Source organism: Stutzerimonas stutzeri (assembly GCF_024448715.1).
In the GTDB taxonomy this organism is placed as follows: domain Bacteria; phylum Pseudomonadota; class Gammaproteobacteria; order Pseudomonadales; family Pseudomonadaceae; genus Stutzerimonas; species Stutzerimonas stutzeri_AR.
In genome coordinates this window covers 284,045-339,467 of record NZ_JAMOHZ010000004.1, presented here as the reverse complement: position 1 = coordinate 339,467, position 55,423 = coordinate 284,045, and the positions used below count along the sequence as shown (strand labels likewise).

Here is a 55,423-nt window from a genome sequence, read left to right as displayed (position 1 = left end):
TTATTTTCGCCAGCTCGGCGTTGCTGGCCGGCCTGGTCGCCGCGGTGTTGCCGGTGCATCACCTGTCCGATCATCTCGGTGCCACTCCCCTTGTGCTGTTCGCGCTGGGTGCGTTCGGTACGCTGGTAATCATCGTGCTGGCGCTGCTGGGCGTAGCGCCGCTGATCTCGCTGAACATTTGCGCGGCCCTGCTGGCGCAGCTGGCGAGTCAGGGCGTCGCGGTGATGCAGCCGGCGGTCGCGCTGCTGTTCGGCTTTTCCTTGGCGATGTTGCTATCGCCCTATGGCCCATCCGCCCTTCTATTGGCTCGCCACGCCCAGCTTTCGCCCTGGCGCATCGCCGTCGGCTGGAATGGCCGCTTCGTGCTGAGCGTACTGCTGCCACTGCTGCTGGTACCGCTGCTGGCATGAGCAGCGCCGCTCACATCCAGCCGTACTCGGCCATGGACAGCGGCTCGCCATCGCCGACGATGAAGTGATCGAGCACCCGCACATCAATCAGCGCCAGCGCGTCGGTGAGCTTGCGGGTCAGCTGCCGATCAGCCTGGCTGGGCTCGGCGCCGCCCGAGGGGTGATTGTGGGTCAGGATGACGGCCGCCGCGTTCTGCGCCAGCGCGCGCTTGACGACCTGTCGCGGATAGACGCTGGCACCATCGATGGTGCCGTGAAACAACACTTCAAAGGCCAGCACGCGGTGCTTCGAATCGAGAAACAGGCAGGCGAAGAGTTCGTGCGGCTCGTGCCGCAGCCGCGCCTTGAGGTAATCGCGTACTGCCTGGGGGCTTTCCAGTGCCGAATCGCGGCGGATGCGCTCGGCCAGGTGTCGCCTGGCCATTTCCAGCACCGCCTGCAGCTGGGCGAACTTGGCCGGCCCCAGCCCCAGATGGCTGCCGAACTGCTCAAGATCGCTTTCAAGCAACGCGCGCAGGCTGCCGAACTCGCTGAGTAAATGTCTGGCGAGATCAACCGCGCTCTTGCCGGCCACCCCGGTGCGCAGAAATATCGCCAGCAGTTCCGCGTCGGACAAGGCCGCCGCGCCCTGCTCCAGAAGCTTTTCCCGCGGACGTTCCGCCGCGGGCCAGTCACGAATGCTCATGTCACCTCCATGTTGAGCGTGCCCCTCGTCCTGTGAGGGCGCTGTGCTATCTTAACGACCTTTTATCGACGGCAACCGGCCCCCGCCGGAACCAGTTCTCACCCGTAACAAGGCAGGCCTATGCAGCGGCTTTATCGTAAACGCATCGTCCTGGGCGTCGGCGGCGGCATCGCCGCCTACAAGAGTGCCGAGCTGGTTCGCCGGCTCCGCGATCAGGGCGCCGAGGTGCGCGTCGTGATGACCAGCGGCGGACGCGAATTCATCACCCCGCTGACGCTTCAGGCTCTTTCCGGCCACCCGGTTCATCTGGATCTGCTCGACCCCGCCGCCGAGGCCGCCATGGGGCATATCGAGCTGGCCCGCTGGGCCGACTTGATTCTGGTCGCACCCGCCACTGCGGATCTCATGGCGCGCCTGGCCCAAGGCATCGCCAACGACTTACTGACCACGCTGGTGCTGGCGACCAACGCACCGGTCGCGCTGGCCCCGGCGATGAATCAGGCGATGTGGGCCGATCCGGCGACCCAGGCGAACCACGCCCTGCTACAACAACGAGGCATTCGCATGTTCGGCCCCGCAGCGGGCAGCCAGGCCTGTGGCGACGTCGGCATGGGCCGGATGATGGAAGCGGATGATCTGGCCCAGGCTGCCGCCGACTGCTTCGAACGCAGCCTGTTGACCGGCCAGCATTTGCTGATCACTGCTGGCCCGACCCAGGAAAACATCGATCCGGTGCGTTACATCACCAATCACAGCTCCGGCAAGATGGGCTTCGCGTTGGCCGAAGCCGCCGCCGAAGCCGGTGCTCGCGTGACGCTGGTAGCGGGCCCGGTATTTCTGCCGACACCCGATCGGGTGCAGCGCATCGATGTTGTCAGCGCCCGCGACATGCTCGCCGCCTGCGAAGCGGCAATGCCTTGCGACCTCTTCATCGCCGCCGCCGCCGTTGCGGACTACCGTCCGGAAGTGGTCGCGCCGCACAAACTGAAGAAAGACCCTACCAAAGGTGATGGTTTGCTTCTGCAGATGGTCCGCAATCCCGATATTCTCGCCACTCTGGCCGGCCGCGAAGATCGCCCGTTCAGCGTCGGTTTTGCGGCCGAAACCGAGAATCTGCTGGAGTACGCCACACGCAAGCTACGTGACAAGAATCTCGATTTGATCGTTGCCAACGACGTCGCTAATCCCAGCATCGGCTTCAACAGCGAAGAAAATGCCGTCACGGTAATCGACCGTCAGCAGCACGAAACCCGTTTCAGCCAGGCCAGCAAAGGGCATATCGCCCGTCAGCTGATCGCCTTCATCGCCGACCGTTTTCATCAGGCCTAACATGCACAAACTCCAAGCGAAAATTCTCGACCCACGCCTTGGCCGGGATTTCCCCCTGCCCGCCTATGCCACCAGCGGTTCCGCCGGCCTCGACCTGCGCGCCATGCTGCAGGCCGACACCACCCTCGAGCCGGGCCAGACCCTGCTCATCCCAACCGGCCTGTCGATCCATATTGCCGACCCGAATCTCGCGGCGCTGGTTCTGCCGCGTTCGGGGCTCGGTCACAAGCATGGCATCGTGCTCGGCAATCTGGTCGGCCTGATCGACTCCGACTACCAGGGCGAGCTGATGGTCTCCTGCTGGAACCGCGGCCAGACCCGATTCGACATCGCGGTTGGCGAGCGCATCGCGCAGCTCATGCTGGTGCCGGTGATCCAGGCACAGTTCGAGCTGGTGAATGAATTCGATAGCAGCGATCGCGGCGCGGGCGGCTTCGGTCACTCCGGCAGCCATTGAGCCATACCCGCCTTTCAGGACGATCCGAGGAGCTCCATGAAACTCTTCAAGCGCACCGCCAAGGACACCGGCGTACTCAATCCCGCCGACGCCACATCATCCCCAACACGCCGTAGCGCCGGGCTCAATACCTTGATGCCGGGGCTGCTGCCAGGCTTGCTGGGCCTCGCCATCGCTGGCGCATTGCTCTGGATGGGGCACCAAAGCAGCCAGCAGCAGCATGCTGCCGAACTGACGCAGGCCTGGGGCCAAAGCCAGGCCTCGGCGGTCGAGCAAGCCCTTCGTCAACTGGCTGAAAATACTCGTGCCGCCGCCAGCGACCCCCAGCTTCTCGAGGCGCTGCGCAGCGAGCAGCCCGAGCGGATACGTGCCGCTGAACGTGAACTTGGCTACCGCGACGGTGTGGTCGATGCGCATCTCAGCTTGCGCGGCCAGGCCCGGCAGAACCCGGATCGTCCCGGACCGCTGAACTTCGCCGCGCTGGACCTGTTGCAACGTGCCGAAAACGGCGAGCCGCCAGCGCCCGAAGCGTTCAAGGTCGATAACCGCTGGCTGCTCTATAGCGCTGTCGCGCTACGCTCGTCTCCGCAACAACCGGCCGAGGGCACGCTGCTGCTGGTCACCAGTCTGGAGCGGTTCCTGGCTACGCTCCCGAAGTTGCCCGCCGAGGCCGGCCAGCTACGCCTGGTTCAGCAATTCAATAGCGCGCCCGCGCAGCTGCTCGCACAACGGGGCGGCGCGGGAATCGAAAGCAAGACGACAACGCTGTCCAGCGGCAATCCGAACTGGAAACTCAGCTTCCTGCCCAGTGCGAGCTTGGGTGCCGCAACACTATCACCGCTTTTGTTGCTCGCCGCGGTCCTGGCAGCACTTTGCGGTCTTTTGCTCGGTTTGCAGCTGGTGCTCAGCGCACAGCAGCGGCGGCTTCGTGAAGATGTCATGCATTTGGGCCAGATGGTGCAGGAACTCTCCAACGGCAAGGCCATCAAAACACCGACCTTGAGCCTGCCGGCGCTCGACGCGCTGGCCAAGAGTCTGGTTCGTCTGCCGCTTCGCACCGCCGGAATGGCGCCGACCAAAGCCTCAGCTGCATCACAGCCCGTGGTACGGCAAGCCCCATCCACCGAGTACGTCGATCCCTTGTTCCAGGACACCGATATTCTCGACATTGACATTCTCGACGAGGACCAGGACTGGCTTGGCCTCGATACCAAGGAGCGAGAAACCGCAATGAGCGCCCCCAAAGCCCCGCAATTGCCCGCCAGCATTTTCCGCGCCTACGACATCCGTGGCGTAGTCGGCGATACTCTGACCAACGAAACCGCCTATTGGATAGGCCGCGCAATCGGCTCCGAAAGCCTTGCCAAAGGTGAGCCGAATGTGTCGGTTGGCCGCGATGGCCGTCTATCCGGACCGGAGCTGGTCGAGCACCTGATTCAGGGCTTAGTAGACAGCGGTTGCAGTGTTAGCGACGTTGGCATGGTGCCGACGCCGGTTCTTTACTATGCGGCCAACGTCCTGGCCGGCAAATCCGGCGTGATGCTGACCGGCAGTCACAACCCGCCGGACTATAACGGCTTCAAGATCGTCATTGCCGGCGACACCCTCGCCAACGAACAAATCCAGGCGTTGCGCCAACGCATCGAGACCGGTGACCTCGCCGAGGGCGTCGGTCAGGCCGAGCAGGTCGACGTGCTTGAGAGCTATTTCAAGCGCATCCGCGACGACATTGCGCTGGCCAAACCGCTCAAGGTAGTGGTCGACTGCGGCAACGGCGTCGCCGGCGTCATCGCCCCGCAACTGATCGAATCACTGGGCTGCAAAGTCATCCCGTTGTTCTGCGATGTCGACGGCAACTTCCCCAACCATCACCCGGACCCTGGCAAGCTGGAAAACCTTGAAGACCTGATTGCCAAGGTCAAATCGGAAAATGCCGATCTGGGCCTGGCCTTCGACGGTGACGGCGACCGTGTCGGTGTGGTGACTAACGCAGGTACCGTGGTGTATCCCGACCGTCTGCTGATGTTGTTCGCCAAGGACGTGGTTTCACGCAATCCGGGTGCAGACATCATCTTCGACGTCAAATGCACGCGCCGCCTGACCCCATTGATCAGTGGCTATGGTGGACGCCCGGTGATGTGGAAGACCGGTCACTCGCTGATTAAGAAAAAAATGAAGGAAACCGGTGCCCTGTTGGCCGGCGAGATGAGCGGGCACATCTTCTTCAAGGAGCGCTGGTACGGCTTCGATGACGGTATTTACAGTGCCGTTCGCCTGCTGGAAATCCTCAGCCAGGACAAGCGCCCTGCCGAGCAGGTCTTCGCCGCCTTCCCCAACGACCTTTCCACACCGGAAATCAACATCAAGGTCACCGAGGAAAGCAAGTTCACCATCATCGAAGCGCTGCACCGAGACGCTCAGTGGGGCGAAGCCAACATCACCACGCTCGATGGCGTTCGTGTCGACTATCCGAAAGGCTGGGGGCTGGTACGCGCATCCAACACCACGCCGGTCTTGGTGCTGCGCTTCGAAGCTGAAAGCGAGGAAGAGCTCAAGCGCATACAAGAAGTCTTCCGCGCACAGCTTTATACTGTCGCGCCCGATCTCACCCTGCCGTTCTGATCTGATTTGCGGAGCCCTGCATGACCCTCAGCCGTGAAGCCGCCACCCAATTCGCCCAGGTCCTGTCCGAAGCGCTGCCCTATATTCGCCGTTTCGTTGGCAAGACACTGGTCATCAAATACGGCGGCAACGCGATGGAAAGCGAGGAGCTGAAGACCGGCTTCGCCCGCGACATCGTGCTGATGAAAGCAGTGGGTATAAACCCTGTGGTGGTACACGGCGGTGGTCCGCAGATTGGCGATCTGCTCAAGCGCCTGAATATCGAAAGCCAGTTCATCGACGGTATGCGGGTGACCGACAGCCAGACCATGGACGTGGTGGAGATGGTCCTTGGCGGCCAGGTCAACAAGAGCATCGTCAACCTGATCAACCAGCACGGCGGCAGCGCCATCGGCCTGACCGGCAAAGACGCCAAGCTGATCCGCGCCAAGAAGCTCAAGGCCAGCCGCCAGACACCGGAAATGGCTTCACCGGAAATCATCGACATCGGTCAGGTCGGCGAGGTCACCGGAGTCAATACCGATCTGCTGGAGATGCTGGTTCGTGGCAACTTCATTCCGGTCATCGCACCGATCGGCGTCGGCCCTGATGGCGAGTCCTACAACATCAATGCCGACCTGGTCGCAGGTAAAGTTGCCGAGGCGCTGAGATCCGAGAAGCTGATGCTGCTGACCAACATCGCCGGCCTGATGGACAAGCAGGGCCATGTGCTCACAGGACTGACCACGGCGCAGGTCGACGAGCTGATCGCCGACGGCACCATTTATGGCGGCATGTTGCCAAAGATTCGCTGCGCCCTGGAGGCGGTGCAGGGTGGCGTGCATAGCGCTCACATCATCGACGGTCGCGTGCCCAACGCGGTGCTGTTGGAGATCTTCACCGACATCGGCGTCGGCACTCTCATCACCAACCGCAAGTAAACTCCGACTCATAACAAAGAAGCCCAGCTTTTCGTAGGAAGAGCTGGGCTTCTTTTTGCGGGCCGCCTATTGGGACTGGCCGAGCAATTCGGCGACTCGTTCACGCTCTTTGCCGAAACTGATTTCGGCTTTGTTGCGGGCTTGCTTGTAACGCTCGATATCGCGCCGCAGGCTGGCTTGTTCCTTGTTGAGATTGTCGATCTGCATCAGCAGCTGTTCAGGCACTTGGCGACCGGCACGCTCATGGTTCGCCGCCTGGCTTTGCAGATTGCCTTGCTGGGTGCGCAGCGCCTGCAAATTGCCACGCGTGATGCCTATTACGCTGTCTAACTCCGAGAGCTTTCTTGCCCGAGCTCGCTCGACATCCTTGACGCTGGCATACAGACGCAGCAGCTGCGCATCAGACCCGGCGCGGGCCTTGGCTTCGAGCAAACGTTGACGCTCTTCGGGCGTCGGCGCGGGCGGCACCACTCGAGTGACCCGCCCCTGGTCGTTGAGCACTTCATAGCCTTTGCCGATATGCTGGGGCGGGACGCCGTGACGATCGAGCACCACCACGCCCTTGTCATCGACATAGCGATACAGGTCAGCATGGGCAGCCGCTGCACCCAACAAGCCACACAGCAAAAGTACCCTGCTCCCTATTTGCATCTTTAGCCTCTTCCGTATTCGACGCGCTCGGTACAGCCACTCGAAACGCCCATGTTTTTATGTTCGGACAGCGCCCAGCTTATACAACCAGCCAGACTTGAACAGCAATAAGCACACCAACAAGGGGATCAAGAAGTACAGAAACATCACGGCAGCGACCCGTGCGGCGGCACTAACTGTCAACGGCGCTCAGCAAAAAAAACATTGGGTAGCTTAAACGTCCACGCCACCCAGACTCAAAGCAAGCACTGCAGAGGGGCCACGGTTTATGCAAATAAGGTGGTCCTTATTCGTCAGTTGCTGACACAAAACAGGACGTCCGACTCAAGGATCTCGGCTGAGAATGGACTATGCGGCGGCTCTGCCGCTGCTAACTACTCAACCGCTCAAATCCCGTATTGATCCCGGTAAGCCTCAACCGCTGGCAAGTGCCGTTTGAGTTGTTCATCTTGAGCCAAGAACTCCAGCACTTGCGCGAGCGAAACAATGCTCACTACAGGCATGCCATAGTCGCGCTCCACTTCCTGAATGGCCGACAACTGGCCCTGGCCGCGCTCCTGCCGGTTGAGCGCAATGAGGACACCGGCGGCCTCAGCACCTTCAGCACGAATGATTTGCATCACTTCGCGAATCGCGGTTCCGGCGGTAATGACGTCATCGACGATCAGCACGCGCCCGGTAAGCGGCGATCCCACTAACGTACCGCCTTCACCGTGATCCTTGGCTTCCTTACGATTGAAGCACCACGGCAAGTCGCGTTGGTGGTGCTCGGCCAGCGAGATCGCTGTCGCCGCAGCCAGGGGAATTCCCTTGTAGGCAGGGCCGAAGATCACATCGAAATCGATACCGCTATCGACGGCGGCGGCCGCGTAAAAGCGACCTAGTTGGGCCAGCGCCGATCCAGTATTGAACAAGCCGGCATTGAAGAAATAAGGGCTGGTGCGCCCGGATTTCAGGGTGAACTCACCGAAGCGCAGAACCCCGCGCTCGATGGCGAAGCGAATGAACTCGCGCTGGTACGCCTGCATGAATAATATTCCCGGAAGACACTGATTTAGCTAATTGCAAAGAGCTTGGGTTATCATACACGCACGTGTTTTTAGGGGCCATTTATGCGGATCATCAGCGTCAACGTGAATGGCATTCAAGCGGCGGCACAGCGGGGTCTTCTCAGCTGGCTGCAAGCGCAGAATGCCGACGTCATCTGCCTGCAGGATACCCGCGCCTCCGTAGTAGAACTCGATGATCCGGCCTATCAGCTCGACGGCTATTTCCTCTATACAGTCGACGCTGAGATTCCGGAACAGGGCGGTGTTGCGTTGTACTCCAGATTGCAGCCAAAGGCCGTGATCATGGGCCTCGGCTTCGAGACCGCCGACCGCTACGGCCGCTATCTGCAGGCCGATTTCGACAAGGTCAGCATTGCCACTCTGCTTTTGCCGACCGGTCGCGGTGGTGACGAAGACCTGAACCAGAAATTCAAGTTCATGGACGATTTCGCTCATTACCTCGACAAGCAGCGTCGCAAGCGTCGCGAATATATCTACTGCGGCTCGCTGTATGTGGCCCACCAGAAACTGGATGTGAAAAACTGGCGCGACTGTCAGCAAGCGACCGGCTTCCTGGCGCCGGAGCGCGCCTGGCTCGACGAAATCTTCGGCAACATGGGCTATATCGACGCACTACGGGAAGTCAGCCGAGAAGGGGATCTTTACAGCTGGTGGCCGGATACTGAGCAGGCGCAGATGCTCAACTTGGGCTGGCGCTTCGACTATCAGATCCTCACCTCGGGCATGCGCCGCTTCGTGCGAAACGCTCGCCTTCCCCGTCAGCCACGATTCTCGCAGCATGCCCCGCTGGTAGTGGATTACGACTGGACACTTAGTCTTTAAGCTGGAAGCTGGAAGCTGGAATCCAATCAAATAGAGGCTGAGAGCCTTCCAGGCTCCTGCATTTACTTAAAGTTTGTAGCTTGAAGCTTGCCGCTATCTGACAATCCGCCAACAGAATGGATAGCGATAGGGCTTGCCTTCGTTAGCGCGAATGCCGGCAATCACCACGAGCACCAGCGCTACCACACTGATCAGCGCCATCAATGGAAAGCCGATCAGAACCCACGCCAGCACCCCACAGATCATCAGCAGAATGCTGAACGTAATCTGGAAGTTGAGGGCTTCCTTGCCCTGCTCGTCGACGAAGGGATCCATATCCTTTTTCAGCTGCCAGACGATCAGCGGCCCCAGCACGTTGCCGATCATCGGCACCAGAAACCAGAAGAACGCCGAGTAGTGACAGAACATTGCCCATTGCCGCGCTTGCGGCGAAGGCTGGGGTACGAGCTCCTGGTCAGACATGGCGTTCTCCTCTGAATCAGTCGGCCAGCGCGGCTTGCTGCAGCGCGAACAATTCCTGCATGCCGCTCTGCGCCAGCGCGAGCATGGCGTTGAGCTCTTCCGGCTGGAACGGTGCGCCTTCGGCGGTGCCCTGCACCTCGATGAAACCACCTGCGCCGGTCATGACCACGTTGAGGTCGGTTTCGGCTGCGGAGTCTTCCAGATAGTCCAGATCGAGCACCGGCTCACCCTGATACATACCCACTGAAACTGCGGCGACCATCTGCTTGAGCGGATCACCACCCTTCAATCCACCGCGCTTCTTGAGCAACTTCAAGGCATCGACCAGCGCCACCATCGCACCGGTAATCGAAGCAGTGCGAGTACCACCATCGGCCTGAATCACATCGCAATCGATATAGATGGTGTTTTCGCCCAGCTTGCTCATATCCAGCGCCGCGCGCAGCGAGCGCCCGATCAGACGCTGGATCTCGAGGGTGCGCCCGCCCTGCTTGCCCCTGCTGGCTTCACGCTGGTTACGCTCGCCTGTGGCGCGCGGCAGCATGCCGTACTCGGCGGTCAGCCAACCCTGGCCCTGCCCCTTGAGAAAACGCGGTACGCCATTTTCGATGCTGGCGGTGCAGATCACTTTGGTATCACCGAACTCCACCAGCACCGAGCCCTCGGCATGCTTGGTGTAGTTGCGGGTGATGCGGATAGAACGCAGCTGATCGGCGGCGCGGCCACTGGGACGCTTCATGGATATTTCCTACTTCATCGATTCTGGTGCCGGCATTATAGGAGGCTTTGGTGCAGAATTACGCGCCCGGCCTGCCGATCGGCAAAAGCGCCAGAGGCTAACGGCTATACGACAAGCACCGGGCGGCAACCATTGCGTTGCTTCTCATCGTCCAGCCTCAAACGCCTTTTTGATTTACAATCCGTCGCCTTTCGCCATCGCACCGAGGGGTTACCCAATGATTCACAGCATGACCGCCTTCGCACGGGCCGAGCAGGCCAGCGACCACGGCACCCTCAGCTGGGAAATCCGTTCGGTAAACCACCGCTATCTGGAGCCGCATCTACGCCTGCCGGAAGCCTTCCGCGACCTTGAGGGCGCTGTCCGAGACGCGCTACGCAAGGGCCTGTCGCGCGGCAAGGTCGAATGCACACTGCGCTTTACCGAGGACGCCGCTGGCCGCTCGATGCAGGTAGACAATCAGCGGGCCAGCCAGCTGATTGCCGCAGCGGAAAGCGTCGCCGCATTGATCAAGCAACCAGCGCCACTCAATCCATTGGAAATACTGGCCTGGCCGGGCGTACTGGTGGGTGACGCGGCCGATCCCCAGGCGCTCAACAGCGCGGCCTTTCAGCTGTTTCACCGGACACTGGGGGAGCTGAAGGATGGCCGCCAGCGCGAGGGCGAAGAGCTGGCCCGCCTGATCAACGAGCGCCTCGATGCGATCACCGAGGAAACCGCCACGCTGCGCTTCCAGGTCCCGCAGATGCTCGCCGCCCAGCGGCAGAAGGTGCTGGACCGCTGCGCCGAAATGCGCGTCGACCTGGATCCGCAACGTCTCGAACAGGAGATGGTAATGCTGGCGCAGAAGAGCGACGTCGCCGAGGAGCTGGACCGCCTGACGACTCACGTCAGCGAGGTGCGCCGGGTACTGAAGTCCGGCGGCGCCGCCGGTCGGCGTCTGGATTTCCTCATGCAGGAACTCAATCGTGAAGCCAATACACTCGGATCCAAAGCGTTCGACACCCGTAGCACCCAGGCGGCGGTAAGCCTCAAGGTGCTCATCGAACAGATGCGTGAACAGGTCCAGAACATCGAATAGCAACGCCGCTTGGCGCTGCACGGCGGGCCGGCCTTGGGCTGCCGTTGCCAAGCCTACATTCAGTAACCGTTCAGAGAATCACATGTCAGCCTCCACCGGTACGCTCTATATCGTTTCCGCCCCTTCCGGCGCCGGCAAGACCAGCCTGGTCAAGGCCCTGCTCGATGCGCAGCCGCAGATTCGAGTCTCTGTCTCGCATACGACCCGCCCCATGCGCCCGGGCGAGGTGGATGGGATCAACTATCACTTCGTCAGCCGCGAAGAATTCCTCGAGCGGCTGGAGCACGACGAATTCCTTGAACACGCCGAGGTATTTGGCAACCTCTACGGCACATCGCAGCGCTGGCTCGAACAGACCCTGAAAGAAGGCTATGACCTGATTCTGGAAATCGACTGGCAGGGCGCCCAGCAAGTCCGCCAGCTGATGCCGCAGGCCAAGTCCATCTTCATTCTGCCGCCCACCCAGGAAGCGCTGCGTCAGCGCCTGACCAACCGGGGCCAGGACAGCGACGAGGTGATCCAGAAGCGCATGCGCGAGGCGGTCAGCGAAATGACTCATTACATCGAATACGACTATCTGGTGATCAACGACGACTTCGCCCACGCCCTGATCGACCTGCAAGCGATTTTCCGCGCCAATCAGCTGCTGCAAACCGCTCAGCAGCAGCGGTTCGATGGATTACTCAAGCAGTTGCTGACTTAGCTGCAAAAGCTATCAGTGTCGCGGCCCGTTCTGAACATCCGAGCGTGGCTTTTTTCTTCACTTGCAGCTTGAGGCCTGAAGCTTGCCGCTGCTTTTCACTTTTTACCGCTTCCCTATTGGCTGGTGATTTTTTAGACTATTCCGTCCGCTCGCCCATTCGGGCATGCTTTACCGCTATTGATGAGGAACACCATGGCCCGCGTTACCGTTGAAGACTGTCTGGACAACGTAGATAACCGCTTCGAGCTGGTCATGCTCGCCACCAAGCGCTCGCGTCAGCTGGCCACAGGCGGCAAAGAGCCCAAGGTAGCCTGGGAAAATGACAAGCCGACCGTAGTTGCGTTGCGCGAAATCGCATCCGGTCTGGTGGATTATGACGTGATCGCACAAGACGACATCGTCGATGACGAGCCATTGTTCGTACAGTACGAGGAAGAGCCCAACGAGGCCCTCTAACTAAATGCCAGGTCGAGGTCGAACCGCAGATACAGCGCCCCGCCGGCAAGGAGCAACGCCTTGCCAGCCATAGACGCCCTTGCCGATCGCCTATCGACCTACCTCGGCGCAGACCAGGTAAACCTGGTGCGCCGTGCCTATTTCTATGCTGAGCAGGCCCATGATGGCCAGCGTCGGCGCAGCGGTGAAGCCTACGTCACCCATCCCCTCGCGGTAGCCAACATCCTCGCCGACATGCACATGGATCATCAGAGCCTGATGGCCGCGATGCTGCATGACGTCATCGAGGACACCGGCATCGCCAAGGAAGCGCTCACCGCGCAGTTCGGCGAGACCGTCGCCGAACTGGTCGACGGAGTCAGCAAGCTGACCCAGATGAAGTTCGAAACCAAGGCCGAAGCCCAGGCGGAGAACTTTCAGAAAATGGCCATGGCCATGGCACGCGACATCCGCGTGATCCTGGTCAAGCTCGCCGACCGCCTGCATAACATGCGCACGCTCGAAGTGCTGGCCGGCGAAAAGCGCCGCCGCATCGCCAAAGAAACCCTGGAAATTTACGCGCCCATTGCCAATCGCCTGGGCATGCATGCGATGCGCGTGGAATTCGAGGATCTCGGCTTCAAGGCCATGCACCCGATGCGTTCGGAACGCATCCGCGCTGCGGTCCGTCGCGCCCGCGGCAACCGTAACGAAATCGTCGAAAAAATCGAGCAGTCACTGATTCACTGCCTTGAGCGCGAAAGCCTCGAAGGCGAGGTGGTGGGCCGCGAGAAACATCTGTTCAGCATCTACAAGAAGATGCGCGGCAAGCGCAAGGCGTTCAACGAGATCATGGACGTCTACGCTTTCCGCATCGTGGTCGACAAGGTTGACACCTGCTACCGCGTGCTCGGCGCGGTGCACAGCCTTTACAAGCCACTCCCCGGTCGCTTCAAGGACTATATCGCGATTCCCAAGGCGAACGGCTATCAGTCGCTGCATACCACCCTGTTCGGCATGCACGGCGTGCCCATTGAGATCCAGATTCGCACCCGCGAAATGGAAGAGATGGCCAATAACGGCATCGCAGCCCACTGGCTGTATAAATCCGATGACGAAGAAGCCTCCAAAGGCACCCATGCCCGCGCACGGCAGTGGGTCAAAGGCGTGCTGGAACTACAAGAGCGCGCCGGTAATTCGCTGGAATTCATCGAGAGCGTCAAAATCGACCTGTTTCCGGACGAGGTCTACGTCTTTACGCCCAAGGGCAGCATCATGGAGATGCCAAAAGGCTCGACCGCGGTGGACTTCGCTTATGCGGTGCACACCGACGTCGGCAATACCTGCATTGCCTGCCGCGTCAACCGGCGTCTGGCGCCGCTGTCGCAGGCACTGGAAAGCGGCAGCACTGTTGAAATTGTCACGGCGCCTGGAGCGCGACCGAATCCCGCCTGGCTTAATTTCGTGGTCACCGGCAAGGCGCGAACGCATATCCGCCACGCCCTCAAGCTGCAACGCCGCTCGGAGTCGATCAACCTTGGCGAGCGCCTGTTGAATAAGGTGCTCACCGGCTTCGAAACCAGCCTGGAAAAGGTCTCGCAGGAACGCATCAAGGCGGTGCTCAACGAATACCACATGGAGGTCGTCGAAGACCTGCTTGAGGACATCGGCCTGGGTAACCGCATGGCTTACGTGATCGCGCGACGCCTGCTGGCCAGCGAAGGCGAGCAAGCGCCAAGCGCCGAGGGCCCACTCGCGATCCGCGGTACCGAGGGCCTGGTGCTCAACTACGCCAAGTGTTGCACGCCGATTCCAGGCGACCCGATCGTCGGCCATCTTTCCGCCGGCAAGGGCGTAGTGGTGCATCTGGACACCTGCCGGAACATCAGCGAAGTCCGCCATAACCCAGATAAGTGCATTCAGCTGTCCTGGTCCAAGGACGTTACCGGAGAGTTCAACGTCGAACTGCGCGTTGAGCTGGAGCACCAGCGTGGCCTGATCGCCCTGCTCGCCGGCAGTGTCAACGCCGCCGACGGCAACATCGAGAAGATCGGTATGGACGAACGCGACGGACGCATCAGTGTCGTTCAGCTGGTGGTCAGCGTGCATGATCGCGTTCACCTGGCTCGCGTAATCAAGAAGCTGCGCGCGATCAAGGGCGTCATGCGGATCACGCGGGTAAAAGCATAACGTCGTCAGAAGCGCTTGAAGGCTAGAAGCGAAGCTGCAAAAAGCTCTAGGCTGTCGTTCAACCTTCCAGCGGCCTTTCGCCATCTCTAACCAAGGAATTCCCATGTCCAAGACCGTGATCCACAGCGACAAAGCGCCAGCCGCCATTGGCACTTATTCTCAGGCAATCAAGGCCGGCAATACCGTCTACATGTCCGGGCAGATCCCGCTGGACCCGAAGACGATGGAGTTGGTAGAAGGCTTCGAAGCACAGACCGTGCAGGTGTTCGAGAACCTCAAGGCCGTTGCCGAAGCCGCCGGTGGTTCGCTGAAAGACATCGTCAAACTGAACATCTTTCTTACGGACCTGGGCAACTTCGCCACGGTCAACGAAGTCATGAGCCGCTATTTCCAGCAGCCCTACCCTGCCCGAGCCGCCATCGGCATCGCCGCACTGCCGAAGGCGGCACAGGTGGAAATGGACGCCATCATGGTGCTCGAGTGACCTTCGGCGATACAGCCTAACCGTTCGACCGGTTGCAGGGAGCGCGACTGATGACCGTATCCGGCCACCTAGCATTGCGACTGCTGCTGGTTTGCGCGGGCTTGCTGGCGGCCTGCGCGCTCTATCTCGCCGAACCGACACTGCTACAGACGCTGCGCAACAGCCTCTTTGACCAGTATCAACGCTGGCAGCCACGCGCCGAGCCGGCCGAAACCAAGGTGTTGCTGGTGGATATCGACGAGAGCAGCCTTGCACGTCTTGGCCAATGGCCCTGGCCACGAAACCTCATGGCGCAGCTGCTGGACCGGCTGCGTGAGGCCGGCGCCGCGGTTGTGGTTTTCGATGTACTGTTCGCCGAACCGGACCGCAGCTCCCCAGCGCAGCTGCGCAACCGACTTCCCTCGGAACTGGCGTCCCAACTAAAAGGGTTGCCCGACCATGACCAGCTGTTCGCCGATGCCCTCGAGCGCCAGCCCAGCGTCCTCGGTTTCGCCGCCACACGTGCGGCCAGCCAAACCGTACCGCTGAGCCGCTTCGCCGTGCGCATACGGGCCGATGCCGGCACGCCCAGGTTTCCCGCCTATGCCGGCACCGCGAGCGCATTGCCTGAGCTGGAAAACGCCGCCAAGGGCAGTGGCGCGATGACCTTTCAACCTGACAGCGATGGCGTGGTGCGGCGCGTACCCCTGATGATACGAAGCGACGGACAGCTGCTGCCTTCCTTGGCAGCCGAAGCCATACGGGTGTATTTGAAGCAGAATCTCTACCGCATCGACGCCAACGAGCACGGCGACATCATTCAGGTCCACATCGGGCCGGAAAGCCTGCCGACCAGCCGTAGCGGAGAGCTCTGGGTCCATTATCGCGAGGACATGAGCACGCAAAGCCTGCCCGCATGGCAAGTGCTTCAGAGCAGGCCCGACGCCAGATTGCAGGATGCTATCGTCCTGGTTGGCAGCTCGGCGCAGGGGCTGCAGGACCTTCGTTTCAGTCCGCTCGGCAGGATGATTCCCGGCGTGCAGGTCCATGCGCAGGCCATCGAGCAGGCGCTCTACGGCAAACCACTGCAGCGCCCATACTGGGCCACCCCGTTAGAAGCCCTGACGCTGCTGCTCGCCGCGCTGCTGCTCTGCGGGTTGACGCTCACCACCGGCGCCCTCACCGGCGCGCTGGCTTGCGCAGCCTTGCTGGCCGTGCTCAACCTTGGCGCCTGGTGGGCCTACTCCAGGCATGGGTTGTTGTTCGACTCACTCAGTCCGTCCCTGGGCCTGGCGCTCAGCTACCTCGGCGCCAGTATCGCCCGCCATCGGGCCAGCGAGAGACAACAGCGCTGGGTTCGTGCCGCCTTTTCCCGCTACATTTCTCCGAATCTGGTCGAACACCTGGTCCGCCATCCGGCGCAGTTGCGGTTGGGGGGCGAGCGCAGGCATTGCAGTTTCGTCTTCACCGATCTCACCGGCTCCACCGCGCTGATGGACGAGCAATCGCCGGAACGGCTAGTAAGCATGCTCAACGAATACCTGGAAGGCATCATTCAGATCGCCTTTCGTCATGAAGGAACGCTGGAGCGCATCATGGGTGATGGCCTGGCGATCCTCTTCTCCGCGCCGCTGGTGCAAACCGATCATCAGACTCGCGCCCTCGCCTGTGCGCTGGAAATTCGCCAGTTCACCCGCCAGCATGCGGCCAACCAGCAGGCCGCCGGTGTCCCGCTTGGGTGCACCCGTATCGGTGTGCACAGCGGCGAAGCCGTAGTAGGCAATTTCGGCGGCTCGACATTGTTCGACTATCGCGCGCTGGGCGACGCAGTAAATATCGCGGCGAGGCTGGAAGGGTTGAACCGCTATCTGGGTACCGATCTTTGCGTATCGGAGGCAATCCGCGCGGCCAATCCGAACGTGCCGATGCGCACGATCGGCGACGTCGTGCTCAAGGGCAAGCAGCAGCCAATCCGCCTCTACGAGCCTTGCGAAACGGATATAGATAACGCCTACGACGCCGCCTATGCCCTGCTCGCGGCCGAGCATCAAAATGCCGTCGAGGCATTCAGCGCGCTGCACGCCCAGCGGCCGGACGATGCGCTAATCAGCTATCAGCTGCAGCGTTTACTCAACGGCCAGCGCGGCGAGCGGATCGTAATGACGGAGAAGTGAAGCGGCTCAACGCACGCTGACCTCGACCCGGCGGTTGCGCGGCTCGGATACACCGTCGGGCGTCTTGATCAGCAGGTTGCGTTCGCCGTGTGAGGAGACGGTCAGATCGATCATCTCGATCGCCCGACTTCTCAGCATATCGGCGATCGCCTGGGCTCTGATCAAGCCCAGTTTCTCGTTCCAACCTGGACCGCTGAGCGTATCGGTATGCCCGATGACAGAGACGGCCGACGGACCACGCAGACGGATCGCCTCGACGACCTGTTCGATGGCCCGCTGCGACTCCTTCGTCAGCTCGGCGCTGCCGAGCTTGAAATACAGCTGAAAGCGCTGAGGCAGCGATGGCTGGGCGGCCAGTGCCGCGGAGAAGTCATGGGCGATGCGCAGCTCGCCGACATGGAACGGGCCCGAGCCGAGCGCTCTGGTACCGATGGCCAGACCCTGTTGCTTGCGGTCAAGCCGCGTCTGGCCCTTGGCATCTTCTATTATCACCGCACCGGTGGTGCCGTCCGGGCTCTCCAGCAGCACCACGTAGTCACCCGTCACGCATCCTGACAGCAGCAGGGCTAAACACAACAGCGCGCATGTATTTCGCAGCATCCGCCTCACTCGCCAACCTTCACCAGGAAATGCGTACCGCGCACGCCGATGGTGCCGGTGGGGGTTTTCAGCTCGACCGCCTCAGGCTTGAGCTTGGCGATGACGCCGGAGATGAAGTTCAACGTACCGCGGCTGATGCGTGCACTCAGCCGAAGTTCTTCGCGCGCGGGTTCGAATTGATATTCGTCGAGGGTGAACTCGCTGTTAGGACCGAAGGACATCACCGTGTTATCGCTGAGGGTGACGCCCATCGAGCCTTGCGCTCCGGTTCGTAGAATCGCGCCGAGCACTACTGCCTGGCCGGCGCGGGCATCGATGGTCTGTCCACGGCTGGTGACGGTCGCCTCACCCTGCACTTTCATGATGTAGCCAACCGGCTCGGCAAGCGCTTGCGCCTGGCTCATCACAGGCAAAGCCAATACACCGGCGATAAGCAAAGGCCGGACGCGTTTAAGCGCAGCAAGGGCGTTCCCGTACATCATCGTTCCCATTCTCCGTCGCAGGTCGTTTCCGTTTCGATCGCCATCCGAAGCCAGCGCTCAGGTCGACAGGCCGACTACTTCCTGTCGTGCCCCGTCAGGCTTCGCCGCAGAATGCAGGATGACCTTCGGCAAATACAAGTTCGGCTACGAGACCTGCGCCTCAGAGCGGCCACTTGGTCGCGGCCGTCCCGCTGGCGGACCGGTTGATGTCGACCATCTAGAAGCGAACGATTCAGTTGACCGCGCGTACGCCGCGGTCCCAGAGCGCCTGATCGTTGAGCTGGCGAGTATCGACATAGCGCGGCACACCGCTGATCTCTTCGAGCTCGGTCATGCCAGCGAGCTGGTTGACGATGCGATAACGCTTGCCAGCGGCCTTGTCTTGCAAAGGGTAAAGCGCCGCGATCTGCTGCGCCAATTCGGTAAGGGTGGACATGGTGCGGGTGCTGCTCTGGATGCGAAGGGCAGGCTATTTACTATGGATCAAGAATAATTTCGCGCGATGGCCGACGCCTAGCAGGCCATTCATCGGAACGCCCTGTTTTCACCTCAATTTATGGCACAGGCGGGCTTTTATCGCCGCTGCGCAACGCACCGGACCTGCCTACCCGCCATCGCCAACCCCTGCGCGCTGCTTTCCAGTCTCTGAGTTGTTCCACTTGTTCTAAGCGCGTCATCTGCCGCTGCGCCGCCTTGGTACGGCCATAGGAAATACGCACCATCGGCGAGCGCGCGAGGTGTATACGCAGCGCTGTTCAAGCCACCCTCGTCTTAGAAAAGTTCGCTTTAAAAACAGCGTGATATTAGCGATCCGTCGCGTTCTGGCACACCCGATGCACCTTCAAACACAGGCGTTATGCCCTGTTAGTACAAGTTGCTCAACCGCCAAGGTGAAGACAAATGGACAACCGGAACAGCCTGCTTGCAACCTCGTTTCTCGGATCGCTCATGGTGTTGAGCGGCCCTGCGGCAGCGGAGACCATCCGCGTCGGCATTGGCCACCAGAGCATGGTTACCAACACCGTCTCCGGCGGCGTCGTGCTGGAAAAGCTCGGCCTGCTGGACCAGCACTTGCCCAAGACTGGCAAATACAAGGATGCGGACTACCAGATCGAATTTCGCGACTACGATTCCGGCCCGCCGATCACCAATCAGATGCTTGCCGGCAAGCTCGACTTCGGCGTCATGGGTGACTATCCGCTGATCGTCAACGGTGCCAAATTTCAGCAAACCGGCAAACAGCAGACCCGCTTCATCGCCGTGACCGGCTACAACCTCAAGGGCACCGGCAACGGCATCGTGGTGCCGGCGGCATCCTCCGTGCAGAGCCTTCAGGATCTAGCCGGCAAAAGCCTGTCCACACCCGTTGGCAGTGCGGCCTGGGGCATGACGCTCAAGGTACTTCGCGACGCCGGCCTGTCGGACAAGGTCACCCTGGTCAATCAGTCGCCACCCGTAGGTGCAGCCAACATCGCGGCCGGCAAGATCGACGCGCATGCCGATTTCTGCCCCTGGTCGGAAATCATGGAGTTCCGCGGTACTGGCCGGAAGATCTATGACGGCAGCGAGGCCGGCATCCCCACCTTCCACGGCATCGTGGTCCGCGAGGAATTCGCCAAGCAATACCCCGAAGTCGTCGAAGGCGTGCTCAAGGCCACTATCGCCGCGCAGAAATGGATCAGCGAAGACCCGATGCGCGCCGCCACCCAGGTGGCCGAGTGGACCGGTGTCGACAAGGAAGTGCTCTACCTCTACTTCAGCGACGGCGGCATCTCGACCATGGAAGCGAGCATCAAGCCGCAATGGGTCGATGCCATGAAGTACGACCATGGCCTGCTGCAGAAGGAAATGCAGATTCCTGACCTCGATTTCGCCGCCTGGATCGACGACTCCTATCTGAAGAAGGCCTACGCCGCGTCAGACCTCGACTACGACGCAATGGTGCAGAACGTTGTTAGCCCCACTCCACGCGCGCCAGGCCGCAAGCCTGCGGAAATCTGGTTCGCCGAGAAGGGCATCGTTGCCTACGACGACACCGCCGCGATGCTCGCCGCCGAAGAAGCAGCCAAGGCCGACGGCACCGCGATCAACGCCACCTACGTCTACGACAACCTCACCGGGCTGAAGCTGTTCGGCAAGTCCGCCTACCTGATCAAGGATCCGAGCGGCGAGGTGCTCGCCTTCATGAAGAAGAGTGATTCCGAGCGACATATCGCCGAAAGCGGCGGCGTGCCGCTGACCGCCGCGCAACCGGTCGCGATGTTGCCCTGATCCGCTCGTATGCGCCGCAGAGCGCAAAACAAACCTGAGCCGAGGAGCGTAGCCATGAGTGTCAAACCGAACCCCGTGTTCGATTCAGCCACGGCGGTATCCGCAGCGATCGCGGCGCCTGCGCTGGAAGTTGCAGCAGCGCCCAGCCCGTCCGCTGCACCGAGCGCATCCGCCGCTGGCGTGCCGCGCCGGCGCCTGCCGAATATGACCGGGCGCTATCTGGTGCGCATCGCCGCGCTGCTGATGGCGCTGGTGGTCTGGCATTTCGCCGCCAGCAATGGCTTCAACTTCTTCATCAACTTCGAGAACGTGCCGACCCCGCTGCTGGTAGGCGAGGCGCTGGTTACTCAGCTGTCCAGCTCGGAGTTCTACCTGCACATTGCCCATAGCATGGAGCGGATCGCCATTGCCTACGCCTACGCCGTGATGCTGGGCGTGCTGACCGGCGTGATGATGGGCCGCTCGCGCTGGGCCGAAGACATCATCCTGCCGTACATCGAGCTGTTCCGGCCGATTCCGGCAGTGGCCTGGATCCCGCTGGCGATCCTGATGCTGCCGACGGAACAGTCGAGCATCGTCTTCATCACCTTTCTCGGCGCCTTCTTTCCCATCGTGCTGAATACCGTGCACGGCGTGGAGCAGACGCCCGATGTACTGGTCCGCGCCGCGCGCAGCCTGGGCGCCAGCAAGAAGGCCATTCTCTGGCACGTGGTGATTCCCGGTGCGATGCCGAGCATTGTCGCGGGACTGGCGATCGGCATGGGCGTGGCCTGGTTCTCCTTACTGGCAGGCGAAATCATCAGCGGCCAGTACGGCATCGGCTACTTCACCTGGACCAGCTACACCCTGGTCAAGTACCCGGAAATCATCATCGGCATGCTGACCATCGGTGGCCTCGGCACCCTGTGCACCCTGCTCGTGCGCAAGGCCTGCAACCCGCTGCTGCACTGGCAGGCCAAAGGAGGCCGGCCATGAACAGCGCCGTACAGGACAACCGCCTCGCCGTGCTCGACCACAGCCGGCTACGTGCAAAAACCAACGCCAAGGGCGACGGTCGCGGCCACATCAGCGTGCGCAACCTGCACATCGAGTTCGACCACAACGGCGGCAAGCGCGCCGCTGTTCAAGATGCTCAGCTGGAGATCCGCCCCGGCGAGTTCGTCTGCCTGCTCGGGCCTTCCGGCTGCGGCAAGTCGACCCTGCTCAACGCCATGGCCGGTTTCGTCCATCCGACTCGCGGCGAGCTGAGCATCGACGGCAAAAGCGTCGATGCTCCGAGTCCGGATCGCGGGATGGTGTTCCAGCAGCACTCGCTGTTTCCCTGGAAGACCGTGCGCGACAACGTCGCCTTCGGCCCGCTGATGGCCGGCGCGTCGCGCAACGAGGCGTGCAGCGTGGCGCGTACCTTTCTTTCGCTGGTCGGTCTGGCTGCCTTCGAGGATGCCTACCCCGGCACGCTGTCGGGCGGCATGCAGCAGCGCGTCGGCATCGCCCGCGCGCTGGCCAACTACCCAAGCGTGCTGCTGATGGACGAGCCCTTCGGCGCGCTGGATGCGCAGACGCGAATCATGATGCAGGAGAACCTGCTGGAGATCTGGCGCGAGTTCAAGAACACCGTTGTGTTCGTCACTCACGATATCGATGAGGCCGTGTTTCTCTCCGATCGCATCGTGGTGATGAGCGCCAGCCCCGGCCGGATCATCGCCGACATCAAGGTCTCGCTGCCCCGGCCGCGCGAGCAGAGCCTGCTCACCAGCGCCGATTTCATGGACTACAAGCGCCAGTGCCTCGACCTGATCCGCCAGGAAACCCTGCGCGCTTTCCAGCAGCAGAACGGAGGCTGAGCCATGCGCGAATCCCAACGTTTTTCGCCACCGCTCGACATGACCTGTCATGACAGGCTGGAGCTCACCCAATGAAAGGCACCCAGCAACTTGCCCCGGGTCAGTCGCCGCTGCCGCTGTATGTGCAGATCCGCGATGACCTGCGGCGCAAGATTCTCGAAGGCAGCTACGTGGTCCATGAGCGCCTGCCCTCGGAAAACGAGCTGATGAACGCCTTTGGCGTCAGCCGCATCACCATTCGTCAGGCGCTGCGCGACCTGCACAACGAAGGACTGGTGTTCAGCGCACAAGGCAAGGGCACCTACGTCAGCAAGCCCAAGGCCGTGCAAAACGTTCAGCGTTTGCAGGGGTTCGGCGAGGCCATGGCCGCACAGGGCTATGAAGCCACGGCGCGGCTGTTGTCAATCCAGGAGCGCAAGCCGCCCAAGGCCGTGGTCGCCGCGCTGCATTTATTGGCCGGCGAAGAGGTGGTCGAGGTCAAGCGCGTGCGCTACCTCAACCGCGACGCCGTCTGCGTCGAGAACAGCTATTTCCCCCTCGACATCGGCCGGCGGCTGTTCGGCCTGGATCTGTCCGGCGACATCTTTCCGCTGCTCGAAAACGCCTTCGGCATCGCCCTCGGGCGCGCCGACATCAGCCTCGACGCCACCCTGGCCGACGAGGAACACCAGCACTACCTGGCCCTCAAGCCGGGCGAACCCATCCTGCGCGTCGAGCGGCTGACCCATGACCGCGCTGGCCGTCCCATCGACTTCGAATACCTCTGCTACCGCGGCGACGCATTCAAATACCAGTTCCGAGTGGATCGGAAATAGGAGGCAACATGACCACTATCAACGGCATCCCAGTCATCGACACCGACGTGCTGGTCATCGGCGGCGGCACCGCCGGCCCGATGGCCGCCGTGACCGTCAAGGAGCAGGACCCGAACCTCAAGGTGATCCTGCTGGAGAAGGCCAACGTGAAGCGCTCCGGCGCGATTTCGATGGGCATGGACGGCCTCAACAACGCCGTGGTCCCCGGCCATGCCACGCCGGAGCAGTACGTCAAGGAAATCACCATCGCCAACGACGGCATCGTCCACCAGCCGGCCTTGATGGCCTACGCGACTCGCTCGTTTTCAATGATCGAAAAGCTCGACTCCTGGGGCGTGCATTTCCAGAAGGACGAAACCGGCGATTACGACATGAAGAAGGTGCACCACCTGGGCACTTACGTGCTGCCGATGCCCGAAGGCCATAACGTCAAGAAGATCCTCTACCGCCGCCTGCGCCGCGTGCGCGTGGAGATCGAGAACCGCTTCCAGGCCACCCGCCTGCTGAAGGATCCGGACGGCAACATCGCCGGCATGATCGGGGTGAACACCCGCACCGCCGAGCCGATCATTATCCGCGCCAAGGCGGTAATCATGGCCACCGGCGCGGCCGGGCGCATCGGCCTGCCGAATTCCGGCTACCTGTTCGGCACCTACGAAAACCCGGCCAACTGCGGCGACGGCCATGCCATGGCCTACCACGTCGGCGCCGATCTGGTGAATCTGGAGTGCTTCCAGGTCAACCCGCTGCTCAAGGACTACAACGGCCCGGCCTGCGCCTACGTCACCGGCCCGCTCGGCGGTTTCACCGCCAATGCGTATGGCGAACGCTTCATCGAGTGCGATTACTGGTCCGGACAGATGATGCTGGAGTTCTTCAAGGAACTGGAATCCGGCACGGGACCTGTGTTCCTCAAGCTCGATCACCTGGCCGAGGAAACCATCCAGGAAATCGAAACCGTCCTGCACACCAACGAGCGTCCGACCCGCGGCCGTTTCCACGAAGGTCGCCACATCGACTATCGCCAGCGCATGGTGGAAATGCACATCTCCGAGATCGGCTTCTGCTCCGGTCACTCCGCTTCCGGCGTCTGGACCGACGAAACCGGCGCCACCACCGTGCCCGGCCTTTACGGTGCCGGCGATATGGCCTCGGTGGCGCACAACTACATGCTCGGCGCGTTCGTCTACGGACAGATCTGCGGCGAGAGCGCCGCGACGTTCGTTAAGGACCGCAGCGAGCCCGTGCTCGACGAAGCCTTCATCGCCGCCGAGCTGGCGCGTATTCAGGCACCGCTGCTGGTCAAGGACGGCATTCCACCCGAGCAGATGGAATACAAGGTGCGCCGCCTGGTGAACGACTACCTGCAGCCGCCGAAAGTGACCAAGAAGATGGAGATTGGCCTGGAGCGCATCCTCGCCGTGCGCGAAGACGTGCCGAAGCTCGCCGCCGCCGATCCCCATGAACTGCTCCGGGCGCTGGAAGTGCAATCGATCATCGACTGCGCCGAGATGGCCGCGCGCGCCTCGCTGTATCGCACCGAATCACGCTGGGGCCTGTACCACTACCGCGTCGATTTCCCCGAGCAGGACAACGCCGAGTGGTTCTACCACAGCCGCCTGTTCAAGGACGCCAATGGCCAGATGGCCCACGGCAAGCGCCCGGTCGCCGACTACGTCGTCCCGCTGGGCGAAGAGAAGGACGCCTACAGCAAACTGCGGGTGAAAAAGGCCGCCAATGCCTGATACCCGTAAGGCCGAATTCACTCGGCCGCAACCTGATGCCAAACGGGCGAATAAATTCGCCCCTACAGCGAAGCGGGTCGCCCCGAACCCGCTCGACTGGAACCGAGGAGATACACCATGCCCGTAGCCAACCACCGCTCTGCCGTCCCGGTTGTCGTGGATGAAGAGAAATGCATCGCCGAGAAGGGCTGCCGCGTCTGCATCGACGTCTGCCCGCTGGACGTCCTGTGGATCAACCCGGACACCGGCAAGGCGCACATGAAATACGACGAATGCTGGTACTGCATGCCCTGCGAGACCGACTGCCCGACCGATGCGGTCAAGGTGAACATTCCCTACCTGCTGCGCTGAGGAGCCGCTGATGAAGACCTATGACGACCCCATGCTGCAGGAAATCGCCGACAACCTGGCGTCCGCGGATCCCGGCATTCGCCGCGTTGCCGTACTCGAGCTGGTCGATTGCGGCGAGCCGGAAGCTGCCGAACTGCTGATCCTCGCACTCAACGACCCCGACCCCGCGGTGCGCCAGGAGGCGGCCAAGGTGGTCGACGAATTCGATGCGGTGGACATCGCCGACGCGCTGATCGCTGCCCTGCAAGACAGCAACGAGGTGGTGCGCAACTCCGCCGCCCATGCGCTGGCCGATCTCAAGGATCCGGCCGCGGCGATGCCGCTGCTCGAAGCGCTGGAAGGCACGGATGACCCTTTTGTCGTGGCTGGAATCCTGCGGGCAGTCAAACCGCTGCGCAACCCGGCCGCCCAAGCCCCGGCGCTGCAGCGCATGCAGGCAGCCGATGCCGGCGTGCGCCGCGAGGCAGTGGCGGTGATCGGTTGGCTGAAGCAGACCGAAAACCTTCCCGCGCTGATGGAGCGCGCCGGGCACGACGAGGACGCCGAAGTGCGCCGCGCCGCCACCGGCGCCCTGGTCTACGCCACGCCCGAGCAGGTCGGCCCGACGCTGGTCGGCCTGCTGCATGACGCGCACTGGCAAGTGCGTGTCGAAGCGGCGGTCAGCATCGGCAAGCTCAATTACCAGGCGGCCTTACAGCCCTTGGTCGAGGCCACGCACGACAGCTTCTGGCAGGTCCGCGAAAAGGCCGTGGACGCGCTCGGCAAACTCGGTGCGATCGGCGCCATCCCGGCGCTCGGCGTCTGCGCTCGCGACCCGATGAGCAACCTGCGCAAGGCCGCCATCGGCGCGCTGGGGACGATCGGTCATCACGATGGCCGCGCCTTCGTCGAGGCCGCGATGGACGACCCGGATCCGGACGTCCGCAAGCTGGCGCGCTGGGCCATGTCGAAACTCGACGCCGCCGCCTGAGATCAGCGCTGTGCTTCCGCCCCTCTCCCCTCGGGGAGAGGGCTGAGGTGAGGGGCAAGGCGCACCAGAGGAGCTATGAGATGACTTATGTAGTGACCGAAAACTGCATCCGCTGCAAATACACCGACTGCGTCGAAGTCTGCCCGGCGGACTGCTTCCACGAGGGCCCGAACTTTCTGGTGATCAACCCCGAGACCTGCATCGACTGCAGCCTCTGCGCACCGGAGTGCCCGGCCGACGCGATCTTCGCCGACAACGCGTTGCCCGCCGACCAGACCCATTTCATCGAACTCAACGCCGAACTGGCCGAGGTCTGGCCGGTGATCATGCAAACCAACAGTCCGCTGGCCGAAGCCGATGTCTGGGTCGATCAGGGCGACAAGCTGCAGTTCTTGGAGCGCTGAGCTGTGCCCGAACTTGTCATGACGAGTTGGCTCCGCCACGCCCTGTTGGTGCTGGTGATCGGCGGCGCTGCACTGAACGGTAGCGCACGGCCGGTGGAGGATCAGAGCCGCTTCGTCAGGACACCGGAAACCCCTGCCCTATTGGCTCCGAACGGCTACCCGCCGCGCCTGTCGGCCCTTCTTTCTGATTGGTTAAGGAGTTGCCCATGACCACCCAGACCCTGATCGCCCCACCCACGGAAATCCGCCTGCGCAAGGCGCAAAAGATGCTCGAAGTTCTCTGGCCAGACGGCGTGCGCAGCCAGCTCAGCTGCCTGGCGCTGCGCAAGTCCTGCGCCTGCTCGATGTGCGCCCAGGCGCAGCAACGCGGCATGCTGACACTCATCGATGCCGACGTCGGCGTCGATCGGCTGGAGGTGTCCGGCGTCAGCGGCGTGCAGTTCCACTTCAGTGATGGCCATTACCGCGGCCTGTATCCCTGGGCCTATCTGCGCGAACTGGGCGAGCGCCTTCAATGAACATGCGCGCCCAGCAACTGCTCGCGCCGCCCTTCGCCGTCGTCTGTCGGCTGTATCCCGGCGCGGCGCTGTGCATGGTGCTGGCCCTGGCCGGCAGCTTTCTGGCCGAACACTACGGCGCGCCCGCGCTCATGCTGGTGCTGCTGCTGGGGTTCGGTTTCGCCAATCAGGCCGCCGATGCGCGCATGCAGGCTGGCGTGACGTTCTGCAGCCGGCAGATCCTGCGCATCGGCGTGGCCTTGCTCGGTGCGCGGATCGGAGTCGAGCAGCTGCTGACCGTTGGCAGCCTGCCGCTGCTGATGGTGGCGACCAGCGTGCCGTTGGTGATCGGAGCCGGGTTACTGCTTGGCCGCTGGCTGGGCCTGCCGACCCTCCACAGCCTGGTCGCCGGCGTGGCGGTGGCGATCTGCGGTGTATCGGCGGCAATCGCGGTGGCGGCGGTGATTCCCGCTGGCCGGCTGGAGGATCGACGGCTGCTCGGTGTGGTGGTCGGCGTCACCGCGCTGGGCACCTTGTCGATGCTCGTCTACCCGCCTTTGCTCGCCACCCTGGACTATGGCGACATCGAAAGCGGCCTGCTGCTCGGCGCCAGCATCCACGACGTCGCCCAGGCCGCCGGCGCTGGCTACCTGGTGTCGGAGACAGCCGGCGATGTCGCCACCCTGACCAAGCTGTTGCGCGTCGCCCTGCTGGCTCCGCTGGTGCTGCTGCTTGGCTGGCTACTACGCCGCGGCGATTCCGGCCGCGCCGAATTCCCTCTGTTTCTGCTCGGTTTTCTCGCCCTGTTCGGACTTAACAGCCTCGGCTGGTTGCCGACCGGTTTGCGCGAAGGGCTCGTCGCTGCATCCAATGCGTGCCTGCTGGTCACCATGGCGGCGCTCGGCATGCGCACCACTTTGAGCGAGCTTTTCGCCCAAGGCTGGCGACCGATGCTGCTGCTCGTGGTGCTCAGCGTCGGCCTGCTGTTGAGTGCGATGACGATGATGGCGCTGGCCTCGCCCTGACGATTTTTCCTGCCTCGTTTCCCATTGACTGTTGGAGGTTTTGCCATGGCTGCAATCGGTACCGAAAGCGTTCTCAGCGTTCGTCACTGGAACGACACCCTGTTCAGCTTCACTACCACCCGCGATCCGGGCCTGCGCTTCGAGAACGGTCACTTCGTGATGATCGGCCTCGGCGTCGAGGGCAAGCCGCTGATGCGTGCCTACAGCATCGTCAGCGCGAACCACGACGAGCACCTGGAATTTCTCAGCATCAAGGTGCCGGACGGCCCGCTCACCTCGCGCCTGCAGCATCTCAAGGAAGGTGACCCGATCCTGGTCAGCCGCAAGCCGGTCGGCACGCTGGTCATGCACGACCTGCGGCCCGGCAAACACCTCTATCTGTTCGGCACCGGCACCGGCCTCGCGCCGTTCATGAGCATCGTCCGCGACCCCGAAGCCTACGAGCGCTTCGACAAAATCGTACTGGTGCATTGCGTACGCGAGGTCAGTGAACTGGCCTATCACGACTACCTCACCCACGAACTGCCGCAGCACGAATTCCTCGGTGAAGAGGTGCGCGACAAGCTCATCTACTACCCCACCGTCACCCGCGAGCCGTTCCGCAATCAGGGCCGCATCACCACGCTGGTTGAAACCGGCCAGCTCGCCGCCGACATCGGCCTGCCGCCGCTGAACAAGCACAGCGACCGGGTGATGCTCTGCGGCAGCCCGGCGATGCTCGACGCGCTGACCGGCATGCTCGACGAGATGGGTTTCGAAGCGTCGGCGCAGCAGGGCGAACCCGGCGACTACGTGATCGAGCGCGCTTTCGTCGAGAAATGAAACTGAGACGGGCCTGTAGGAGCGAGCTTGCTCGCGAAGCTTTTGCGTGGCCTGGGGTCCGCGAGCAAAGCCTCGGCGTTCCCCTCGCTCCTACAAAAGCCATTCAATTTAGCCCTGGAGCTCACCATGACACTTCACCGCTTTGCGACACCCAGCATCGATCTGACTCAGCAGGCCGAACACGCCCTGTCACAGTGGGTCGAACCCTGCCTCGGTTGTGACCTGATCAGTGCCGGCGCGGTACGTGCGCTCCGGGTCGAGGGTACGCACCTGCATCTCGAGCTATCGCTGGGCTTTCCAGCGGATGGCTATCAGCAGGCGCTGAGCCGGGCGCTGCAAGCGCTGTTGTTGGCCCATACCCAAGCAAGAGCGATAACGGTCGAGATCGACTGGACCGTCACTGCCGCGCCGGTCACGGCCCAGGCAGTGCCTGGCGTGAAACATTTGATCGCGGTCGCCTCGGGCAAAGGCGGCGTGGGCAAGTCCACCACCGCGACGAATCTCGCACTAGCCCTGGCCGCCGATGGCGCGAGGGTCGGCATGCTCGATGCTGATCTGTACGGTCCCAGCCAGCCGCGCCTATTAGGCCTTTCCGGTATGCCGGAAAGCCGCGACGGCAAGCTGGAACCGATGCTCGGCCACGGCCTGCAATGCATGTCCATCGGCTTTCTCGTGGATGAAGAAGCACCGGTGATCTGGCGCGGCCCGATGATCACCCAGGCGCTGACCCGGCTGCTTGAAGAAACCCGATGGCAGGAACTGGATTATCTGATCGTCGATCTGCCGCCTGGCACTGGGGATATCCATCTGACCCTGGCGCAGAAGATGCCGGTCTCCGCCGCGCTGATCGTCACCACACCGCAAGATCTCGCCCTGCTCGATGCGCGCAAGGGCCTGCGCATGTTCGAGAAGGTCAACGTGCCAGTGCTCGGCATCATCGAGAACATGAGCCTGCACGTCTGCAGTCAGTGCGGGCATGAGGAGCACATCTTCGGCAGCGGCGGCGCGCGACGTATGGCTGACCAGTACGGCAGCGAGTTGCTTGGCGAGCTGCCACTGGACATGCGCATTCGCATCGGCGCCGATGACGGCCTTCCCGTTCTTGTCAGCGACCCCCACGGCAGCCTGGCGCAGGCCTACCTGAACATCGCTCGACGGGCCGCTGCTAGGCTGTCCCTGCGCAGCAGAGAGACACAGGCATCGCTGCCAAATGTGATCGAGGCCTGACCAACCGGCGGGCCAGCTAAGCGCACCCCGCCGGGTGATTTGTCGTATCCGGATAAGCTGCCAGTCAGCGAGGTAAAAGCTCGCAAGACGTCACTTTCGAGCAGATTAGCGAGGCCGATGAGGGTGGTGCAGTGCGGCTATTATCAGCGAGGGCAGATCATGTTCACCGTGGCGCTGCTGAAGAGACCCCGCAACCCGACGGCAGGGCCATTGATCAGGGCTTGGCTGGCAATCACTGTCGCCAGTGCACCGCCGACGCGGTGCCAATCAAGCTAGCTGCGCGCGGCGTAATGCTGACGAGCCGCTTGCGTCTATCTAACTCAATTGTTCATGTAGCGCTGCGTAGCCTTTTGCAGCAGTCCCTCTTGCTTCATCTGATCCAAGGTGCGCTGGAGTTTCTGCACTACTTCGTCGGATGTCTCTTTATTCAGCGCCAGGTAAAGATCGACCCTGCTCAGGGTCAACGCAACCTCCAGAGAACCGATCCCAGCTTGTATCGCTTCGTAATCGCCGGACGGATTGGTTGTCGCCCATAAGTCGAATTTGCCAGCCTTGAGTTTTTCCGGCGTATTGATCAAGGACTTGTGAAGCTCAAATCCGCGATTGATCAAGTATCGACTGCCTACGCTGCCGTCCTTCGAGCCGATGCGGTACTGCTTCGCGTCGTCAAGACTGGCAAGCTGGATAGGGCTTCCAGGCAACTTCAACAGCACGATCTGGATCTCGCTCAACGGGCCAACCCATTTGTATTTGGGTTCGCGCTCCGGCGTGCGGCTAAGGGAAAACACGGCGAAACCAGGCTTTTGCTCGGCTAATTCCTGCAAGCGGTTCCATGGAAAACGAAGCGTCATTTCATAGTCGATACCTGCCCGTTTGAAGAGTTTGGCCACGACATCGGCATCGATGCCGTCAATCGACTCCTCTCGCGCGAAGTTTTTACCGTCAATGGCCATGCTGAACGGTGGAAAGTTCTGCGTTAACAGGTTGATTTTTACGTCGTCGCTGTTGGCGAAAGCGGAAGGTAAAAACGCGAACAATAAAGTCACGAAAGCGAAGCTAAGTTTTTTATTTTTTATATGCATTTTCTAATCCCTAGTTTTCGATTCGAAGCCCCTGTGAATCCAAGCCGTCACCCTTTGGCGCAGCAATCCAGACATATCCGGCGCGATTAAATGGACTCCTGCATCACCAATGCGTGTTAGCTGAACCAGCGGGCCGACTTTAGGCTGGAATGGCCCGAGCCTGCACTTGATAAATAAGAGCGCTTGAACTTAGGTCCCATAAAAAGCTTCATCGCACCTCATCCAAACATTGTCTTGAACGATAAGCAGCCAGGTATCGTCGCGTTGGGGATAGAAACGGTTTTTTATTTCGATCCCATTTCCTCATTCGGTATCAATGGACTCGTTTCGGCCCCCGCAGCGCCAAATCGACCGTTTCCCCTAAAGTCAGCGCATCCGGCGACCCGACTGATACGCTCCGGCTTTCTCAAAGAGTGTCGTGAACATTTAGTTCTACGGCCAAACGGTCATTCGTCGTAAATCCAGGCGCCATTCGTCGCGTTGCCCCGCGCATGGTGGCACTTGCCGTATGCTCGCCGGCTATCGGAACCGAACAATCCGAACCGCAGTCCGGCATATAAATCGCATCCAACTAGCCCGTACTGCCCAACGCCATGCGATTGGCGTCGCGGGTCTCCCGCGTACAACAGTGGTCCGCCCTTGGGCGGTTGTTTGTCGAAACATCGGGCTTCCCGATTGGATTGTGAAATGAAAAAACCACGTCTGCTACAAGGCCGCCGCGGCCCTGTGCTCTCCGTTTTCATGTCGTTGCTGATCGCCGCTTGTGTGGCCTTCTGGCACTTTCAACCCGCCGCTCCGGCCACCCCTGCGACAGGTGCGGCTGCCAGCATGCTCGAAGCCCTGCAGGATTCAACCGATCCCTGGCAAGCCAACCGCCGCGATCTGTCCGTGCTGATGGGCGATTTGCGTGTCGCGGCTATCGCCAGCGCCGCGCTAGGCAAGGACGCGGTCTATATCAGCCGGCACGACGGCCTGCGCTATTGGGTGCCGGACCAGTCAGGGCGTGTCGCCCAGCTGCTGCTCGATCAATACGCCAGCAGCGAAGGCCAGCTGTTCCCGCTGACGTTGTTCGATACCGACGGCGAGGCGCCCTGGTACAAAGTTCTGGTGCCCTATGCACCTTTCATTCTTCTATTGGTCGGCGCACTCGGCTATCTGGCGATCAAAAGCCAGGCCTTCCGCGTACAGCGCAAGGGCAGCGGCATCAGCTTTGCCGACGTCGTCGGCGCCAGCGAAGCCAAGCAGGCGCTCAGCGACGTCACCGACTATCTGCGCGACCCCGCTGCCTACGCTGCGCTGGGCGCGCGTCCGCCAAAAGGCGTTTTGCTGACCGGCGAGCCTGGTACCGGCAAGACCCAACTGGCAAAGGCACTGGCGACCGAGTCCAACGCCAGCTTCATCCAGGTGACCGGCAGCGACTTCTCGTCGATGTACTTCGGTGTTGGCATTCAGAAGGTCAAGGCGCTATTCCGCACCGCGCGCAAGCAGGCGCCATGCATCATCTTCATCGACGAGATCGACGGCATCGGCAAGCGCGCCGAGCAGCAGCGCTCCAGCGACGCCGAGAGCAACCGCATCATCAACCAGTTTCTCGCCGAGATGGACGGCTTCGACGGCGCCAGCGGCGTGCTGGTGCTGGGCGCGACCAACTTCCCCAATTCACTGGACCCAGCGCTGGTGCGCGAGGGGCGCTTCGATCGCTCCATCGCGGTCGGCCTGCCGGGCCTGAACGACCGCGAGGCGCTGTTCCGTCTCTACGCAGACAAGATCCGCGCCGAGCAGGAACTGGATTTCGCTCAATTGGCACGCAACACCGTCGGCCTGACGCCGGCCGCCATCGCCTATATCGTCAACCATGCCGCCCTGCTCGCCGCACGTGGCGCGGCGACGGCGGTGACCATGGCGCACTTCGTCGATGCCGTGGAAACCTGCCGCATAGGCGAACAGCCGTCGGGCGTGACGCCGATGTCGCCGAGCGATCGCAAACGCATCGCCGTGCACGAAGCCGGCCACGCGCTGGTCGCGGCGGCGCTGAAGGTAGGTCGGGTGGAAAAGGTCACCATCCTGCCGCGCGGCCAGGCACTAGGCGTGACGCTGGTTACGCCGGTAGAAGACAAGCGCCTGCATATGGAATCCGAACTGCGCAACCGCATCCAGATGCTGCTGGCCGGGCGTGGTGCCGAGCAGCTGTATTTCCACGAGGTGTCGTCCGGAGCCGGCCAGGATCTGCAAGAAGCTTCGAAGATCGCCCTGTCGATGGTCGGCGCACTTGGGATGGGCCCAACCGGCTCGTTACTGAGCCTGCAGGCCGTGCGCGACGCGCATATCGAGTTCGATTCCGGCGAATCGATTCGCGCTGCGGATAACCTGCTCAAGCAACTGGACCGTGAATGCATGGCGTTGCTGCAGCGGCTCAAACCAGCGCTGGACGAGGTCGCCGACAAGCTACTGGCCGAGGAAACCGTGCCGGGTGAAGAAGTACTGGCAGCTATCGATCGCCTGCCCGAGCATCATCACGACGCCAGCGTCAGCTCGATCATCGGCCATGCCATGAGCAGCATCGACCGCGTCGCGGCCAGTGCCATGGAGCACGCCGAGCACTTCGAGCTGGCGCCGATAGAGCAACCCGAGGATGACGGTCCGGGAATGCTCTGAAGCGATAGTCAGAAAAAAACGGCGGAAGCCGCGCGAATCGACCTCGCGCGGCTTCCGCCGTTCTGCTTCGGGAATCGGCTATTCGCAGGTGCCTGCTGCCAGCTGACTCAGCGCTGCATCAGGGCAGCACCACCAGCCGATTCGGCAGCTCGTTACGCTCATGCGTGGCCGGCACGTGCTGCTTGAGCAGCGAGCCGCAGGCTTCGATACAACCGAGAAATCCTTCCAGCACCTGGCCGTTGCGCACGTCCGCGGTGAAGCTCGTGACAATCGACTGCCAGGCGCTGTCATCGATACGGCTGGAGATGCCGCGATCAACCAGAATCTCCACGTAACGCTCGGCTTCGGATACGAAGATCAGCATGCCGGTGCCGCCGACCGTGTGGTGCAGGTTGAGTTCGATGAATTGCCGCCGCGCCAGATTGCAGGCTCGCCAATGACGAACCGAGCGCGGAATCAGCCGAGTAGTCACCGCGTCCAGACGGAACACCAGCGCCAGCACGACAAACGTCAGCCATTGCACCAGCAAGAGTTGCCAGGCTGTCAGCCAGCCGGTGAAAAACAGCAGCGCACCGGGCAACAGCAACGCCAGCAGGCTGGACCAGAGCAGCGGTATGTAGCGGTAGTCATCAGCCTGCGCGGCCAACACCGTTACCAACTCAGCGTCGGTATCACGTTCGATACGCTCGATTGCTTCGGCTACCTGTTGCAGCTCGCTTTCTGTCAGTAGGGTCATTGCTTGTTCATCATGAAGAAGTTTTCGCTATTTTGATCGAAGGGACATTGGGCTGATCGGCTGAACTCCAAGAGGAGCCAGCGATGGGTTTCATCCATCCTATGGTGGTCACCGGTTCGTAGCCTCTGGTCACCAGCCACCGGAGGCGCCTCCACCACCGAAACCGCCACCACCTCCACCGAAGCCGCCACCGCCAAAACCGCCACCGCCGCCGCCGCGTCCCATGCCGCCCAGCAGGGCACCGAGCAGCAGCGCACGTCCCGCCCCACGGCCACCGCGACCACGACCACCACCGATGACGAAGATGGCTACCAGCATCAAAAAGAAGCCGAGGATGCCGAGACCGCCCGGTTCCTGCGCGCCCATGGGCATTGCCGGCCGCATGCCAGCCGTTTGCAACGGATCGCCGCCCAGCACCCGTATGATCGCTTCGGTACCTTCGGTGATACCGCGGGTGAAGTCGCCCTGCTGGAACGCGGGGGCAATGATGCTGTTGATGATCACCGACGACTGGGCGTCGGTCAGGCGACCCTCGAGTCCATACCCCACCTCGATACGGATTTGGCGGTCGTCTCGGGCAATAATCAATAGCGCGCCGTTGTCTTCGCCTTTCTGGCCGATACCCCATTCGCGACCCAGCTGCAGCCCTGTCTCTTCGATGCTGCGACCTTGCAGATTGGGTAGCGTCACTACCACAACCTGCTCGCTGCTAGCCTGCTCGTGGGCGGCAAGCATACTGGTCAGCCGCGCTTCGGCCTGCGTATCGAGCAGCTCGGCCTGATCCACGACTCGGCCGGTCAGCGTGGGTACTTCGACCTCCTGGGCCAACAGGTCGCTGGCGCAAAACAGCAGCGCCAGCAACAGAGGTAGCGTACGCGTCATTGAAACTGCACTTTTGGCGCCTGCTCGGCGTTTTCGGCCGTCGCCTCGAAGTTTTCGCGGATTGGCATGTCGCTATACATCAGGCTGTGCCAGATGCGGCCGGGGAAAGTACGAATCTCAGTGTTGTAACGCTCGACAGCGGCGATGAAGTCGCGACGTGCTACAGCGATGCGATTCTCGGTGCCTTCGAGCTGCGATTGCAGGGCGAGGAAGTTCTGGTTGGATTTCAGATCGGGGTAGCGTTCGGACACCGCCATCAGCCGACTCAGCGCACCGCTCAGCTGATTCTGCGCCTGCTGGAAGCGTTGCAGTTGCTGAGGGTCGTTCAATGTGTCGGCGTCGACCTGAATCGAAGTGGCCTTGGCCCGCGCTTCGACCACAGCGGTCAAGGTGTCCTGCTCCTGGCGGGCGAAACCTTTGACCGTCTCGACCAGGTTGGGGATCAGATCGGCGCGGCGCTGATATTGATTCTCCACCTGCGACCAGGCGGATTTCACTTGTTCGTCGTACTGGGGAATATTGTTGATGCCGCAGCCGGCCAGCAGCCAGGACATGAACAGAACCGTCGCCGCTTGCCAGGTGAATCGATAACGCTGCATCTGCATGATTCGCTCATCCATCCAAAATTCAGGGTACTGAATAAGGATGGCCGGACGGCTTGAGAGTTCAGGAACAACCCCGCCGCGATACGACGAGGCGCATCCTCCCTCAGATGACTTTGGCACTGCGTAGCGCCGCCACCTGCTCCGCATCGAACCCGAGCAGCCGCTTCAGCAACGCCTCGCTGTGTTCACCCAGCAGCGGCGGCGCCTTGCGATATTCCACGGGAGACTCGGAAAGGCGGATTGGGCTCGCCACCTGCGGCACGCTTCCGGCCAGCGGATGCGGCATCTCTACTCTCAGGCCACGAGCTTGTACATGCGGGTCGGCAAAAACCTGTGCAACGTCATTGATCGGCCCACAAGGCACCCCCGCCTGCTCCAGTGCCGCAACCCATTCGGCGGTGGTGCGGAACACCGTGACCTGACGAATCATCGGCACCAGCTCCTGGCGATGGGCAACGCGCGCCTTGTTGCAGGCGAAACGTGGGTCATCGGCCCATTCGGGATGCCCGGCGACTTCGGCGAACTTGCGGAACTGACCGTCGTTGCCGATGGTGAGAATGATGTCGCCGTCCGCTGTCGGGAAATCCTGGTACGGCACGATGTTCGGATGGGCGTTACCCATGCGCTTGGGCGCAACGCCGGTGGTCAGGTAATTCATCGCCTGGTTGGCCAGGCAGGCGATCTGCACATCCAGCAGGGCCAGTTCGACATGCTGGCCGACGCCGTTCTGCTCGCGATGATTGAGCGCGGCCAGCACGCCGACCGTGGCATAGAGCCCGGTGAGGATATCGGTGAGCGCCACGCCGACTTTGACCGGGCCGGCACCGGCTTCATCCTCGGCACGCCCGGTCAGGCTCATCAACCCGCCGAGGCCCTGAATCATGAAGTCGTAGCCGGCACGCTGAGCGTACGGTCCGTCGCTGCCGAAGCCGGTAATCGAGCAGTAAATCAGCCGTGGGTTGATCGCCTTGAGACTTTCATAATCCAGCCCATAGGCGGCCAATCCGCCGACCTTGAAGTTCTCCAACAGCACGTCGCACTCCGCGACCAGCTCGCGAACGATCCGCTGGCCTTCGGACTGGGTGAAATCCAGCGTCAGCGACTGTTTGTTGCGGTTAGCCGACAGGTAATAAGCGGCCTCCGAAGTGTTCTCGCCCTGCTGACCCTTCAGATACGGCGGGCCCCAGTGACGGGTATCGTCGCCAGTGGCGGGACGCTCGACCTTGATCACCTCGGCGCCAAGATCGCCAAGAATCTGCCCGCACCACGGGCCGGCAAGCACGCGAGACAGATCGAGGACGCGGATATGGGAAAGAGCGCCGGGCATAGAGATCTCTCGTGTAGCAAATAAGATAGAGCGGATCGGCGTTGCGTAGGAGCGAGCTTGCTCGCGAATGGCTGTGCGCGCTCTTCGCGAGCAAGCTCGCTCCTACAGGGCACCGCTTAGAAAAAAGCCTGAATTCCTGTCTGCGCCCGGCCGAGGATCAGCGCGTGCACGTCGTGGGTACCTTCGTAGGTGTTGACCACCTCGAGGTTGACCAGATGCCGGGCCACGCCGAACTCGTCGCTGATGCCGTTGCCGCCGAGCATGTCGCGGGCCAGGCGCGCCACGTCCAGCGCCTTGCCGCAGCTGTTGCGCTTCATGATCGAGGTGATCTCCACCGCCGCGGTGCCTTCATCCTTCATCCGGCCGAGGCGCAGGCAGCCTTGCAGGGCCAGGGTGATCTCGGTCTGCATATCGGCCAGCTTCTTCTGGATCAGCTGGTTGGCGGCCAGCGGACGGCCGAACTGCTGCCGGTCCAGGGTGTACTGGCGCGCGGTGTGCCAGCAGAACTCGGCGGCGCCCAGCGCGCCCCAGCTAATGCCGTAACGGGCCGAATCCAGGCAGGTGAACGGACCGCGCAAGCCGCGCACATCAGGGAAGGCGTTCTCTTCCGGACAGAACACGTTGTCCATGACGATCTCACCGGTGATCGAGGCGCGCAGGCCGACCTTGCCGTGGATCGCCGGAGCGCTCAGGCCTTCCCAGCCTTTCTCTAGCACGAAGCCGCGAATGGCGCCCTCGTCGTCCTTGGCCCAAACCACGAAGACGTCAGCGATCGGGCTGTTGGTGATCCACATTTTCGCGCCGGAGAGGCGATAGCCGCCGTCGACCTTCTTGGCACGGGTGACCATGGAGCCCGGGTCGGAGCCATGGTTCGGTTCGGTCAGGCCGAAGCAGCCGATGTATTCACCACTGGCGAGCTTGGGCAGGTACTTCTGCTTGGTTTCTTCGTTGCCGAACTCGTTGATCGGCACCATCACCAGGGACGACTGCACGCTCATCATCGAGCGATAGCCCGAGTCGATGCGCTCGACTTCACGAGCGATCAGGCCGTAGCAGACGTAGTTCAGTCCGCTGCCGCCGTACGCTTCGGGAATGGTTGCGCCGAGCAGGCCGGTGTCGCCCATCTCACGGAAGATCGCCGCGTCGGTGCGCTCGTGACGGAAGGCTTCGAGCACGCGAGGCGCCAGTTTGTCATCGGCGAACTGCTGCGCACTGTCGCGCACCATGCGCTCTTCGTCGGTGAGCTGCTGATCGAGCAGCAGCGGGTCGATCCAGTTGAAGCTTGCTTTGCCGGCCATGAGTGGTCCTCTTGTCGTAGACGGTGAACCGGGCGCGACGCCCGGTGCAACATTCGGATGGATTGATCCTAGAAGCTGAAGCCATCGTTCGCAAACGAGTAATTTGCATCGACCTGTGCGCTTTGCTCACTCCAGCGTATGCTAAATGGCTTTGACACCAGCTTATTAGTGAGGCAGTCGCATAATGCGCCGTAAGATCCCCAGCACCGCCGCGCTTATTGCCTTCGAAGCGGCAGCGCGGCACCAGAGCTTCACCCGCGCCGCCGAAGAGCTGGCACTGACCCAAAGCGCCATCTGCCGACAGATCGGCGGCCTCGAAGAGTTTCTCGGGCTGGAACTGTTTCGCCGCTCGCGCCGCGGCGTCAAGCTGACCGAAGCCGGCCAGTCCTATGCGCGACGAGTCGCCACTCAGCTCGATGCGGTGGAACGGGATACGTTGTCGGTAATGGGCCAGCAGGGCGCCCAGACTATCGAGCTGGCGCTGGTGCCGACATTTGGCACGCAGTGGCTGCTGCCGCGACTGCAGCAGTTCCAGGCGCTGCACCCAGAAATAACGGTCAATCTGACTAACCGCACCCGACCGTTCCTCTTCGCCGATACCGATTTCGATGCGGCAATCTATTTCGGCGACGGCGACTGGTCCGGCACCGTGGCGCACTACCTGATGCCTGAAGATCCACTCCCGGTCTGTAGCCCAGCGCTGTTAGAGAACGCCGGATCGCTCGATGCCAAGACCATCGCCGAGATGCCGTTGCTGCAGCAGACTACTCGCCCCTACGCCTGGCGCCAGTGGTTCGATTCGCTGGGGATGAAGGTGGCGAGAGACATGACTGGCCCACGGCTGGAACTGTTTTCGATGCTGGCACAGGCCGCCGAACACAGGATGGGCGTGGCGTTGATTCCACCGTTTCTCATTCAACGCGAACTGGCCGAAGGGCGCCTGGTAATTGCGCATCCGCACTCATACCGCCGCGAGGACCAGGCCTACCACCTGATGATCCCCGAACGGCGGGTAGAGTCGGCGGCCATGAATGCCTTTCGCGACTGGCTGCTGGAAGAAGCACGCGCCTGGATGGCGCAGCAGGTGTAAATCACGCCACGGCGGGTGCGCCAATCAAAAACGCCACCTCCGGCTCGGAATCACGTCATTCCCCCGCAGGGTCAGGCTCGCCGCGTGCCGATCAAGCCGTTTCGGGCTTCTTCTTCCTCGGCTTGAGGTATTTGGTCAAACCCTGAAACCACATCACCAGCGCCGGGTTGCCCTGGATCTGGATGTCTTTGTTCTGGATGCCTTGCATAAAGGCCAGCTGTTTGTTCTTCGCGTTCATGGTGGCAAAGCCGTAGGCGCTGTCCTTGAAGCCGATGGCGAAAGCAGGCTCGGTAGCAGGGCCGCCCTTGGCTGTGACGCGTTGATCCTTGACCACGTAATGCCGAGCGACCTTACCGTCGAGCGTGTGCAACTGGAAGGTGAGGTCTTTGTCGCCGAGTTGTTTTTGAAAGTCAGGGTTGTTGCGGCTGGCCTTGGTCATCAAGCGACCAAGCATCCAGAGAAGGAAGCGGAATTTCATGCATGTTCTCGGCAGATAGCGAAATTTCGCGGATTGTAGCGGCTTGCAGAGGTAACTCAACTGTAAATTGGAACTTCAGGGCACCCGGAGCCGAGCGGGCCCCGGGAGACGCAAACTCAGTTGATCGCGTCTTTCAGCATCTTTCCCGGCTTGAATGCCACGGTGTTGCTGGCCTTGATGGTAACGGGTTCGCCCGTCTGCGGGTTCTTTCCAGTGCGAGCGCCACGGTGTCGCTGCAGGAAGGTGCCGAAACCAACCAGAGTCACGCTGTCCTTACGGTTGAGCGCGTTGGTGATTTCATCGAGAACGGCATTGAGTACACGGTTGGCCTGATCCTTGGTGAGATCGGCCTTGTCGGCGATGGCGGCTGCGAGTTCCGGTTTGCGCATAGGTAGCCTCTAAGACTTTATTGTTTTTGTTCGCTGTTCTCCGAACAGCGTTCCGAGGCGCTGCAACTGCTCTAGGCTGCGGCTGCGCCTCGAAGGAGCATGGCACGCTGATGGCACTCGCGCCAGCCCTCGCCGACGCTTTACCGGATCATTCCGACGACTTTAGCGACAGAACTTGAGGCAGTTCAGCCAGCACTGGCGGCAGCTGCTTGTTCAACCCCAACCGCTCTTGCACAGCCGCCCCCGTCAGCGCATAGCCCAACAGATTTCCGTCGAGGCTGCGGAATAGAGCCTTGATGTCATTACCTTCACCTTCCACGCTCCAATGCCCCTCGCTGCCAGCCGCTGGCGGCGATACCACCAAAGGGCACACAGGGGTTTTCACCGTGATCGGCATCGGTCCGTAAGTTACTAAAGTCGATTTACCGGCAAGCGTTTGCGCCAGCGCACGCACGCCACTCATCAGCGGCATCACATAAAGCAGATTGAGCCCACCCACCTCGGCACAGTCGCCTAGCGCGTAGACGTTCTCAGCCGAGGTTTGCAGGAGGCGATCAACGACGATTCCCCGATTGACCGACAGTCCTGCCGCTGCGGCCAGCTCGGTGCGCGGGCGCAGGCCCACCGCACTGACCACCAGATCGCAGTTCAACCGCTGGCCGTCCGATAACCGGGCTTCGAGACTCTCGCCGTGCCGATCCAGACGTTCCAGCACCGGCCCCAGATGAAAGCGCGCACCCAGTGATTCGAGCCCGCGTCGCACCGCCGCCGCGGCCTCCGTCGGCAGCAATGACGGCATAATCTGCTCGCAGGGCGCCACCAGTTCGACCTCGTAGCCGCCCTGCAGCAAGTCATTGGCGAATTCACAGCCGATCAGCCCGGCACCAACGATCAGCACCCGCCGCTTACCCCTGGCCGCCTCGCGGAAACGACCGTAATCGAGCAGGTCGTTGATCGGGAAAACCGCGTCCTGGGCATCGCCAGCGACTGGCACCTGAATGGTCTGCGCACCCCAGGCGATAACCAGGTCGCGATAGGGCACCGGCTCGTTGCCGATCCACACGCGACGGTTGGCCGGATCGAGGCGCGTCACTCGAGTATGGGTGCGAATCTCAGCGTTGAGCTGAACTGCCATGGCCCCGGCCGTTGCCATCCCCAGGCCATCGGCTTCCTTGTTCATGGCGAAGCCGGTCGACAGCATCGGCTTCGAATAGGAGCGGCCATCGTCGGCGGTAATCAGCAACAGCGGCGTTTCGCTGTCGTGCTTGCGGAATTCCCGCGCCAGGTTGTAACCCGCCAGGCCCGTACCGATGATGACCAACGGCGCCGCCGGCGCGCCTTTCTGCTTCAATTCATTCATATCAGCCGATCGCGATCATTTCGAAGTCCATCTTGCCTACGCCGCAATCGGGACAGAGCCAGTCCTCGGGTACATCCTCCCAGGGGGTCCCCGCCGCAATCCCATCGTCGGGCCAGCCCTCGGCTTCGTCATAGATAAACCCGCACACCACGCATTGCCACTTCTTCATTTGCTTACCTCGATCGTTATCCATTGCGCTGACGCTATACCAGAACGCAGGGGTCCGCCAAACATCAGCGTCCAGAGTTAACCATGCGCCAACGATTGGTTCGGGAAAACAAAACGGGCGGCCTAAGCCGCCCGTCCGGGGTCACTCACGCCATCAATTGGCGGTAGCGATTCCCACCAGCGGATCGCTGATGCCCATCACGTAGAAGCCGATCAGGCCGATGCTACCGGCCAGCACGAGGTAGTACAGCGTAGGCAGCATGGTCTTGCGCAGGGTGATGCCTTCACGACCCAGCAGGCCGACCGTGGCCGAGGCCGCCACCACGTTGTGAATGGCGATCATGTTCCCCGCGGCGGCACCCACCGACTGCAACGCCACCATCAGCGCACCGGAAATACCCAGCAGACCAGCAGTATTGAACTGGAACTGCGACAGCATAAGGTTAGACACGGTGTTGGAGCCGGCAATGAACGCGCCCAGTGCGCCCACCGCCGGCGCGAAGAACGGATAGACTCCGCCGACGCTGTCGGCTACCAGTTGCGCCATGGCCACTGGCATCGATACCAAATCGGAGCCGTTGACGCCGGAGTTGATCAGGATTCGCACCATAGGGATGGTGAAGATCAGCACGAAGCCGGCACCCAATAGGGTTTTGCTCGATTCGGAGATGGCCGAGACCAGCTCGCCAGCACGCATGCGGTGCAGGAAGAAGGTGATCAGCACCACAATGCAGAGAATTCCGCCCGGTAGATACAGTGGCTCCAGCGCACCAGACACACCGGTCTCGCCGAGAATGTCCTTCCAGCCGAAGCTCACCGACAACATTGCCGACTTGACGCCTGGGAAGACCCGCGAAATCACCAGGAAGGCTGCCAGCAGCAGATAAGGTGCCCAAGCCATCGGCACGGAAATCGGTGTCCGACCGGCGACATCGTCGATCTTCATCTCGATCTTGCCCATCCACTCCACCGGCCACTCGCTGGCCGGGGCGAAATCCCAGCTGGTTTTGGGCAGCAGGAAGCCCGCCTTGGCGGCAGGTACGACGATGGCCAGACCGACCAGCGCGCCGATCATCGACGGGAATTCCGGGCCGAGGAATACGCCAGCCGCGGCATAGGGAATGACAAACGCCAAGCCGGTAAAGATGGCGAACGGCGCCATCGCCAAGCCTTCGCTCCAGGAGCGATTGCGCCCAAAGAAGCGCGTCATGACGCAGATCATGATCAGCGGCATAAGAATGCCGCACAGCGCATGGATGATCGCCACGCGGGAGAAGATCAGATGGAAGAACACTTCCCAGCTGCTACCCGCTGCAGTCAGCTGCCCACCGAGCGTGGCCTGATCCAGACCGCCGGCCACACCGACCAGAATCGGCGTGCCCACGGCACCGAAGGAAACCGGTGTCGATTGCACCATCATGCCCAGCACCACCGCCGTCAGCGCCGGGAAGCCCAGAGCGACCAGCAAGGGTGCGGCCACCGCGGCCGGCGTACCGAAGCCCGAAGCACCTTCGATGAAGCAGCCGAACAGCCAAGCGACGATCAGTACCTGAACGCGCTTGTCGGGACTGACGTTAGCGAAGCCACGACGAATCGAAGCGATGCCGCCCGAGTGCTTGAGGGTGTTGAGTAGAAGGATGGCGCCGAAGATGATCCAGAGGATCGCGGCGGTGAGAATCAAGCCTTGCAGCGTAGAAGCCAGGACCCGGTTGAAGGTCATGTCCCAGGCCAATAGCCCGATCAGCGCGGTAAGCACGAAAACCAGTGGCATCGCGTACTTGGCTGGCCAGCGAAAGCCGATCAGCAGTACGCCCGCCAACACCAGTGGCACGAAGGCCAGTATGGACAGCAGTGTCTGACTCATTGTTGGGTTCCTTGTTTTTTGTTGTGAACCACTTCTTTCTCCGGGAAGCCCCGGCGCCCCGCATGGATGTCATAGCCTCATGCCATCCAAAGGTGCTGATCGACCGGCACGTCGACCCGCCCCCCATGCTCGAAAGCCCCGGACGCCATTAGGCGCCCGGGGCTTGCAAATTACGCTAATGGCCGACCTGCGCCAGCCATCAGCAATCTCCTGAATACCTTCAAACTCCGTTCTGCTGCTTGAAGCGCTGACGCCAGGCATGCAGCAGCGGCTCGGTATAGCCGCTTGGTTGCTCGCGGCCCTTGAACACCAAATCGCAAGCGGCTTGAAAAGCGGCAGACTGTGCATAATCGGCGGCCATCGGGCGATAGAGAGGGTCACCGGCGTTCTGCTGGTCGACCACTTTAGCCATGCGCTCCAGCGTCTCGCGAACCTGAGCTTCGCCAACTACACCATGCCGCAACCAGTTGGCCAGGTGCTGGCTGGAGATACGCAGCGTTGCACGGTCTTCCATCAGGCCGACGTCATGAATGTCCGGCACCTTGGAGCAACCCACGCCCTGCTCGACCCAGCGCACCACGTAACCGAGGATGCCCTGGCAGTTGTTGTCCAGCTCCTGCTGGATCGCCTCGGCGGACCAGTTGCGCTCAGGCGCGACCGGAATGGTCAGCAGATCATTGGTCAGCTGCTCACGTTCAGTGGCCAGGTCGATCTTTTCCAGCTCGGCCTGAACGGCCTGAACGTCGACCTGGTGGTAGTGCAGCGCGTGCAGCGTGGCGCCGGTCGGCGACGGTACCCAAGCGGTGTTGGCGCCGGCTTTCGGGTGAGCGATCTTTTGCTCGAGCATGGCCGCCATTAGATCGGGCATGGCCCACATGCCTTTGCCGATCTGCGCCTTGCCGCGCAGGCCGCAATTCAAGCCGACCAGTACGTTGTTGCGCTCGTAGGCCTGGATCCAGGCGGTGCCCTTCATGTCGCCCTTACGCAGTACGGCGCCGGCTTCCATGATGGTGTGCATCTCGTCACCGGTGCGGTCGAGGAAGCCGGTATTGATGAAGGCCACACGGTTCTTCGCGGCGCCGATGCAGGCCTTGAGGTTGACGCTGGTGCGGCGCTCCTCGTCCATGATGCCGACCTTGAGCGTGTGGCGCGGCAGACCGATGAGGTCCTCGACGCGGCCGAACAGTTCGTCGGTGAAAGCCACTTCGGCCGGGCCGTGCATCTTCGGCTTGACGATGTACATCGAGCCGGTGCGCGAGTTGCCCTTGCGCTGCTGGTCGTGTTTGGCGATCAGGCTGGTGACCACGCCGTCCATGATGCCTTCGGGGATTTCATGGCCTTCGCCATCGATGATCGCCGGGTTGGTCATCAGGTGACCGACGTTGCGGATGAACAGCAGCGAGCGGCCGTGCAGCTTCAGGTTCGAGCCGTCCGCGGCGGTGTATTCGCGGTCGGCGTTGAGGCGTCGGGTGATGCGCTTGCCGCCCTTCTCCAGATCCTCGACCAGGTCGCCCTTCATCAGGCCCAACCAGTTGCGATAGACCAGCACCTTATCGTTGGCGTCGACCGCGGCAGTGGAGTCTTCACAATCCATGATGGTGGTGACGGCGGCTTCTACCAGCAGATCCTTCACGCCAGCCGCATCGGTCTGGCCGATGGGGCTGTTCGGGTCGATCTGAATTTCAACGTGCAGGCCATTGTTTTTCAGCAGAATCGCCGTCGGCTCGACCGCCTCGCCCTGGTAGCCAACAAATTTCCCAGGCTGCTTCAGGCCGGTGACATTGCCGTTCTCCAGGGTGACCTTGAGCTGGCCGTCCTGGACGCGGTAGCTGACCGAATCGGCATGACTGCCTTCGGCCAGCGGCGCGGCCTGATCAAGGAAATTGCGCGCGAAAGCGATGACCTTGGCGCCACGCACTTCGTTGTAACCCGGGCCCTTCTGCGCGCCGTTCTCTTCGCTGATGGCGTCGGTGCCGTAGAGCGCGTCATACAGCGAGCCCCAGCGAGCGTTGGCGGCGTTCAGCGCGTAGCGGGCGTTGCCGATCGGCACCACCAGCTGCGGGCCGGCCTGGGTGGCGATTTCACTGTCGACATTGCTAGTGCTGATCTTCACCTCGCCTGGCTCTGGCTGCAGGTAGCCTATGGATTCGAGGAAGGCACGGTAAGCAGGCATGTCGGCAATCGGGCCGGGGTTGCTGCGGTGCCAGTTGTCCAGCTCCACCTGCAGGCGGTCGCGCTCTGCCAGCAATGCGCGGTTTTTCGGCGCCAGGTCATGGACCAGCTGATCGAAGCCACTCCAGAAGGCGGCGGCTTCTACGCCGGTACCGGGCAGCACTTCGTCTTCGATGAAACGCTGCAGGTTGGCTGCCACTTGCAGGCGGCCCAGAGTTACACGCTCGGTCATGTTCTTCTCCTGAATTTCGTCGATCAGTTGGCGACTGCCGCGACGCCGGCCTTGGCGACTTGTGCATCCTGCGTGGCGGTGACGCCGGAGACGCCGACCGAACCGATCACCTGACCATCGACGATCACCGGCACGCCGCCTTCCAGCGAGCAGACTACCGGGGCGGACAGGAAGGCGTTGCGGCCACCGTTGACCATGTCTTCGTAGCCTTTGGTTTCGCGACGACCAACCGCGGCGCTACGGGCCTTCTCAGTGGCGATGTAGGAGGCGATCGGCGCACAGCCGTCCAGACGCTCAAGGCCCAGCGGGTGGCCGCCGTCATCGGCAACGACGATGGTCACGGCCCAGCCATTGTTCTGTGCTTCTGCACGGGCGGCGGCGAGGATGGCGGTTACTTCGGTCTGGGTCAGCATCGCTTTGGTTTTCATCTCGATTCTCCTGTCTTCGTAATTCGGTTATTCACTGCGCTATCCGGAAACCGGTCGGCGCAGGGTGGGCCTGCTTTAGCTCATCGCCTCTTCGACAATCTCGATCCAATGCCGCACCGGCGTGCGGCCTGCGCCGTCGAGGTGGGTCTGGCAACCGATGTTGGCGGTGACGATCACTTCCGGCTTGCCGCTTTCCAGCGCGGTTAGCTTGTTGTCGCGCAGTTGCTTGGATAGCTCCGGCTGGGTGATCGAATAGCTGCCCGCCGAGCCGCAGCACAGATGTGCATCCGGCACTGCGGTGAGCTGGAAGCCTAGACGCGTGAGCACGTCTTCGACCGCGCCATTGAGCTTCTGTGCGTGCTGCAGCGTGCAAGGGCAATGGAACGCCATGCGCTTGTCGGCCTTGACGTTCAGCCGCTCGAGCTCGGCACTGCGCATGACTTCCACCAAATCCTTGGCCAGCGCACTGACTCGGGCAGCCTTGACCGCGTAGGCCGGGTCGTCACGCAGCAGATGACCGTAATCCTTGATGAAGGCACCGCAACCGCTGGCGGTCTGCACGATGGCTTCGGCGCCGCCTTCAATGGCGGGCCACCAGGCGTCGATGTTGCGCCGGGCACGGTCCAGTCCAGCCTGCTGGGCGTTCAGGTGGTAATCCACGGCGCCGCAGCAACCGGCTTCGCGCGCCGTGCTGACGCTGATGCCGAGTCGATCGAGCACCCGCGCGGTAGCGGCATTGGTGTTCGGCGACAGGCTTGGCTGTACGCAGCCTTCGAGCATCAGCACGCGACGCGCATGCATAACCTGCGGGCGCGGCTTGGCCGGGGTGACCTGGCGCGGCATGTGCGAACGCAACGTGGCCGGCATCAGCGGCCGCAGCGCATTGCCGGTACTGAGCAATGCCTTGAACAGGCCCGGACGCGGAATCACGTTGCGCAGACCGGTGCGCAGCAGGCGTTCACCCGCCGAGCGCTGGACCTGCTGCTCCATGAAGTCACGGCCGATATCCAGCAGGTTGTGGTATTGCACGCCGGACGGGCAGGTGGTTTCGCAGTTGCGGCAGGTCAGGCAACGGTCCAGGTGGGTCTGAGTGCTTTCGGTGACTTCGCCGCCTTCGAACATCTGCTTCATCAGGTAGATGCGCCCGCGCGGGCCATCGAGCTCATCACCTAGCAGCTGGTAGGTTGGGCAAGTGGCGTTGCAGAAACCACAGTGCACGCAAGAACGCAGAATGCTCTCGGCTTCCTCGGCACGCGGCAGCTTCTTCGCGGCTTCGCTGAGATTGGTTTGCATGTTTAGGTCGCTCCCAACACGAATTGGCTCTTTGCGTTGGCGCTTCGCGCCAACCCTTCGGGACGCGCTCCAGAAGGCGCAATCCATCGTTGTTCGTCGTTCGTTTGGCTCACCAAACTTCTCTCCTCACGCCTTGTCTTGCACCTTCTGGCGCAGCGTCGCAGCGGCCAATCGCGCTGAGCGCGACCTAGACCTCGGAATACATACGGCCGGGGTTGAAGATCCCCTGCGGGTCGAGTTGCGTCTTGAGCTGGCGGTGGTAACGCAGCAACGGCTCGCCCAATGGTTGGAACGGGCTGGCGGTGGCGCCGGCCGTGAAGCAGATGGCGTGACCGCCAACTTCGCTCGCAATTGCACGAATGGTCTGCGCATCGGCATCGGATTTCAGCCAACGCTGAGCGCCCGCCCAGTCGATCAGCTGTTCGCCAGGCAGCGCCAATATAGGCGTGTTGGTTGGCAGCGACAGGCGCCACAGCGGCCGCGCATCGGCGAAAAAGCTCAGCCGTTGTTCGCGCAGATCGTTCCAGTAACCGGAATCCAAGGCTTCGCCACCAATGCGGTCGCAAGCAGCATTCACCGACCCTTCACCACCTTCAAGGCGTAGATGCAGCGCCTGGCCGTCATAGCTCGCGGCGGTAATGGGTACCGGTTGCTGTCCCCATTCGGCAAGCTTGAGGAGCGCGTGGTCGGCCGACATCTCGACCCGTAGGTTGCGGCACAGACGTGGCTTGGGCAGCACTTTCAGCGACACCTCGGTAAGCACGCCGAGGCAGCCGAAGCTGCCGGCCATCAGGCGCGACAGGTCGTAGCCGGCAACGTTCTTCATCACCTCGCCGCCGAAGCGCAAATGCTTGCCGTGACCGGTAATCACCCGCGAACCCAGCACGAAATCGCGCACCGAGCCGGACCATGGCCGACGCGGACCGGACAGACCTGCGGCGATCATGCCGCCGACCGTGGCGCCGTCAGTGAAATGCGGCGGCTCGCAAGGCAGCATCTGCCCAGCTTCGTCGAGAGCCGCTTCCAGCTCCGCCAGCGGCGTGCCGGCACGAGCCGTGATCACCAGTTCGGTCGGGTCATAGCTGACAATGCCGCGGTGCGTGCGGGTATCAAGCAACTCGCCCTCGACGGGACGTCCGAGGAACGCTTTGCTGCCGCCGCCTTGAATACGCAGCGGGGTATCGTTGGCCAGTGCCTGGTTGACCTGTTCGAGCAAGTGCTCGCTGGCGTCGTAGGAAACGGCCATCAGAAGCGCTCCAATTCGGGGAAGGGCAACTGCCCGCCGTGCACATGCATGCCGCCGAATTCGGCGCAACGGTGCAGGGTCGGAATGTTCTTGCCGGGGTTGAGTAGACCACTGGGATCGAATGCAGCTTTTACCGCGTGGAACAGGGTCAGCTCGTCGGCGTTGAACTGCGCGCACATCTGATTGATTTTCTCGCGGCCGACACCGTGCTCGCCGGTGATCGAGCCGCCGACCTTCACGCAGAGTTCGAGGATTTTGCCGCCCAGTGCTTCAGCGCGTTCCAGCTCGCCTTCGGTGTTGGCATCGAAGAGGATCAGCGGGTGCATATTGCCGTCGCCAGCATGGAAGACGTTGGCGACGCGCAGGCCGTATTCGTCGGACAGGTCGGAAATGCCCTTGAGGACGCCCGGCAGCTCGCGTCGTGGAATGGTGCCGTCCATACAGTAATAGTCCGGCGAGATTCGCCCGACTGCCGGGAAAGCATTCTTGCGCCCGGCCCAGAACTTGACTCGCTCGGCCTCGTCGCGCGCCTGACGCACTTCGGTGGCCCCGGCGAGCTTGAGGACTTCGCTGACGCGCGTGCAGTCGTCAACTACGTCAGCCTCGACACCGTCCAGTTCGCAGAGCAGGATCGCCTCGGCATCCACCGGGTAACCGGCGCGAATGAAGTCCTCGGCGGCGCGGATCGAGAGGTTGTCCATCATCTCCAGGCCACCGGGAATGATGCCCGCGGCGATGATGTCGCCCACCGCACGCCCGGCTTTTTCCACCGAGTCGAACGCGGCCAGCAGCACCTTGGCCACCTGCGGCTTGGGCAGGAGCTTGACGGTCACCTCGGTAACGATCCCGAGCATGCCCTCGGAGCCGGTGAACAGTGCCAGCAGGTCGAAGCCCGGCGAATCCAGCGCATCGGAGCCAAGCACCATGCGCTCGCCCTCGACTGTGAGAATTTCCACCTTGAGCAGGTTGTGCACAGTCAGGCCATATTTCAGGCAGTGCACGCCACCCGCGTTCTCAGCGACGTTGCCGCCGATGGAGCAGGCGATCTGCGAGGACGGATCGGGCGCGTAATAAAGGTCGAAGGGCGCCGCGGCCTGGGAGATCGCCAGGTTGCGCACGCCAGGCTGAACACGGGCGAAGCGACCGGCCGGGTCGATTTCAAGAATCTTGTTGAAACGCGCCATCACCAGCAGGATGCCCTGCTCCAACGGCAGCGCGCCGCCGGACAGACCAGTACCGGCACCCCGAGCGACCACCGGCACGCCACGCTTGTGGGCGATCTTCAGCAGTGTTTCGACCTGCTCGATGCGTTCGGGCAACACCACCAGCATCGGCGTGGTGCGGTAGGCGGACAGGCCATCGCACTCGTAGGGCTTGAGATCTTCGCCGCGATGGAGGATGTCCATGCCGGGCAGTTGCGCCTGCAACTCGGCGAGCAGTGCCGCCTTGTCGACCTTGGGCAGTTCACCGTCGACGCGTTCGTCGTAGAGGATATTCATGGCAATCGGTGCTCTTCATTGTTCACCGTCAGCCCGACCAGCTGCGGTGGTTTGACGCATCATTAGCCCGGCGCTGCCATTTCGTCCATTGGCAAAACCACTGGTCCTACCAGTTTCTTTCAACAGACTTTCAGCCCCAATGCTTAAAACGTCCAGATATCGAGGCCCTAAGCACCTCTACCCCATAATGCGGTAAGCTTCGGCAAAACTGGTCCTACCAGTTAGGAGACTCTAATGTTGATCGAGACTACCCAGGATCGCCGCCAGCTGGCCGACGTCGTCGCCGAGCGTATCGAACGCCTGATCGTCGATGGCGTGCTAAAGGTCGGCCAGGCTTTACCGTCGGAACGACGTCTGTGTGAAAAACTGGGCATCTCCCGCTCAGCCTTGCGCGAAGGTCTGCGCGTGTTGCGCGGCCGCGGCATCATCGAAACCGCGCAAGGTCGCGGCTCTCACGTCGCCAAGCTATCCGGCGAACAAGACGCTAGCCCCTTGATGCATCTATTCAACTCGCAGCCGCGCACGTTATTCGATCTACTCGAAGTCCGCGCCCTGCTGGAAGGCGAATCGGCACGCCTGGCGGCGCTACGCGGTACCGATGCCGATTTCATCCTACTGCGCCGCCGCTACGAGGAGATGCTTGCCGCGCACACCGAGGAAGCCGGCGACCCACGCGAGCACGCGCGTCTCGATCACGCCTTTCATCTGGCCGTCAGCGAGGCCTCACACAACCCGGTGCTGGTGCATACGCTGCAGTCGTTGACTGACCTGATGCTCTCCACCGTATTCGCCTCGGTGAACAACCTCTACCACCGACCAACACAGAAGCGGCAGATCGACCGGCAGCACTCGCGGCTGTTCCACGCCGTCACCGAGCGCCTGCCGGACCAGGCCCAGCGCGCCGCTCGCGACCACATTCACAGCATTCGCGACAATCTCAAAGAGATCGAGCAGGAAGAACAGCGCCTGGTTCGCGCGACGATGCGGTTGGAGGGATGGACGTAAAAGCAGCGGCAGCCTGCAATTCTCCAAGGAAAAGCACGCAGACCGCTTGTAGCTTGGTTTTGGTTTGAAGCCCTAAGCCTGACGGCTTGGGGCTGCCCTTCGGTCCCCATGCTAGACTCGCCGCTTCTTTTCGTTGCCCGCTATCGCTCGTGTCCGACTCCCAAGACTGGCTGACCGCCGACCAATTTCCCACTGCCCTCGATCCCGCCTTGCATGATTGGCTTTTCGTCGACAAAGGCTCGTTAACCCGCCGCCTCACCGAGCTGGCTGCAGGTGCTTTCAGCGTGACCCCGCTGGCCGAAGGCTGGGAAGCGTTGCGCGACGACGAATGCGCCGCACTGGGTGTGGCACATGGCAGCCAAGGCTGGGTTCGCGAGGTCTATCTACGCGGGCATCAGGAGCCCTGGGTATTCGCCCGCAGCGTCGCCGCCCGTAGCGCGCTGGAACAGTCCGGGCTGGATCTGCCGCACCTGGGCAGCCGCTCGCTAGGCGAATTGCTGTTCAGCGATCCGGCGTTCGCGCGCGGCCCGCTGGAAGCCCGTCGCTATCCTGACGCCTGGCTGCCGCGCGATATCCGGCAAGCGCAGCTCTGGGCTCGCCGCTCCTGTTTCAGCCAGGGCGATCTGCGCGTGCTGGTCGCCGAGGTGTTTCTGCCGGCCCTGTGGCGGGCCGCACGGATCACGACCTGAACGCGGCACAGACTGCCCCATAACCGCCCTTCACCGTTTGGAGACCCGCCGATGTACCAAAAGCTTCTGCAATCGAGCAATCGCCTGCATCCGCGCGCCTGGGACTTCATCCAGCTGATGCGCCTGGAGCGACCCATCGGCACCTACCTCTTGCTGTGGCCGACGCTCTGGGCGCTATGGATCGCCGGTGAAGGCTCGCCCAGCGTGAAGAATGTGGTGATCTTCGTGCTCGGCGTGATCCTTATGCGTGCCGCCGGCTGCGTGATCAACGACTTCGCCGATCGCAATTTCGACGGCCATGTCAGCCGCACCAAGGGTCGCCCGCTGGCGACCGGCAAGGTCACGCCAAAGGAAGCCTGGATTCTGTTCGCAGTGCTGGTGGCCCTTAGCTTCGGCCTGGTATTGCTGACCAATGCCGCGACCATCTGGCTATCCTTCGGCGCGCTGGGCGTCGCCGCGCTCTACCCCTTCATGAAGCGCTACACCTACTATCCACAGGTGGTGCTCGGCGCCGCGTTCTCCTGGGGCATGCCGATGGCCTTCACAGCCGAACGCGGCGAACTGCCACCCGAAGCCTGGCTGCTGTTCATTGCCAACGTGGTCTGGACCGTGGGTTACGACACCTATTACGCCATGGCCGACCGCGAGGACGATCTGAAGATCGGCATCAAATCCACCGCCATCCTGTTCGGCGGGGCCGATCGGGTCATCATCGCCACGCTGCAGGGCCTCGCCCTGTTCTGCCTGATTCTCGCTGGCGTGCGCTTCGAACTCGGGCAGTGGTTCCACCTCGGCCTGACCATCGCCGCCGCCTGCTTCGCCTGGGAATTCTGGAAGACGCGCTCGCGCAAGCCGCAGGTCTGCTTCAAGGCGTTCCTGCACAACCATTGGGCCGGGCTGGCGATCCTCCTCGGCATCATCCTCGACTACGCAACGCGCGCATAAGAAAGCCCGTCGCGGCGCTGCCGGGACGGGCTTTTCACCTCGCAGCACTCAGCCGTTCAGCACACGCGCACCGGCCTCGGCGACCTGACCGACCTCGCTCGGGTGCATACCCGACACGCCGATCGCGCAATCACCCGGCCGTCTTCGATCAACGGGATGCCGCCATCCATGAGGATGGCGTTATGCATCGACAGCAACCGCAACGTCGCCCCGCCGCTGGCGAGCGTTTCCTCGAAACCCTTGGTGGCGCGCTTGAAGGCCGCCGCGGTGGCCGCCTTGCGCTGGGCCACCTCGACGCTGCCGTGCGTGGCGTGGTCCATCCGCTGCAGCAGAACCAGATGACCGCCGGCGTCGGTCACGGCGATAACCATCGCCCAGCCGTTGGCCTGCGCATGCGCACGTGCGGCTTCGACGACGCGGCTGGCCGTTTCCAGACTGATGGGAGGCCCGTAAGCCAGCGGAGGTGCAGCAACCTGAGCATTCATCGCGCGCTCCTCAGGGCATCGCCTGGCCGCCGTTCACGTCCAGCGTCTGGCCCGTGATATAGCCGCTGCAGGCGTGCGAGGCGAGGAACAGGTAAGCCGGGGCCATTTCCTCAGACGTACCGAATCGTCCGAGCGGGATGGTGGTATTTACCTGGGCGCGTGCAGAGTCATCCTTGTCGGCATGGAAAGCGGTATCCACCGTGCCCGGCGCAACCACGTTGAAGCGGATGTTGTCACCGGCGAACTCACGCACCCAGTTGCGCTGCACGTTATGCAGCCAGGCCTTGGAGGCGGCGTAGAGGCTCGCGCCGGGGCCGCCGCCGTTATAGGCGGCGATCGAGCCGGTAGTGATCACCGATGTACTCTGTCCGCTGGACTTGGCCGATTTACGCAGGTGCGGGATGGCTTCGCGAGTGATCAACAGTGCCGAGCGTAGATTCACGTCCACCATGGCATCGAAGAACGCATCATCGATTTTCTCCAGCCCGCGCCGCTCCAACAGCGCGCCGGCATTGTTGATCAGCACATCCAAACCACCGAAGCGCTCTACGAAGGCCGCGACGGTATCGACGCAGTCCTGACTGCGACTCAGGTCACCGACGAAGAATGCCGCCTCCCCGCCTTGCGCGCAGAGTTCGGTCAGCAGCGCATCGAGATTTTCCGGCCGATTGCGCGCAGTGATACCGACCTTGGCGCCGAGTTGGGCAAATGCCTTGGCGGTGGCCAGACCAATACCCATGGTGGCGCCGGTAATGAGGACGCGCTTGCCCTGAGGTCGTTGAAATACATGGTTGCTCCTTAGTCAGTGAAGGCAGGACGGGATGTACGGTGCTCCGCCAAAGGCGCAAAAGCGGCGGCAGTAGCCAGACCGCGAGCATAATCAGGGCCAAGGCAAGGGATACGGGGCGCACCTCATTCGTGTTTTCAGTCGTTCCCAGGCGGCAACGAAAGCAGTGGCGCTACGCGCCACATCCGCGTAATTCTGGCCCGGTTTGTAGAGCGCGGATCCCAAGCCGAAACCAGCCGCGCCTGCATCGACGAAAGCGGCCATGTTTTCAGGCGTGATGCCGCCGACCGGAAGTAGCAGGCAGCCCTGGGGGAATACAGCCCGCCAGGCTTTCACCACGGCGGGGCCACACTGCTCGGCGGGAAACAGCTTGAGCACCTGGGCGCCAGCCTCCAGCGCAGCGAAGCCTTCGCTCGGCGTTGCCACTCCCGGTGCGCTGATC

The 55,423-nt window shown here is 62.1% G+C and carries 57 protein-coding genes (2 of these 57 cut by a window edge); 30 read left to right on the top strand and 27 right to left on the bottom strand.

The window, feature by feature from the left end; translation table 11 throughout:
• Positions 1 to 410, top strand: the 3' portion of a protein-coding gene (locus tag NAV33_RS11155) for a hypothetical protein (protein WP_255979922.1). 931 nt of this gene lie to the left of the window's left edge; 410 of the gene's 1,341 nt are visible here — the last part of the coding sequence; its start codon lies beyond the left edge, outside the window; it ends in the stop codon at positions 408 to 410.
• A gap of 10 nt (positions 411 to 420) precedes the next feature.
• Here the strand turns inward: NAV33_RS11155 and radC are convergent, their stop codons facing one another.
• Positions 421 to 1,095 (bottom strand): RadC family protein, encoded by a 675-nt coding sequence (gene radC / locus NAV33_RS11150; protein WP_255979920.1) that lies wholly within the window; start codon positions 1,093 to 1,095, stop codon positions 421 to 423.
• A 120-nt stretch (positions 1,096 to 1,215) separates the two neighbouring features.
• On the opposite strand from radC, the gene coaBC reads away from it, so the two are divergent.
• From coaBC to argB, 4 genes are all read left to right on the top strand, one after another.
• A complete protein-coding gene (gene coaBC, locus NAV33_RS11145; protein WP_255979918.1) occupies positions 1,216 to 2,424 on the top strand; it encodes a bifunctional phosphopantothenoylcysteine decarboxylase/phosphopantothenate--cysteine ligase CoaBC in 1,209 nt (402 codons plus the stop codon).
• A 1-nt stretch (position 2,425) separates the two neighbouring features.
• Entirely contained in the window at positions 2,426 to 2,881 is a 456-nt protein-coding gene (dut, locus tag NAV33_RS11140) for a dUTP diphosphatase (protein ID WP_255979916.1), read from the top strand.
• A gap of 1,230 nt (positions 2,882 to 4,111) precedes the next feature.
• On the top strand, positions 4,112 to 5,503 hold the full coding sequence (gene algC / locus NAV33_RS11135; RefSeq protein WP_255980240.1) for a phosphomannomutase/phosphoglucomutase: 1,392 nt from the start codon (positions 4,112 to 4,114) through the stop codon (positions 5,501 to 5,503).
• 20 nt (positions 5,504 to 5,523) lie between these two features.
• Entirely contained in the window at positions 5,524 to 6,423 is a 900-nt protein-coding gene (gene argB, locus NAV33_RS11130; protein ID WP_255979914.1) for an acetylglutamate kinase, read from the top strand.
• Between the two features lie 66 nt (positions 6,424 to 6,489).
• On the opposite strand, the gene NAV33_RS11125 is transcribed toward argB, so the two are convergent.
• Positions 6,490 to 7,074 carry a DUF4124 domain-containing protein gene (locus NAV33_RS11125; protein ID WP_255979912.1) on the bottom strand — a complete coding sequence of 195 codons (585 nt, stop codon included), beginning with the start codon at positions 7,072 to 7,074 and terminating at the stop codon, positions 6,490 to 6,492.
• Between the two features lie 386 nt (positions 7,075 to 7,460).
• Positions 7,461 to 8,102: an orotate phosphoribosyltransferase gene (gene pyrE, locus NAV33_RS11120; protein ID WP_255979910.1), complete on the bottom strand. Its 642-nt coding sequence runs from the start codon at positions 8,100 to 8,102 to the stop codon at positions 7,461 to 7,463.
• 84 nt (positions 8,103 to 8,186) lie between these two features.
• On the opposite strand from pyrE, the gene NAV33_RS11115 reads away from it, so the two are divergent.
• A complete protein-coding gene (locus NAV33_RS11115; RefSeq protein ID WP_255979908.1) occupies positions 8,187 to 8,966 on the top strand; it encodes an exodeoxyribonuclease III in 780 nt (259 codons plus the stop codon).
• A gap of 93 nt (positions 8,967 to 9,059) precedes the next feature.
• On the opposite strand, the gene NAV33_RS11110 is transcribed toward NAV33_RS11115, so the two are convergent.
• Both NAV33_RS11110 and rph read right to left on the bottom strand, forming a co-directional pair.
• Positions 9,060 to 9,428 carry a DUF4870 domain-containing protein gene (locus tag NAV33_RS11110; protein WP_255979906.1) on the bottom strand — a complete coding sequence of 123 codons (369 nt, stop codon included), beginning with the start codon at positions 9,426 to 9,428 and terminating at the stop codon, positions 9,060 to 9,062.
• Between the two features lie 16 nt (positions 9,429 to 9,444).
• Positions 9,445 to 10,167 (bottom strand): ribonuclease PH, encoded by a 723-nt coding sequence (gene rph / locus NAV33_RS11105; RefSeq protein WP_255979904.1) that lies wholly within the window; start codon positions 10,165 to 10,167, stop codon positions 9,445 to 9,447.
• A 217-nt stretch (positions 10,168 to 10,384) separates the two neighbouring features.
• Here rph and NAV33_RS11100 point away from each other — a divergent pair, with 217 nt between their 5' ends.
• From NAV33_RS11100 to NAV33_RS11075, 6 genes are all read left to right on the top strand, one after another.
• On the top strand, positions 10,385 to 11,248 hold the full coding sequence (locus NAV33_RS11100; protein ID WP_255979902.1) for a YicC/YloC family endoribonuclease: 864 nt from the start codon (positions 10,385 to 10,387) through the stop codon (positions 11,246 to 11,248).
• Between the two features lie 82 nt (positions 11,249 to 11,330).
• Positions 11,331 to 11,951, top strand: a complete 621-nt coding sequence (gmk, locus tag NAV33_RS11095; RefSeq protein WP_255979900.1) for a guanylate kinase — start codon at positions 11,331 to 11,333, stop codon at positions 11,949 to 11,951.
• 192 nt (positions 11,952 to 12,143) lie between these two features.
• On the top strand, positions 12,144 to 12,407 hold the full coding sequence (rpoZ, locus tag NAV33_RS11090) for a DNA-directed RNA polymerase subunit omega (protein ID WP_021207191.1): 264 nt from the start codon (positions 12,144 to 12,146) through the stop codon (positions 12,405 to 12,407).
• A 60-nt stretch (positions 12,408 to 12,467) separates the two neighbouring features.
• Entirely contained in the window at positions 12,468 to 14,576 is a 2,109-nt protein-coding gene (gene spoT / locus NAV33_RS11085; RefSeq protein WP_255979898.1) for a bifunctional GTP diphosphokinase/guanosine-3',5'-bis pyrophosphate 3'-pyrophosphohydrolase, read from the top strand.
• A gap of 103 nt (positions 14,577 to 14,679) precedes the next feature.
• Positions 14,680 to 15,060, top strand: a complete 381-nt coding sequence (locus NAV33_RS11080) for a RidA family protein (protein ID WP_255979896.1) — start codon at positions 14,680 to 14,682, stop codon at positions 15,058 to 15,060.
• Between the two features lie 50 nt (positions 15,061 to 15,110).
• Positions 15,111 to 17,213: a CHASE2 domain-containing protein gene (locus tag NAV33_RS11075; protein WP_255979894.1), complete on the top strand. Its 2,103-nt coding sequence runs from the start codon at positions 15,111 to 15,113 to the stop codon at positions 17,211 to 17,213.
• Between the two features lie 6 nt (positions 17,214 to 17,219).
• Here NAV33_RS11075 and NAV33_RS11070 read toward each other — a convergent pair whose 3' ends face one another.
• The 3 genes from NAV33_RS11070 to NAV33_RS11060 all read right to left on the bottom strand — a co-directional run bounded on the left by NAV33_RS11070 (position 17,220) and on the right by NAV33_RS11060 (position 18,731).
• Positions 17,220 to 17,813, bottom strand: coding sequence for an OmpA family protein (locus NAV33_RS11070; protein ID WP_255979892.1), 594 nt, complete (start codon positions 17,811 to 17,813; stop codon positions 17,220 to 17,222).
• Positions 17,814 to 17,818: 5 nt separating this feature from the next.
• Positions 17,819 to 18,295 (bottom strand): FecR family protein, encoded by a 477-nt coding sequence (locus NAV33_RS11065; protein WP_255979890.1) that lies wholly within the window; start codon positions 18,293 to 18,295, stop codon positions 17,819 to 17,821.
• Between the two features lie 232 nt (positions 18,296 to 18,527).
• Positions 18,528 to 18,731 (bottom strand): hypothetical protein, encoded by a 204-nt coding sequence (locus NAV33_RS11060; protein ID WP_255979888.1) that lies wholly within the window; start codon positions 18,729 to 18,731, stop codon positions 18,528 to 18,530.
• Between the two features lie 464 nt (positions 18,732 to 19,195).
• Here NAV33_RS11060 and NAV33_RS11055 point away from each other — a divergent pair, with 464 nt between their 5' ends.
• From NAV33_RS11055 to apbC, 13 genes are all read left to right on the top strand, one after another.
• Positions 19,196 to 20,566 carry an ABC transporter substrate-binding protein gene (locus NAV33_RS11055; protein WP_255979886.1) on the top strand — a complete coding sequence of 457 codons (1,371 nt, stop codon included), beginning with the start codon at positions 19,196 to 19,198 and terminating at the stop codon, positions 20,564 to 20,566.
• A 54-nt stretch (positions 20,567 to 20,620) separates the two neighbouring features.
• Complete coding sequence (locus NAV33_RS11050; protein ID WP_255979884.1) at positions 20,621 to 21,541, top strand: ABC transporter permease; 921 nt, start codon at positions 20,621 to 20,623, stop codon at positions 21,539 to 21,541.
• Positions 21,538 to 22,410 carry an ABC transporter ATP-binding protein gene (locus tag NAV33_RS11045; protein WP_255979882.1) on the top strand — a complete coding sequence of 291 codons (873 nt, stop codon included), beginning with the start codon at positions 21,538 to 21,540 and terminating at the stop codon, positions 22,408 to 22,410. The genes NAV33_RS11050 and NAV33_RS11045 overlap by 4 nt, the downstream gene beginning before the upstream one ends.
• A 71-nt stretch (positions 22,411 to 22,481) precedes the next feature.
• Positions 22,482 to 23,225 (top strand): GntR family transcriptional regulator, encoded by a 744-nt coding sequence (locus tag NAV33_RS11040; protein WP_255979880.1) that lies wholly within the window; start codon positions 22,482 to 22,484, stop codon positions 23,223 to 23,225.
• Positions 23,226 to 23,233: 8 nt separating this feature from the next.
• Positions 23,234 to 24,970 carry a fumarate reductase/succinate dehydrogenase flavoprotein subunit gene (locus NAV33_RS11035; protein ID WP_255979878.1) on the top strand — a complete coding sequence of 579 codons (1,737 nt, stop codon included), beginning with the start codon at positions 23,234 to 23,236 and terminating at the stop codon, positions 24,968 to 24,970.
• A 117-nt stretch (positions 24,971 to 25,087) separates the two neighbouring features.
• Positions 25,088 to 25,321: a 4Fe-4S dicluster domain-containing protein gene (locus NAV33_RS11030; RefSeq protein ID WP_025240110.1), complete on the top strand. Its 234-nt coding sequence runs from the start codon at positions 25,088 to 25,090 to the stop codon at positions 25,319 to 25,321.
• 10 nt (positions 25,322 to 25,331) lie between these two features.
• A complete protein-coding gene (locus NAV33_RS11025) occupies positions 25,332 to 26,291 on the top strand; it encodes a HEAT repeat domain-containing protein (protein WP_255979876.1) in 960 nt (319 codons plus the stop codon).
• A gap of 80 nt (positions 26,292 to 26,371) precedes the next feature.
• A complete protein-coding gene (gene fdxA, locus NAV33_RS11020) occupies positions 26,372 to 26,695 on the top strand; it encodes a ferredoxin FdxA (protein WP_255979874.1) in 324 nt (107 codons plus the stop codon).
• Positions 26,696 to 26,713: 18 nt separating this feature from the next.
• Positions 26,714 to 26,905, top strand: coding sequence for a hypothetical protein (locus NAV33_RS11015; RefSeq protein ID WP_255979872.1), 192 nt, complete (start codon positions 26,714 to 26,716; stop codon positions 26,903 to 26,905).
• Complete coding sequence (locus NAV33_RS11010; RefSeq protein ID WP_255979870.1) at positions 26,902 to 27,213, top strand: gamma-butyrobetaine hydroxylase-like domain-containing protein; 312 nt, start codon at positions 26,902 to 26,904, stop codon at positions 27,211 to 27,213. Before NAV33_RS11015 ends, NAV33_RS11010 begins: the two co-directional genes overlap by 4 nt.
• A complete protein-coding gene (locus NAV33_RS11005; RefSeq protein WP_255979868.1) occupies positions 27,210 to 28,217 on the top strand; it encodes a YeiH family protein in 1,008 nt (335 codons plus the stop codon). The genes NAV33_RS11010 and NAV33_RS11005 overlap by 4 nt, the downstream gene beginning before the upstream one ends.
• 45 nt (positions 28,218 to 28,262) lie before the next feature.
• Positions 28,263 to 29,039, top strand: a complete 777-nt coding sequence (locus tag NAV33_RS11000; protein ID WP_255979866.1) for a ferredoxin--NADP reductase — start codon at positions 28,263 to 28,265, stop codon at positions 29,037 to 29,039.
• A gap of 126 nt (positions 29,040 to 29,165) precedes the next feature.
• Entirely contained in the window at positions 29,166 to 30,266 is a 1,101-nt protein-coding gene (gene apbC, locus NAV33_RS10995) for an iron-sulfur cluster carrier protein ApbC (RefSeq protein WP_255979864.1), read from the top strand.
• A 320-nt stretch (positions 30,267 to 30,586) separates the two neighbouring features.
• Here the strand turns inward: apbC and NAV33_RS10990 are convergent, their stop codons facing one another.
• A complete protein-coding gene (locus NAV33_RS10990) occupies positions 30,587 to 31,348 on the bottom strand; it encodes a substrate-binding periplasmic protein (protein WP_255979862.1) in 762 nt (253 codons plus the stop codon).
• Positions 31,349 to 32,035: 687 nt separating this feature from the next.
• Between NAV33_RS10990 and NAV33_RS10985 the strand changes: the two genes are divergently transcribed.
• A complete protein-coding gene (locus tag NAV33_RS10985; RefSeq protein WP_255979860.1) occupies positions 32,036 to 34,003 on the top strand; it encodes an AAA family ATPase in 1,968 nt (655 codons plus the stop codon).
• 118 nt (positions 34,004 to 34,121) lie between these two features.
• Here the strand turns inward: NAV33_RS10985 and NAV33_RS10980 are convergent, their stop codons facing one another.
• The 5 genes from NAV33_RS10980 to NAV33_RS10960 form a co-directional block, all read right to left on the bottom strand.
• A complete protein-coding gene (locus NAV33_RS10980) occupies positions 34,122 to 34,739 on the bottom strand; it encodes a TPM domain-containing protein (protein WP_255979858.1) in 618 nt (205 codons plus the stop codon).
• Between the two features lie 129 nt (positions 34,740 to 34,868).
• On the bottom strand, positions 34,869 to 35,621 hold the full coding sequence (locus NAV33_RS10975) for a TPM domain-containing protein (RefSeq protein ID WP_255979856.1): 753 nt from the start codon (positions 35,619 to 35,621) through the stop codon (positions 34,869 to 34,871).
• Positions 35,618 to 36,241, bottom strand: a complete 624-nt coding sequence (locus NAV33_RS10970; RefSeq protein WP_255979854.1) for a LemA family protein — start codon at positions 36,239 to 36,241, stop codon at positions 35,618 to 35,620. The genes NAV33_RS10975 and NAV33_RS10970 overlap by 4 nt, the downstream gene beginning before the upstream one ends.
• 88 nt (positions 36,242 to 36,329) lie before the next feature.
• The gene (locus tag NAV33_RS10965; protein WP_255979852.1) at positions 36,330 to 37,553 is read right to left on the bottom strand and encodes a CaiB/BaiF CoA transferase family protein; all 1,224 of its coding nucleotides are present in this window, start codon (positions 37,551 to 37,553) and stop codon (positions 36,330 to 36,332) included.
• Positions 37,554 to 37,669: 116 nt separating this feature from the next.
• Entirely contained in the window at positions 37,670 to 38,851 is a 1,182-nt protein-coding gene (locus NAV33_RS10960) for an acyl-CoA dehydrogenase (protein WP_025240097.1), read from the bottom strand.
• Positions 38,852 to 39,035: 184 nt separating this feature from the next.
• Here NAV33_RS10960 and NAV33_RS10955 point away from each other — a divergent pair, with 184 nt between their 5' ends.
• Positions 39,036 to 39,941 carry a LysR substrate-binding domain-containing protein gene (locus NAV33_RS10955; protein WP_255979849.1) on the top strand — a complete coding sequence of 302 codons (906 nt, stop codon included), beginning with the start codon at positions 39,036 to 39,038 and terminating at the stop codon, positions 39,939 to 39,941.
• A gap of 91 nt (positions 39,942 to 40,032) precedes the next feature.
• Here NAV33_RS10955 and NAV33_RS10950 read toward each other — a convergent pair whose 3' ends face one another.
• From NAV33_RS10950 to glcD, 10 genes are all read right to left on the bottom strand, one after another.
• Positions 40,033 to 40,419: an SCP2 sterol-binding domain-containing protein gene (locus tag NAV33_RS10950; protein WP_255979847.1), complete on the bottom strand. Its 387-nt coding sequence runs from the start codon at positions 40,417 to 40,419 to the stop codon at positions 40,033 to 40,035.
• A 116-nt stretch (positions 40,420 to 40,535) separates the two neighbouring features.
• Complete coding sequence (locus NAV33_RS10945; RefSeq protein WP_158187095.1) at positions 40,536 to 40,808, bottom strand: HU family DNA-binding protein; 273 nt, start codon at positions 40,806 to 40,808, stop codon at positions 40,536 to 40,538.
• Between the two features lie 148 nt (positions 40,809 to 40,956).
• Positions 40,957 to 42,168: an NAD(P)/FAD-dependent oxidoreductase gene (locus NAV33_RS10940; protein ID WP_255979845.1), complete on the bottom strand. Its 1,212-nt coding sequence runs from the start codon at positions 42,166 to 42,168 to the stop codon at positions 40,957 to 40,959.
• Between the two features lies 1 nt (position 42,169).
• Positions 42,170 to 42,337 (bottom strand): rubredoxin, encoded by a 168-nt coding sequence (locus tag NAV33_RS10935; RefSeq protein WP_255979843.1) that lies wholly within the window; start codon positions 42,335 to 42,337, stop codon positions 42,170 to 42,172.
• Positions 42,338 to 42,490: 153 nt separating this feature from the next.
• Positions 42,491 to 44,200 (bottom strand): L-lactate permease, encoded by a 1,710-nt coding sequence (locus NAV33_RS10930; protein ID WP_255979841.1) that lies wholly within the window; start codon positions 44,198 to 44,200, stop codon positions 42,491 to 42,493.
• Positions 44,201 to 44,420: 220 nt separating this feature from the next.
• Positions 44,421 to 46,604 carry a malate synthase G gene (locus NAV33_RS10925; protein ID WP_255979839.1) on the bottom strand — a complete coding sequence of 728 codons (2,184 nt, stop codon included), beginning with the start codon at positions 46,602 to 46,604 and terminating at the stop codon, positions 44,421 to 44,423.
• A 23-nt stretch (positions 46,605 to 46,627) separates the two neighbouring features.
• Complete coding sequence (locus NAV33_RS10920; protein ID WP_255979837.1) at positions 46,628 to 47,032, bottom strand: heme-binding protein; 405 nt, start codon at positions 47,030 to 47,032, stop codon at positions 46,628 to 46,630.
• Positions 47,033 to 47,107: 75 nt separating this feature from the next.
• Positions 47,108 to 48,325, bottom strand: a complete 1,218-nt coding sequence (glcF, locus tag NAV33_RS10915) for a glycolate oxidase subunit GlcF (protein WP_255979835.1) — start codon at positions 48,323 to 48,325, stop codon at positions 47,108 to 47,110.
• Between the two features lie 187 nt (positions 48,326 to 48,512).
• Positions 48,513 to 49,571: a glycolate oxidase subunit GlcE gene (gene glcE, locus NAV33_RS10910; RefSeq protein WP_255979833.1), complete on the bottom strand. Its 1,059-nt coding sequence runs from the start codon at positions 49,569 to 49,571 to the stop codon at positions 48,513 to 48,515.
• Positions 49,571 to 51,070 carry a glycolate oxidase subunit GlcD gene (gene glcD, locus NAV33_RS10905; protein WP_255979831.1) on the bottom strand — a complete coding sequence of 500 codons (1,500 nt, stop codon included), beginning with the start codon at positions 51,068 to 51,070 and terminating at the stop codon, positions 49,571 to 49,573. The genes glcE and glcD overlap by 1 nt, the downstream gene beginning before the upstream one ends.
• Before the next feature lie 234 nt (positions 51,071 to 51,304).
• Here glcD and glcC point away from each other — a divergent pair, with 234 nt between their 5' ends.
• The 3 genes from glcC to ubiA all read left to right on the top strand — a co-directional run bounded on the left by glcC (position 51,305) and on the right by ubiA (position 53,709).
• Entirely contained in the window at positions 51,305 to 52,075 is a 771-nt protein-coding gene (gene glcC / locus NAV33_RS10900; RefSeq protein WP_255979829.1) for a transcriptional regulator GlcC, read from the top strand.
• Positions 52,076 to 52,224: 149 nt separating this feature from the next.
• A complete protein-coding gene (locus tag NAV33_RS10895; RefSeq protein ID WP_255979827.1) occupies positions 52,225 to 52,764 on the top strand; it encodes a chorismate--pyruvate lyase family protein in 540 nt (179 codons plus the stop codon).
• Positions 52,765 to 52,815: 51 nt separating this feature from the next.
• The gene (gene ubiA / locus NAV33_RS10890) at positions 52,816 to 53,709 is read left to right on the top strand and encodes a 4-hydroxybenzoate octaprenyltransferase (protein ID WP_255979825.1); all 894 of its coding nucleotides are present in this window, start codon (positions 52,816 to 52,818) and stop codon (positions 53,707 to 53,709) included.
• A gap of 56 nt (positions 53,710 to 53,765) precedes the next feature.
• Here ubiA and NAV33_RS10885 read toward each other — a convergent pair whose 3' ends face one another.
• The 3 genes from NAV33_RS10885 to NAV33_RS10875 form a co-directional block, all read right to left on the bottom strand.
• Complete coding sequence (locus NAV33_RS10885) at positions 53,766 to 54,194, bottom strand: GlcG/HbpS family heme-binding protein (protein WP_255979823.1); 429 nt, start codon at positions 54,192 to 54,194, stop codon at positions 53,766 to 53,768.
• Positions 54,195 to 54,204: 10 nt separating this feature from the next.
• Positions 54,205 to 54,948: an SDR family NAD(P)-dependent oxidoreductase gene (locus NAV33_RS10880; RefSeq protein WP_255980238.1), complete on the bottom strand. Its 744-nt coding sequence runs from the start codon at positions 54,946 to 54,948 to the stop codon at positions 54,205 to 54,207.
• Positions 54,949 to 55,074: 126 nt separating this feature from the next.
• Positions 55,075 to 55,423, bottom strand: partial view of a 2-dehydro-3-deoxy-6-phosphogalactonate aldolase gene (locus tag NAV33_RS10875; RefSeq protein ID WP_255979821.1) — the 3' portion only. Its footprint extends 311 nt past the window's final position; 349 of the gene's 660 nt are visible here — the last part of the coding sequence; its start codon lies off the right edge, out of view — the gene reads right to left on this strand; the stop codon is at positions 55,075 to 55,077.

Excerpts from the sequence above, each read along its gene's own strand:
- radC (WP_255979920.1), bottom strand. The coding sequence starts at position 1,095 with ATGAGCATTCGTGACTGGCCCGCGGCGGAACGTCCGCGGGAAAAGCTT.
- coaBC (WP_255979918.1), top strand. The coding sequence starts at position 1,216 with ATGCAGCGGCTTTATCGTAAACGCATCGTCCTGGGCGTCGGCGGCGGC.
- dut (WP_255979916.1), top strand. The coding sequence starts at position 2,426 with ATGCACAAACTCCAAGCGAAAATTCTCGACCCACGCCTTGGCCGGGAT.
- algC (WP_255980240.1), top strand. The coding sequence starts at position 4,112 with ATGAGCGCCCCCAAAGCCCCGCAATTGCCCGCCAGCATTTTCCGCGCC.
- argB (WP_255979914.1), top strand. The coding sequence starts at position 5,524 with ATGACCCTCAGCCGTGAAGCCGCCACCCAATTCGCCCAGGTCCTGTCC.
- NAV33_RS11125 (WP_255979912.1), bottom strand. The coding sequence starts at position 7,074 with ATGCAAATAGGGAGCAGGGTACTTTTGCTGTGTGGCTTGTTGGGTGCA.
- pyrE (WP_255979910.1), bottom strand. The coding sequence starts at position 8,102 with ATGCAGGCGTACCAGCGCGAGTTCATTCGCTTCGCCATCGAGCGCGGG.
- NAV33_RS11115 (WP_255979908.1), top strand. The coding sequence starts at position 8,187 with ATGCGGATCATCAGCGTCAACGTGAATGGCATTCAAGCGGCGGCACAG.
- NAV33_RS11110 (WP_255979906.1), bottom strand. The coding sequence starts at position 9,428 with ATGTCTGACCAGGAGCTCGTACCCCAGCCTTCGCCGCAAGCGCGGCAA.
- rph (WP_255979904.1), bottom strand. The coding sequence starts at position 10,167 with ATGAAGCGTCCCAGTGGCCGCGCCGCCGATCAGCTGCGTTCTATCCGC.
- NAV33_RS11100 (WP_255979902.1), top strand. The coding sequence starts at position 10,385 with ATGATTCACAGCATGACCGCCTTCGCACGGGCCGAGCAGGCCAGCGAC.
- gmk (WP_255979900.1), top strand. The coding sequence starts at position 11,331 with ATGTCAGCCTCCACCGGTACGCTCTATATCGTTTCCGCCCCTTCCGGC.
- rpoZ (WP_021207191.1), top strand. The coding sequence starts at position 12,144 with ATGGCCCGCGTTACCGTTGAAGACTGTCTGGACAACGTAGATAACCGC.
- NAV33_RS11080 (WP_255979896.1), top strand. The coding sequence starts at position 14,680 with ATGTCCAAGACCGTGATCCACAGCGACAAAGCGCCAGCCGCCATTGGC.
- NAV33_RS11075 (WP_255979894.1), top strand. The coding sequence starts at position 15,111 with ATGACCGTATCCGGCCACCTAGCATTGCGACTGCTGCTGGTTTGCGCG.
- NAV33_RS11070 (WP_255979892.1), bottom strand. The coding sequence starts at position 17,813 with ATGCTGCGAAATACATGCGCGCTGTTGTGTTTAGCCCTGCTGCTGTCA.
- NAV33_RS11065 (WP_255979890.1), bottom strand. The coding sequence starts at position 18,295 with ATGATGTACGGGAACGCCCTTGCTGCGCTTAAACGCGTCCGGCCTTTG.
- NAV33_RS11060 (WP_255979888.1), bottom strand. The coding sequence starts at position 18,731 with ATGTCCACCCTTACCGAATTGGCGCAGCAGATCGCGGCGCTTTACCCT.
- NAV33_RS11055 (WP_255979886.1), top strand. The coding sequence starts at position 19,196 with ATGGACAACCGGAACAGCCTGCTTGCAACCTCGTTTCTCGGATCGCTC.
- NAV33_RS11050 (WP_255979884.1), top strand. The coding sequence starts at position 20,621 with ATGAGTGTCAAACCGAACCCCGTGTTCGATTCAGCCACGGCGGTATCC.
- NAV33_RS11045 (WP_255979882.1), top strand. The coding sequence starts at position 21,538 with ATGAACAGCGCCGTACAGGACAACCGCCTCGCCGTGCTCGACCACAGC.
- NAV33_RS11040 (WP_255979880.1), top strand. The coding sequence starts at position 22,482 with ATGAAAGGCACCCAGCAACTTGCCCCGGGTCAGTCGCCGCTGCCGCTG.
- NAV33_RS11035 (WP_255979878.1), top strand. The coding sequence starts at position 23,234 with ATGACCACTATCAACGGCATCCCAGTCATCGACACCGACGTGCTGGTC.
- NAV33_RS11030 (WP_025240110.1), top strand. The coding sequence starts at position 25,088 with ATGCCCGTAGCCAACCACCGCTCTGCCGTCCCGGTTGTCGTGGATGAA.
- NAV33_RS11025 (WP_255979876.1), top strand. The coding sequence starts at position 25,332 with ATGAAGACCTATGACGACCCCATGCTGCAGGAAATCGCCGACAACCTG.
- fdxA (WP_255979874.1), top strand. The coding sequence starts at position 26,372 with ATGACTTATGTAGTGACCGAAAACTGCATCCGCTGCAAATACACCGAC.
- NAV33_RS11015 (WP_255979872.1), top strand. The coding sequence starts at position 26,714 with ATGACGAGTTGGCTCCGCCACGCCCTGTTGGTGCTGGTGATCGGCGGC.
- NAV33_RS11010 (WP_255979870.1), top strand. The coding sequence starts at position 26,902 with ATGACCACCCAGACCCTGATCGCCCCACCCACGGAAATCCGCCTGCGC.
- NAV33_RS11005 (WP_255979868.1), top strand. The coding sequence starts at position 27,210 with ATGAACATGCGCGCCCAGCAACTGCTCGCGCCGCCCTTCGCCGTCGTC.
- NAV33_RS11000 (WP_255979866.1), top strand. The coding sequence starts at position 28,263 with ATGGCTGCAATCGGTACCGAAAGCGTTCTCAGCGTTCGTCACTGGAAC.
- apbC (WP_255979864.1), top strand. The coding sequence starts at position 29,166 with ATGACACTTCACCGCTTTGCGACACCCAGCATCGATCTGACTCAGCAG.
- NAV33_RS10990 (WP_255979862.1), bottom strand. The coding sequence starts at position 31,348 with ATGCATATAAAAAATAAAAAACTTAGCTTCGCTTTCGTGACTTTATTG.
- NAV33_RS10985 (WP_255979860.1), top strand. The coding sequence starts at position 32,036 with ATGAAAAAACCACGTCTGCTACAAGGCCGCCGCGGCCCTGTGCTCTCC.
- NAV33_RS10980 (WP_255979858.1), bottom strand. The coding sequence starts at position 34,739 with ATGACCCTACTGACAGAAAGCGAGCTGCAACAGGTAGCCGAAGCAATC.
- NAV33_RS10975 (WP_255979856.1), bottom strand. The coding sequence starts at position 35,621 with ATGACGCGTACGCTACCTCTGTTGCTGGCGCTGCTGTTTTGCGCCAGC.
- NAV33_RS10970 (WP_255979854.1), bottom strand. The coding sequence starts at position 36,241 with ATGGATGAGCGAATCATGCAGATGCAGCGTTATCGATTCACCTGGCAA.
- NAV33_RS10965 (WP_255979852.1), bottom strand. The coding sequence starts at position 37,553 with ATGCCCGGCGCTCTTTCCCATATCCGCGTCCTCGATCTGTCTCGCGTG.
- NAV33_RS10960 (WP_025240097.1), bottom strand. The coding sequence starts at position 38,851 with ATGGCCGGCAAAGCAAGCTTCAACTGGATCGACCCGCTGCTGCTCGAT.
- NAV33_RS10955 (WP_255979849.1), top strand. The coding sequence starts at position 39,036 with ATGCGCCGTAAGATCCCCAGCACCGCCGCGCTTATTGCCTTCGAAGCG.
- NAV33_RS10950 (WP_255979847.1), bottom strand. The coding sequence starts at position 40,419 with ATGAAATTCCGCTTCCTTCTCTGGATGCTTGGTCGCTTGATGACCAAG.
- NAV33_RS10945 (WP_158187095.1), bottom strand. The coding sequence starts at position 40,808 with ATGCGCAAACCGGAACTCGCAGCCGCCATCGCCGACAAGGCCGATCTC.
- NAV33_RS10940 (WP_255979845.1), bottom strand. The coding sequence starts at position 42,168 with ATGAATGAATTGAAGCAGAAAGGCGCGCCGGCGGCGCCGTTGGTCATC.
- NAV33_RS10935 (WP_255979843.1), bottom strand. The coding sequence starts at position 42,337 with ATGAAGAAGTGGCAATGCGTGGTGTGCGGGTTTATCTATGACGAAGCC.
- NAV33_RS10930 (WP_255979841.1), bottom strand. The coding sequence starts at position 44,200 with ATGAGTCAGACACTGCTGTCCATACTGGCCTTCGTGCCACTGGTGTTG.
- NAV33_RS10925 (WP_255979839.1), bottom strand. The coding sequence starts at position 46,604 with ATGACCGAGCGTGTAACTCTGGGCCGCCTGCAAGTGGCAGCCAACCTG.
- NAV33_RS10920 (WP_255979837.1), bottom strand. The coding sequence starts at position 47,032 with ATGAAAACCAAAGCGATGCTGACCCAGACCGAAGTAACCGCCATCCTC.
- glcF (WP_255979835.1), bottom strand. The coding sequence starts at position 48,325 with ATGCAAACCAATCTCAGCGAAGCCGCGAAGAAGCTGCCGCGTGCCGAG.
- glcE (WP_255979833.1), bottom strand. The coding sequence starts at position 49,571 with ATGGCCGTTTCCTACGACGCCAGCGAGCACTTGCTCGAACAGGTCAAC.
- glcD (WP_255979831.1), bottom strand. The coding sequence starts at position 51,070 with ATGAATATCCTCTACGACGAACGCGTCGACGGTGAACTGCCCAAGGTC.
- glcC (WP_255979829.1), top strand. The coding sequence starts at position 51,305 with ATGTTGATCGAGACTACCCAGGATCGCCGCCAGCTGGCCGACGTCGTC.
- ubiA (WP_255979825.1), top strand. The coding sequence starts at position 52,816 with ATGTACCAAAAGCTTCTGCAATCGAGCAATCGCCTGCATCCGCGCGCC.
- NAV33_RS10885 (WP_255979823.1), bottom strand. The coding sequence starts at position 54,194 with ATGAATGCTCAGGTTGCTGCACCTCCGCTGGCTTACGGGCCTCCCATC.